The organism is Empedobacter tilapiae, from assembly GCF_004785645.1.
Taxonomy (GTDB): domain Bacteria; phylum Bacteroidota; class Bacteroidia; order Flavobacteriales; family Weeksellaceae; genus Empedobacter; species Empedobacter tilapiae.
Map to the genome: position 1 here is coordinate 346,029 of NZ_SRPE01000001.1, position 57,671 is coordinate 403,699.

General features: G+C 31.2%; 51 protein-coding genes and 1 tRNA gene (2 of these 52 cut by a window edge). 23 read left to right on the forward strand and 29 right to left on the reverse strand.

Annotated features, from left to right (window positions below):
• The 8 genes from E4J94_RS17960 to E4J94_RS01645 form a co-directional block, all read right to left on the reverse strand.
• Positions 1–83: the 5' end (the start) of a DUF2752 domain-containing protein gene (locus tag E4J94_RS17960; protein WP_135834150.1), read on the reverse strand. Its footprint begins 343 nt before the window's first position; 83 of the gene's 426 nt are visible here — the first part of the coding sequence; the start codon lies at positions 81–83; its stop codon lies off the left edge, out of view.
• A complete protein-coding gene (locus tag E4J94_RS01615) occupies positions 73–393 on the reverse strand; it encodes a CD225/dispanin family protein (protein WP_135834151.1) in 321 nt (106 codons plus the stop codon). Before E4J94_RS01615 ends, E4J94_RS17960 begins: the two co-directional genes overlap by 11 nt.
• A gap of 97 nt (positions 394–490) precedes the next feature.
• Positions 491–1,825 carry an MFS transporter gene (locus E4J94_RS01620; protein WP_135834152.1) on the reverse strand — a complete coding sequence of 445 codons (1,335 nt, stop codon included), beginning with the start codon at positions 1,823–1,825 and terminating at the stop codon, positions 491–493.
• An 18-nt stretch (positions 1,826–1,843) separates the two neighbouring features.
• A complete protein-coding gene (locus tag E4J94_RS01625) occupies positions 1,844–2,476 on the reverse strand; it encodes a bifunctional nuclease family protein (protein ID WP_135834153.1) in 633 nt (210 codons plus the stop codon).
• A 107-nt stretch (positions 2,477–2,583) separates the two neighbouring features.
• On the reverse strand, positions 2,584–3,540 hold the full coding sequence (locus E4J94_RS01630; protein ID WP_135834154.1) for an electron transfer flavoprotein subunit alpha/FixB family protein: 957 nt from the start codon (positions 3,538–3,540) through the stop codon (positions 2,584–2,586).
• 27 nt (positions 3,541–3,567) lie between these two features.
• Positions 3,568–4,314 (reverse strand): electron transfer flavoprotein subunit beta/FixA family protein, encoded by a 747-nt coding sequence (locus E4J94_RS01635; RefSeq protein ID WP_135834155.1) that lies wholly within the window; start codon positions 4,312–4,314, stop codon positions 3,568–3,570.
• A gap of 68 nt (positions 4,315–4,382) precedes the next feature.
• Entirely contained in the window at positions 4,383–5,216 is an 834-nt protein-coding gene (tatC, locus tag E4J94_RS01640) for a twin-arginine translocase subunit TatC (RefSeq protein WP_135834156.1), read from the reverse strand.
• A 4-nt stretch (positions 5,217–5,220) separates the two neighbouring features.
• Positions 5,221–6,186 (reverse strand): KpsF/GutQ family sugar-phosphate isomerase, encoded by a 966-nt coding sequence (locus E4J94_RS01645; RefSeq protein WP_135834157.1) that lies wholly within the window; start codon positions 6,184–6,186, stop codon positions 5,221–5,223.
• Between the two features lie 153 nt (positions 6,187–6,339).
• Between E4J94_RS01645 and recQ the strand changes: the two genes are divergently transcribed.
• Genes recQ through E4J94_RS01670 form a run of 5 tightly spaced genes read left to right on the forward strand, consistent with a single transcriptional unit; the run spans position 6,340 to position 12,162 of the window.
• The gene (recQ, locus tag E4J94_RS01650) at positions 6,340–8,541 is read left to right on the forward strand and encodes a DNA helicase RecQ (RefSeq protein ID WP_135834158.1); all 2,202 of its coding nucleotides are present in this window, start codon (positions 6,340–6,342) and stop codon (positions 8,539–8,541) included.
• A 56-nt stretch (positions 8,542–8,597) separates the two neighbouring features.
• Positions 8,598–10,139 carry a 2,3-bisphosphoglycerate-independent phosphoglycerate mutase gene (gene gpmI / locus E4J94_RS01655; protein WP_135834159.1) on the forward strand — a complete coding sequence of 514 codons (1,542 nt, stop codon included), beginning with the start codon at positions 8,598–8,600 and terminating at the stop codon, positions 10,137–10,139.
• Positions 10,140–10,157: 18 nt separating this feature from the next.
• A complete protein-coding gene (locus tag E4J94_RS01660) occupies positions 10,158–10,580 on the forward strand; it encodes a BT0820 family HAD-type phosphatase (protein WP_246034230.1) in 423 nt (140 codons plus the stop codon).
• The gene (gene map, locus E4J94_RS01665) at positions 10,577–11,386 is read left to right on the forward strand and encodes a type I methionyl aminopeptidase (protein ID WP_135834161.1); all 810 of its coding nucleotides are present in this window, start codon (positions 10,577–10,579) and stop codon (positions 11,384–11,386) included. Before E4J94_RS01660 ends, map begins: the two co-directional genes overlap by 4 nt.
• A gap of 32 nt (positions 11,387–11,418) precedes the next feature.
• Entirely contained in the window at positions 11,419–12,162 is a 744-nt protein-coding gene (locus E4J94_RS01670; protein ID WP_135834162.1) for a class I SAM-dependent methyltransferase, read from the forward strand.
• Positions 12,163–12,210: 48 nt separating this feature from the next.
• Here E4J94_RS01670 and E4J94_RS01675 read toward each other — a convergent pair whose 3' ends face one another.
• Positions 12,211–13,449 (reverse strand): tyrosine-type recombinase/integrase, encoded by a 1,239-nt coding sequence (locus E4J94_RS01675; protein ID WP_135834163.1) that lies wholly within the window; start codon positions 13,447–13,449, stop codon positions 12,211–12,213.
• An 891-nt stretch (positions 13,450–14,340) separates the two neighbouring features.
• On the opposite strand from E4J94_RS01675, the gene E4J94_RS01680 reads away from it, so the two are divergent.
• Both E4J94_RS01680 and E4J94_RS01685 read left to right on the forward strand, forming a co-directional pair.
• The gene (locus E4J94_RS01680) at positions 14,341–16,155 is read left to right on the forward strand and encodes a hypothetical protein (protein ID WP_135834164.1); all 1,815 of its coding nucleotides are present in this window, start codon (positions 14,341–14,343) and stop codon (positions 16,153–16,155) included.
• 103 nt (positions 16,156–16,258) lie between these two features.
• Complete coding sequence (locus E4J94_RS01685) at positions 16,259–16,684, forward strand: transposase (protein WP_135834165.1); 426 nt, start codon at positions 16,259–16,261, stop codon at positions 16,682–16,684.
• Between the two features lie 430 nt (positions 16,685–17,114).
• Here the strand turns inward: E4J94_RS01685 and polA are convergent, their stop codons facing one another.
• Together polA and E4J94_RS01700 are read right to left on the reverse strand one after the other, a co-directional pair.
• On the reverse strand, positions 17,115–19,952 hold the full coding sequence (gene polA, locus E4J94_RS01695; protein WP_135834167.1) for a DNA polymerase I: 2,838 nt from the start codon (positions 19,950–19,952) through the stop codon (positions 17,115–17,117).
• 75 nt (positions 19,953–20,027) lie between these two features.
• The gene (locus tag E4J94_RS01700) at positions 20,028–20,360 is read right to left on the reverse strand and encodes a 2Fe-2S iron-sulfur cluster-binding family protein (RefSeq protein WP_135834168.1); all 333 of its coding nucleotides are present in this window, start codon (positions 20,358–20,360) and stop codon (positions 20,028–20,030) included.
• Positions 20,361–20,505: 145 nt separating this feature from the next.
• Here E4J94_RS01700 and E4J94_RS01705 point away from each other — a divergent pair, with 145 nt between their 5' ends.
• The gene (locus E4J94_RS01705) at positions 20,506–21,297 is read left to right on the forward strand and encodes a TIGR00266 family protein (protein ID WP_135834169.1); all 792 of its coding nucleotides are present in this window, start codon (positions 20,506–20,508) and stop codon (positions 21,295–21,297) included.
• Between the two features lie 107 nt (positions 21,298–21,404).
• Positions 21,405–22,850: a DUF5723 family protein gene (locus E4J94_RS01710; RefSeq protein WP_135834170.1), complete on the forward strand. Its 1,446-nt coding sequence runs from the start codon at positions 21,405–21,407 to the stop codon at positions 22,848–22,850.
• A 60-nt stretch (positions 22,851–22,910) separates the two neighbouring features.
• Here E4J94_RS01710 and E4J94_RS01715 read toward each other — a convergent pair whose 3' ends face one another.
• The 3 genes from E4J94_RS01715 to E4J94_RS01725 all read right to left on the reverse strand — a co-directional run bounded on the left by E4J94_RS01715 (position 22,911) and on the right by E4J94_RS01725 (position 25,569).
• Positions 22,911–23,963, reverse strand: coding sequence for an NAD(P)/FAD-dependent oxidoreductase (locus E4J94_RS01715; protein ID WP_135834171.1), 1,053 nt, complete (start codon positions 23,961–23,963; stop codon positions 22,911–22,913).
• Between the two features lie 147 nt (positions 23,964–24,110).
• Positions 24,111–24,184, reverse strand: a tRNA-Met gene (locus E4J94_RS01720).
• A gap of 203 nt (positions 24,185–24,387) precedes the next feature.
• Positions 24,388–25,569, reverse strand: coding sequence for a pyridoxal phosphate-dependent aminotransferase (locus E4J94_RS01725; RefSeq protein WP_135834172.1), 1,182 nt, complete (start codon positions 25,567–25,569; stop codon positions 24,388–24,390).
• A 111-nt stretch (positions 25,570–25,680) separates the two neighbouring features.
• Between E4J94_RS01725 and tpx the strand changes: the two genes are divergently transcribed.
• A complete protein-coding gene (gene tpx / locus E4J94_RS01730) occupies positions 25,681–26,181 on the forward strand; it encodes a thiol peroxidase (RefSeq protein ID WP_135834173.1) in 501 nt (166 codons plus the stop codon).
• 52 nt (positions 26,182–26,233) lie between these two features.
• Here tpx and E4J94_RS01735 read toward each other — a convergent pair whose 3' ends face one another.
• The 3 genes from E4J94_RS01735 to E4J94_RS01745 form a co-directional block, all read right to left on the reverse strand.
• Positions 26,234–26,647, reverse strand: a complete 414-nt coding sequence (locus tag E4J94_RS01735; protein WP_135834174.1) for a hypothetical protein — start codon at positions 26,645–26,647, stop codon at positions 26,234–26,236.
• A gap of 40 nt (positions 26,648–26,687) precedes the next feature.
• Complete coding sequence (locus E4J94_RS01740) at positions 26,688–27,578, reverse strand: 3-hydroxybutyryl-CoA dehydrogenase (RefSeq protein ID WP_135834175.1); 891 nt, start codon at positions 27,576–27,578, stop codon at positions 26,688–26,690.
• A gap of 80 nt (positions 27,579–27,658) precedes the next feature.
• The gene (locus tag E4J94_RS01745; RefSeq protein ID WP_135834176.1) at positions 27,659–28,663 is read right to left on the reverse strand and encodes a Gfo/Idh/MocA family protein; all 1,005 of its coding nucleotides are present in this window, start codon (positions 28,661–28,663) and stop codon (positions 27,659–27,661) included.
• Between the two features lie 71 nt (positions 28,664–28,734).
• Here E4J94_RS01745 and E4J94_RS01750 point away from each other — a divergent pair, with 71 nt between their 5' ends.
• Positions 28,735–29,382 (forward strand): protein-L-isoaspartate(D-aspartate) O-methyltransferase, encoded by a 648-nt coding sequence (locus E4J94_RS01750; RefSeq protein ID WP_135834177.1) that lies wholly within the window; start codon positions 28,735–28,737, stop codon positions 29,380–29,382.
• Between the two features lie 51 nt (positions 29,383–29,433).
• Here the strand turns inward: E4J94_RS01750 and E4J94_RS01755 are convergent, their stop codons facing one another.
• The 4 genes from E4J94_RS01755 to E4J94_RS01770 all read right to left on the reverse strand — a co-directional run bounded on the left by E4J94_RS01755 (position 29,434) and on the right by E4J94_RS01770 (position 32,350).
• Positions 29,434–29,901, reverse strand: coding sequence for a PepSY-like domain-containing protein (locus E4J94_RS01755; protein WP_135834178.1), 468 nt, complete (start codon positions 29,899–29,901; stop codon positions 29,434–29,436).
• Between the two features lie 6 nt (positions 29,902–29,907).
• Entirely contained in the window at positions 29,908–30,336 is a 429-nt protein-coding gene (locus E4J94_RS01760) for a PepSY-like domain-containing protein (protein WP_135834179.1), read from the reverse strand.
• Positions 30,337–30,402: 66 nt separating this feature from the next.
• Complete coding sequence (locus tag E4J94_RS01765; RefSeq protein WP_135834180.1) at positions 30,403–31,677, reverse strand: sensor histidine kinase; 1,275 nt, start codon at positions 31,675–31,677, stop codon at positions 30,403–30,405.
• A gap of 1 nt (position 31,678) precedes the next feature.
• A complete protein-coding gene (locus tag E4J94_RS01770) occupies positions 31,679–32,350 on the reverse strand; it encodes a response regulator transcription factor (RefSeq protein WP_135834181.1) in 672 nt (223 codons plus the stop codon).
• A gap of 94 nt (positions 32,351–32,444) precedes the next feature.
• Here E4J94_RS01770 and E4J94_RS01775 point away from each other — a divergent pair, with 94 nt between their 5' ends.
• Positions 32,445–33,461 (forward strand): threonine aldolase family protein, encoded by a 1,017-nt coding sequence (locus tag E4J94_RS01775; protein WP_135834182.1) that lies wholly within the window; start codon positions 32,445–32,447, stop codon positions 33,459–33,461.
• A 36-nt stretch (positions 33,462–33,497) separates the two neighbouring features.
• Here the strand turns inward: E4J94_RS01775 and E4J94_RS01780 are convergent, their stop codons facing one another.
• The gene (locus tag E4J94_RS01780) at positions 33,498–34,007 is read right to left on the reverse strand and encodes a hypothetical protein (protein WP_135834183.1); all 510 of its coding nucleotides are present in this window, start codon (positions 34,005–34,007) and stop codon (positions 33,498–33,500) included.
• Positions 34,008–34,113: 106 nt separating this feature from the next.
• On the reverse strand, positions 34,114–35,289 hold the full coding sequence (locus E4J94_RS01785) for a trans-sulfuration enzyme family protein (RefSeq protein WP_135834184.1): 1,176 nt from the start codon (positions 35,287–35,289) through the stop codon (positions 34,114–34,116).
• A 244-nt stretch (positions 35,290–35,533) separates the two neighbouring features.
• On the opposite strand from E4J94_RS01785, the gene E4J94_RS01790 reads away from it, so the two are divergent.
• Positions 35,534–36,676, forward strand: a complete 1,143-nt coding sequence (locus E4J94_RS01790; protein WP_135834185.1) for a DEAD/DEAH box helicase — start codon at positions 35,534–35,536, stop codon at positions 36,674–36,676.
• A gap of 97 nt (positions 36,677–36,773) precedes the next feature.
• Here E4J94_RS01790 and aspA read toward each other — a convergent pair whose 3' ends face one another.
• Positions 36,774–38,171, reverse strand: a complete 1,398-nt coding sequence (aspA, locus tag E4J94_RS01795; RefSeq protein ID WP_135834186.1) for an aspartate ammonia-lyase — start codon at positions 38,169–38,171, stop codon at positions 36,774–36,776.
• 108 nt (positions 38,172–38,279) lie between these two features.
• Here aspA and E4J94_RS01800 point away from each other — a divergent pair, with 108 nt between their 5' ends.
• On the forward strand, positions 38,280–39,488 hold the full coding sequence (locus tag E4J94_RS01800; RefSeq protein ID WP_135834187.1) for an acyltransferase family protein: 1,209 nt from the start codon (positions 38,280–38,282) through the stop codon (positions 39,486–39,488).
• 100 nt (positions 39,489–39,588) lie between these two features.
• Positions 39,589–40,242: a hypothetical protein gene (locus E4J94_RS01805; protein ID WP_135834188.1), complete on the forward strand. Its 654-nt coding sequence runs from the start codon at positions 39,589–39,591 to the stop codon at positions 40,240–40,242.
• Here E4J94_RS01805 and E4J94_RS01810 read toward each other — a convergent pair.
• Positions 40,239–40,898: a helix-turn-helix domain-containing protein gene (locus E4J94_RS01810; RefSeq protein WP_038332559.1), complete on the reverse strand. Its 660-nt coding sequence runs from the start codon at positions 40,896–40,898 to the stop codon at positions 40,239–40,241. The genes E4J94_RS01805 and E4J94_RS01810 overlap by 4 nt on opposite strands.
• A 93-nt stretch (positions 40,899–40,991) precedes the next feature.
• On the opposite strand from E4J94_RS01810, the gene E4J94_RS01815 reads away from it, so the two are divergent.
• The 7 genes from E4J94_RS01815 to E4J94_RS01845 all read left to right on the forward strand — a co-directional run bounded on the left by E4J94_RS01815 (position 40,992) and on the right by E4J94_RS01845 (position 52,639).
• On the forward strand, positions 40,992–41,384 hold the full coding sequence (locus E4J94_RS01815; RefSeq protein WP_135834189.1) for a YbjN domain-containing protein: 393 nt from the start codon (positions 40,992–40,994) through the stop codon (positions 41,382–41,384).
• 12 nt (positions 41,385–41,396) lie between these two features.
• Positions 41,397–42,101, forward strand: a complete 705-nt coding sequence (locus tag E4J94_RS01820) for a PspA/IM30 family protein (RefSeq protein ID WP_135834190.1) — start codon at positions 41,397–41,399, stop codon at positions 42,099–42,101.
• A 71-nt stretch (positions 42,102–42,172) separates the two neighbouring features.
• On the forward strand, positions 42,173–42,367 hold the full coding sequence (locus E4J94_RS01825) for a DUF4177 domain-containing protein (protein ID WP_135834191.1): 195 nt from the start codon (positions 42,173–42,175) through the stop codon (positions 42,365–42,367).
• An 18-nt stretch (positions 42,368–42,385) separates the two neighbouring features.
• Positions 42,386–43,078 (forward strand): OB-fold-containig protein, encoded by a 693-nt coding sequence (locus E4J94_RS01830; RefSeq protein ID WP_135834192.1) that lies wholly within the window; start codon positions 42,386–42,388, stop codon positions 43,076–43,078.
• A gap of 99 nt (positions 43,079–43,177) precedes the next feature.
• Positions 43,178–45,262, forward strand: coding sequence for a flotillin family protein (locus E4J94_RS01835; protein ID WP_135834193.1), 2,085 nt, complete (start codon positions 43,178–43,180; stop codon positions 45,260–45,262).
• A gap of 87 nt (positions 45,263–45,349) precedes the next feature.
• Positions 45,350–50,185, forward strand: coding sequence for a DNA repair ATPase (locus tag E4J94_RS01840; protein WP_135834194.1), 4,836 nt, complete (start codon positions 45,350–45,352; stop codon positions 50,183–50,185).
• A gap of 63 nt (positions 50,186–50,248) precedes the next feature.
• The gene (locus tag E4J94_RS01845; RefSeq protein ID WP_135834195.1) at positions 50,249–52,639 is read left to right on the forward strand and encodes a hypothetical protein; all 2,391 of its coding nucleotides are present in this window, start codon (positions 50,249–50,251) and stop codon (positions 52,637–52,639) included.
• A 27-nt stretch (positions 52,640–52,666) separates the two neighbouring features.
• Here E4J94_RS01845 and prfH read toward each other — a convergent pair whose 3' ends face one another.
• The 4 genes from prfH to E4J94_RS01865 form a co-directional block, all read right to left on the reverse strand.
• Complete coding sequence (gene prfH / locus E4J94_RS01850; protein WP_135834196.1) at positions 52,667–53,287, reverse strand: peptide chain release factor H; 621 nt, start codon at positions 53,285–53,287, stop codon at positions 52,667–52,669.
• 5 nt (positions 53,288–53,292) lie between these two features.
• On the reverse strand, positions 53,293–54,684 hold the full coding sequence (locus tag E4J94_RS01855) for an RtcB family protein (RefSeq protein ID WP_135834197.1): 1,392 nt from the start codon (positions 54,682–54,684) through the stop codon (positions 53,293–53,295).
• A gap of 2 nt (positions 54,685–54,686) precedes the next feature.
• Positions 54,687–55,448: a hypothetical protein gene (locus tag E4J94_RS01860; RefSeq protein WP_135834198.1), complete on the reverse strand. Its 762-nt coding sequence runs from the start codon at positions 55,446–55,448 to the stop codon at positions 54,687–54,689.
• A 537-nt stretch (positions 55,449–55,985) separates the two neighbouring features.
• The gene (locus E4J94_RS01865) at positions 55,986–56,306 is read right to left on the reverse strand and encodes a DUF4870 domain-containing protein (protein WP_135834199.1); all 321 of its coding nucleotides are present in this window, start codon (positions 56,304–56,306) and stop codon (positions 55,986–55,988) included.
• A gap of 239 nt (positions 56,307–56,545) precedes the next feature.
• Here E4J94_RS01865 and E4J94_RS01870 point away from each other — a divergent pair, with 239 nt between their 5' ends.
• Positions 56,546–57,671 carry the 5' portion of a helix-turn-helix transcriptional regulator gene (locus E4J94_RS01870; RefSeq protein ID WP_135834200.1) on the forward strand. It continues 731 nt past the right edge of the window, so the window shows 1,126 of its 1,857 coding nt (coding positions 1–1,126); the start codon lies at positions 56,546–56,548; its stop codon lies off the right edge, out of view.

The window sequence follows — 57,671 nt, forward strand, 5'->3', positions numbered from 1 at the left end:
AAAAAGTAATAAATAAATGCTCCACTTAATAGTAAGATGGAGCATATTTTTATTATTATTCTATTTCTTTTTTTAATATCCATTACTATTTGCTGCAGCTCCAGCTAAAATCATTGCAAAAAATACAAAATAAATAATAAAACCAACTATCCAAAGAATTACAGCAGATATTGCACTCCATATTGCAAATTTTTTTGCATCAACTGCTGCTTGTCTAGCAGCATCATATTGTCCTTGTGCCCATAATGAATTTACATTTGTAGCTTTTATTATAGAAACAATTCCTAATGGTAAGCAGCATAAAACTGTAGATAAAATTGCCCAAACTAAATTATTATCAGGTGGAGTTCCATTCTCTAATTCTTTTAGATTTTGGTCAGGTTGTTCATTCATAAATTTATTTCTTTAACATTTTATTTAGATTTTATAAAGATATATAAAAAAAGCAAGAACCAAAATTCTTGCTTTTTAATTTTATATTTTTTACACCTTAATGTTTTACATCTTTCACTTCGTCTGGATTGTGTTTGTATTTGAACACAATTGCAAACAATATAGTAACGACTAATGCATAACCTGCAAAGATGAACCAAGAATGTCTCCACCCTTCTAATTGTAATGTCAAATCAGTTTGACTATACACTAAATGATTCACGATATATTGCGCAATTAACATTCCGATTGTTGCTCCAAAACCATTTGTCATCATCATAAAAACTCCTTGTGCAGAAGAACGGATTTCTTCGTTTGTTTCTTTATCAACATACAATGAACCTGATACATTGAAAAAATCGAAAGCAATTCCGTAAACAATCATTGATAAGATAAACATCCAAACGCCAGATCCTGGATCTCCTAATCCAAATAATCCGAAACGTAAAACCCAACCTACCATTGCCATCAACATTACGATTTTGATTCCGAATCGTTTTAACACGAAAGGAATTAATAAAATACACAATGTTTCAGAAACTTGAGATAAAGAAATTAAAGCATTTGCATTACTTGCTCCCCACGTATTGGCATAATCTGGAATATCCTTAAACGTTGTGATAAATGGATTTGCATAACCATTTGTGATTTGTAAAGAAACACCTAAAAGCATAGAAAAGATAAAGAAAATTGCCATTTTTCTATCTTTAAATAATGCAAAAGCTTTTAAACCAAATGCATCAGAAATAGATTGTTTTTCAGAACTTTTGTTGACAGGACAATTAGGTAGTAAGAAACTGTATAAAAACAATATAACTCCTAAAAATCCAGATACAAAGAACTGATAATAATTGGATTGAAAACTTACGAATGTTGGATCATTTGAAAAATTAAATCCAAAAACACCGTCTTTAAATCCAGAGAAATTAACAAATAACATCGCTACAATAAAACCAACTGTTCCAAACGTTCTGATTGGAGGAAAAGCTTTGATTGTGTCTAAGTTATTTTGTTTTAAAATTGTGTAGGCTGTTGAGTTAGAAAGGGCTATTGTTGGCATAAAAAACGCCACACTAACCGAATAAAGTGCGAAGATTGTTGTAAAATCTACATTGTTTCCAGCTGTCATTCCATAATAACCTGCTGCAAACATAAAAAGTGCAGCTAATAAATGATTCAATCCCAACAAACGTTGTACAGGAATCCATCTATCCGCTACAATACCCATTATCGCGGGCATAAAAATCGACACAATACCTTGCATCGCGTAAAAAAGACCAATTTTTGGACCTAATCCAACTGATCCTAAGTAATTTCCCATAGAGGTTAGGTATGCTCCCCATACCGCAAACTCAAGGAAACTCATGATTGTAAGTCTAAGCTTTACAGACATAATTATTTGAAATAGTTATTAGTTTCCCATGTTTTCGATTTGATCACGAAGGCGTGCTGCTAATTCGTAATCTTCATTCTTCACAGCTTTTTCCATCTCGGATTCAAGTTCAGATTTTGTCCAACCATCATATTCATTGACATCTGACAAATCACTTTCTAAACCAGCTAAGATATCCAAATCATCTTCAAAGTCATTTGCTGCTCGACGTATATTTTCTTCTTCTTCAATAACGTCTAAATGAATTCCAGCTTTTTCTACAACATTATCATAGGCATAAATAGGTGCATTGAAACGAACAGCTAATGCAATTGCATCAGAAGTTCTCGAATCAATCTCGGCACGTTGTCCATCATCATTCACAAAAACAATATTCGAATAAAAAACACCATCTTCTAATTTATAAATATAAATAGAATCAACATTTAGATGAAATTCTTTTCCTAACGAGATAAACAAATCGTGAGTTAATGGACGAGGTGGATTAATATCTTTTTCTAAAGCTAGTGCGATTGATTGTGCCTCAAAGCTCCCAATAATAATTGGTAACTTTCTTCCTCCTACATTTTCCTCTAAAATCAAAGCATATGCTCCCGTTTGAGTTTGACTGTAAGATATTCCTTTAATATTTAATCTAATTAAATTGTCCATTTGGGCGTAAATCTATGAAAAACTGATGAATATTTAATCTTTTTTTAATGAATAAAAAAAATCCGAATCATCTAAGTGATTCGGATTAAATTTATAAGCTTAAAATGTTAAGCTTGACCTTTATATTTTTTTAACTCTTCAGTTAACTTAGGAACAATCTCAAAAGCATCACCTACAATTCCATAATCTGCTGCTTTAAAGAAAGGCGCTTCTGGATCATTGTTGATTACAACAATTGTTTTAGATCCATTAACTCCAGCTAAGTGCTGAATAGCTCCTGAAATACCAACTGCGATGTATAAATTTGGCGCAATTGCTTTTCCTGTTTGCCCAACGTGCTCAGCATGAGGTCTCCAACCAATGTCAGCAACTGGTTTAGATGATGCTGTAGCAGCTCCTAAAACTTTTGCTAAATCTTCGATCATTCCCCAGTTTTCTGGACCTTTCATTCCACGACCTGCAGAAACTACAATATCAGCTTCTTTTAAATCGATTTTATCAGAAGAAGCCATTTCTGTTGAAACAACTTTTACTTTTGCATCTGCATCAGAAACTGATACTGAAGCTGATTCTTCTGAACCAGAAACTGCGTTTTCTTTTGCTCCGAATGCGTTTTGTAAAACTGTAACTACAACTTTTCCTGAAACTGCAACAGTTTCCACTCCTTTCCCAGAAAATGCTTTACGTGCAACTGTAAATGGAGAAACTGCAGTTGGTGCTTTTTCTACATTTGTTACTAAAGAAGCTCCTGTTTTGAATGCTAAAACTGGTGCTATCGTAGCTCCTTCGTTTGTCGATGGTAAAACCACAACATTTCCTTGAGCAACTTCAGCCAAAGTTTTTGCGTAAGAATTTGCATCAAATTTTGCTAAAGCTGCATTATCAACTTTAACTACTTTAGATGCTCCATATTTATATAATTCGTCAGCAGCAGCATTTCCAAAAACGATTGCTGTAACAGTTTCTCCAGCAACATCAGCTGTAGCTTTCGCGTAAGAAACTGCTTCTAATCCTGCTTTTTTATATTTTCCATCATGTGATTCTGCGTATACAAAAATTGCCATTTTTTAATTTCTTTTTAGGTGAATAAATTAGATTACTTTAGCTTCTTCGTGTAATAATCTTACCAATTCTGCTACGTTGTCTTTGTCGATTAATGTTACGTTACCTCTTTCAGCAGGTTTTACATAACCAACAACTTCAACTTTAGTTTCAGTTGCTTCTGCCGCAACAACATTAATTTGTTTTGTACGTGCTTGCATAATTCCACGCATATTAGGAATTCTTAATGCAGCTTCATCAACCAATCCTTTTTGTCCTGCGATAACAGCTGGCAAAGCAACTTCTACAGTTTCTTTTCCTCCATCAATTTCTCGAACAGCTTTTGCAGAAGAACCTTCTATATCTAGACCGATACATCCATTTACAAAACCATAATCTAACATTGCTGCAACTAATCCTGGAACTGAACCTCCATTATAATCAATTGATTCTTTTCCTGTCAATACTAAATCAAAACCACCATCTTTAGCAGCTTTTGCGATTTGTGTTGCAACAAAGAAATCATCACGTGCATCAGCATCAATACGAATTCCATCATTCGCACCAACAGCTAAAGCTTTACGCATTACTGGATCTACAGTTGCATCACCAACAGTTAAAATTGTAACAGTAGCTCCTTGTTTTTCTTGTAATTCTACTGCTTTGTTTAAACTAAACTCATCATGTGGGTTAATAACGAACTGAACGCCATTTTTATCAAATGATTTCCCGTCAGCTGTGAAGTTGATTTTTGCTGTAGTATCTGGTACACTACTAATACAAACTAATATCTTCATAATTTTGTGTTTACTTTTTCTTTTATGTAAAAATAACTAATTTATTTTATTATGCAAGCATAACATTGTTAATTCTTTACTAAGTCTTTGCTTTTCGATTTCAATTGTTTTTGGTAAACTGAATTTGAAACTAATACACTTAGTTCATACAATAACCATAATGGAATTGTTACTAACACCATACTATATACATCGTTTGGAGTAATTGCTGCAGCAATTACTAACACAACTATAAATGCATGTTTACGATATTCTTTTAAAAATTTTGGTGTAAGAATACCAATACTTGTTAAGAAGTAAACAAAAACTGGCATCAAAAACATAACTCCCATTGATAATAATAACTGAACAAACAAATCTATATAACTAGGCAATGTCCAAGTATTTCCCACTCCAAATGGATCATATGTAAACAAAAATTGCGTACATAATGGTAACAACATATAATAACTAAATAAGACTCCTAAAACAAAGAAAAATGTAACCGCAAAAATTGTAAATGCAGCATACTTTCTTTCAGATTCTTTTAAAGCTGGCTTTACAAATCTCCATAATTCATAGATAATATAAGGAATCGCTAGAATTATTCCACAAACAATTACTGCAAAAAACTGAGATGTAATTTGTCCTGAAGGATTTAAATTGGTCAGATCTTTTGATATATCAAACGATTCTGTATATATTTTTCCAAATCCAGTAAATTCTCCAAATTGATTAAAAATATCAAAAGTTGGAAATGTAGATTTTAAAGGTGCCATTATCACATACTCTACTAATTCATCCCAATAAATTGCAACAGCAATAGAAGTTATGATTAATACTAAAATAGAGCGAACTAAATGTCCTCTTAATTCACCAACGTGAGCTAAAAAAGACATATTTGATGTTGAACTTTTTGCCATACGCTTATTCTATTCCTTCATTAAGAATTGAGTGAATATCTAGAATTCCATAGTAATGATTTTCTTCATCGACTACAACTAATTGTCCAATACTATTGTGACGTAAAATAGCCAAAGCTTCTCTAGCTTTCTCAGTTTTATGAATTGTTTTAGGACTCATTGATGCAATATCTTTTGCCATTAAATGACTAAAAGTTTCATTATTTAATAGCATTCTACGTAAATCTCCATCTGTTATCACACCTACAATTTTATCATCATCTAAAATAACTGTAATTCCATGGCGACCTGACGTTAATGAATTAATCACTTCTGTAATTGAAGAATTTGGATGTACAAAAGGTTTTCTTTCTGGATCAACAATATTTTCTACTGTCCATAGAAGTCTCTTCCCTAAAGCTCCTCCAGGATGAAATTTAGCAAAATCATTTTGCGTAAACTCTCTCATTTTCATTAAAGCAATTGCTAAAGCGTCTCCCATAACTAATTGAGCAGTTGTAGAAGTTGTAGGCGCTAAATTAACAGGACAAGCTTCTCTATCAATATTAACATCTAAAACTATATCAGAATTTTTAGCTAACTCTGATTTCAAGTTTGATGTCAATCCAATCAAAACAGAAGCATATTGTTTAAGAATTGGAGCCAAGTAAGTAATCTCTGGCGTATTTCCACTTTTCGAAATACAAATTACTACATCTTCTGGTCTTACAAGTCCTAAATCGCCATGAATGGCTTCTGTAGCATGCAAAAATTGACTGGGAGTTCCTGTAGAATTTAAGGTTGCAACAATTTTATTTGCAATATGTGCACTTTTTCCTACTCCAACAACAACCAATTTTCCTTTCGTGTTATATATCGCATTTACCGCATCAACAAAAGACTCGCTAATACGAGAAGCTATTGCTTCAAGCGCTTGAATTTCTTCTCGAAAAACACCTTGCGCTATTTGTATTAATTCTGAATTTCCCACAATAAAATTTCTATTGTCTATTTTTAATTTTTTTCGTACTTTTACTCCCCTTTTTTATTATCACTCAATTATATAAAAAATTTTGTGTATATTTAGAGGTATCAAATATAGGAACTATTTAATTTATAATATTAATTTTAGTCTTTTGTGTAGATGGAAGCCACTTCGAAAAACTTAACATCTTACCTAAAAAAATATTTTGGTTTCGACCAATTTAAAGGACAGCAGCACGAAATCATTACAAGCTTATTGAATAAAGAAGATGTATTTGTTTTGATGCCAACTGGCGGAGGTAAGTCTTTATGTTATCAACTACCGGCATTAATGTCAGATGGAGTCGCGATTATTGTTTCACCTTTAATCGCCTTAATGAAGAATCAAGTAGACGCTATACGTGGAATTTCTGAAAATGATGGAATTGCTCACGTATTAAACTCTTCTTTAAACAAGTCAGAAACAAAAACAGTTATGACGGATATTAAAGAAGGTGTTACTAAAATGTTATATGTTGCACCCGAATCTTTGACAAAAGAAGAATACATCGATTTCTTTAAATCGGTTAAAATTTCTTTTTTTGCAATTGATGAAGCGCATTGTATTTCAGAATGGGGACACGATTTTCGACCAGAATATCGTAATCTAAAATCAATTATCAATAAAATTGGAGATGCACCAATTATTGCTTTAACCGCAACTGCAACACCTAAAGTACAAGAAGATATTCAGAAAACTTTGGGAATGCAAAGTGCTAAAGTTTTTAAAGATTCTTTCAATCGTACGAATTTATTTTACGAAATCCGTCCAAAGGTTGATCAAGACAAACAAATCATCAAATTTATAAAACAAAATGATGGTAAATCTGGTGTTATTTATTGTTTGAGCCGTAAAAAAGTTGAAGAAATCACACAGCTTTTACAAGTAAACGGAATCAATGCCATTCCTTATCACGCAGGCTTAGATGCCAAAACACGTAGCAAACATCAAGATATGTTTCTGATGGAAGATGCAAGTGTTGTTGTTGCTACAATTGCTTTCGGAATGGGAATCGATAAGCCTGATGTACGTTTTGTGATGCATTACGATATGCCAAAATCTTTAGAAAGTTATTACCAAGAAACCGGACGTGCAGGTCGCGATGGTGGCGAAGGTGTTTGTATTGCTTTCTATGATTATAAAGATATCGAAAAATTAGAAAAATTCTTAGCAAGTAAGCCTGTTGCAGAACGGGAAGTAGGAATGCAATTACTTTCTGAAGTTGTTGCTTATGCTGAAACTTCAATGTCTCGTCGTAAATTCTTGTTACATTATTTTGGAGAAGAATTTGACGATAAAAATGGTGAAGGCGCAAATATGGATGACAATATGCGCAATCCTAAAAAAATGATTGAGGCAAAAGATGATGCAGTAATTGCTTTAAATGTTGTTCAGAAAACAAATCAAAAATTAAAATTAAATGATGTTGTAAATGTTTTAGTTGGTAAAGAAACTTCTATTACAAAATCATATAATTTGAGCTCTGAAGATTTCTTTGGAATAGGAAAAGCGAAAGAAGATTATTATTGGAAATCTATTTTGCGTCAATTAATTGTCCGTAATTTATTAGAAAAAGAAATCGAATCCTATGGTGTTTTAAAAATCACCAAAGAAGGAAAAGATTTCATTAGTAAACCAACTTCTTTTGAAATTGCCGAAGATATTGATTTCAAAAAATTATTATCAGAAGGTAGCTTTGATAAAGAAGAAACGTCTTCTGCTCCAGTTGCTTTTGATGATGTTTTATTGAAACAATTGAAAGATTTACGTAAAAAAATCTCTAAAAAACATCAAATTCCTCCATTTGCAGTTTTTCAAGATTCAAGTTTGGATGATATGACAATGCAATATCCCACAACAGTTAAAGAGTTAACAAATGTTTTTGGTGTTGGAGAAGGAAAAGCACAAAAATTTGGGAAAGAATTTGTTGATTTTATAGCTCAGTATGTAAAAGATAACGATATTATTCGTCCTGAAGACATGGTTATTAAACAAGTTGCTGATAAATCAAGCCACAAAGTTTATATCATTCAATCAACAGATAGAAAAATGAATTTAGAAGATGTTGCTGAAGCCAAAAACATGACGATGAGCGACTTACTTTCTGAAATGGAAAGTATTGTTTATCAAGGAACAAAATTAAATATCAATTATTATATTGATGAAGTTTTAGACGAAGACCAACAAGAAGAAATTTATGATTTCTTAATGGATGCTGATTCTGATTCAATGTCATCATTATTAGAAGAATTTGGCGACGACTACGATGAAGAAGAGTTAAGATTAATGCGAATCAAATTCATTAGTGAAGTAGCAAATTAAACCTCATAAAAAAGCCCAAAGAATGCTTATCTTTGGGCTAAATTATTACAAAACAAATGAACAATAAAGCAATATTAATGATTTTAGACGGTTGGGGAATTGGACCAAACCCTGCTGTATCTGCAATCGCTCAGGCTAATACTCCTTTTATAGACAGTTGTTTCGAAAAATTTCCACATTCTACTTTAGATACTTTTGGATTAGCTGTAGGCTTACCAGAAGGACAAATGGGAAATTCGGAAGTTGGACATATGAATTTAGGTGCTGGACGTGTAGTTTTTCAAAACCTAGTTCGTATCAATATGGCTGTCGAAAACGGAACATTACAAAACGAACCAATCTTAAAAGAAGCTTTTCAATATGCTTTAGACAATAATAAAAAAGTACACTTTATCGGTTTAGTTTCTGATGGAGGTGTACATTCCCATATCAATCATTTGAAAGGCTTGTTGGATGCAGCAAATCAATCAGGTTTACAACAAAATGTTTTTGTTCATGCTTTTACAGATGGTCGCGATACTGATCCAAAATCTGGTGAAGGATTTATTACAGAATTGATGAATCACATGACAAAATCAACAGGAGAAATTGCGTCGATTATTGGTCGCTATTATGCAATGGATCGTGATAAACGTTGGGAACGTGTGAAATTAGCGTACGATGCAATGGTGAATGCTGTTGGCGAAACAACAACAAATCCATTAGAAGCAATTCGTGCATCTTATAATGAAGGCGTAACTGATGAATTCATCAAACCTATTATCGTAACGGATGAAAATGGTCAACCAAAAGCTAAAATCGAGAATGATGATGTCGTGATTTGTTTCAACTTTAGAACTGATCGTGGACGTGAAATCACAGAAGTTTTAACGCAACATGATTTTCCAGAATTCGGAATGCATAAATTGAATCTAAAATATATCACACTTACAGAATATGATGCTACATATACTGGAGTTGCAGTAATTTTTGATGAGAAAAACATTGTCAATACATTGGGAGAGGTTATTGCGAATACTAACCGAAAGCAAATCCGTATTGCTGAAACTGAAAAATATCCGCACGTAACATTTTTCTTCAATGGTGGTCGTGAAGAGCCTTTCATTGGTGAATCTCGCATTTTATGTGCTTCGCCAAGAGATGTGGCTACTTACGATTTGAAACCAGAAATGGCGGCTTACGATATTACAAATGCAATTGTTCCCGAAATTGAAAAAGAATCGGCTGATTTTATTTGTTTAAATTTCGCAAACACGGATATGGTTGGTCATACAGGTGTAATGTCTGCGGCAATAAAAGCTGCTGAAGTGGTAGATTCTTGTGCAGAAAAAATTGTAAATGCAGCTTTAGAACACGGATACAATGTTGTTATTTTAGCAGATCACGGAAATTCTGATTTTATGATGAACGAAGATGGATCTCCAAATACACAACACACGACCAATCCAGTTCCATTTATTTTAGCTCAAAAAAACATTGAATGGAATGTTGAACATGGTAAACTTGGAGATATAGCTCCAACAATTCTAACATTAATGGGAATTAAAATTCCTACTGAAATGACTGGAAATATAATTATAAATAGAACAACAGACTAACTTTAACTTAATATAATAATGATTAATAAGATTATTGCAGTTGACTTTGATGGAACAATTGTAGATGATAAGTACCCAGATATTGGGAAAGCAAAAATTTTTGCTTTTGAAACTTTACGTCAATTACAAAATGACGGCTATCGACTTACATTATGGACTTATAGAAGTGGAAAAGCATTAGATGAAGCTGTCGAATTTTGTAAAAACAATGGTATTGAATTTTATGCAATTAACAACAGTTTTGAAGGAGAAGATTTTGATAAAAATACTCAAAGTCGAAAAATAAACGCTGATATCTTTATCGACGATAGAAATTTAGGTGGTTTTCCAGGGTGGAGTGATGTATATCAAATCATTACAAAAAAGATTGAATTGAATTTACATGATAATGGACAAAAAGCTCCTGAGAAGAAAAAGAAAAGAGGATTTTTCGGATTATGATACATTTAAAAAGTAAAGAAGAATTAGAACTAATGTACCTAAGTGCTCAATTGGTTTCAAAAACCTTGGGTATGTTAGCCAAAGAAGTAGTACCTGGTGTTACAACCAACCATTTAGATAAATTAGGAGGCGAATTTATTCGCGACAACGGTGGATATCCTGCATTTTTAGGAATGTATGATTTTCCTAAAAACCTTTGCATCTCTCCAAACCAACAAGTCGTTCATGGTATTCCAAACGATAAGCCTCTTAATGAAGGTGATATTGTTTCAGTAGATTGTGGTGTTTATATGAACGATTTTTATGGCGATCACGCTTATACTTTTGCAGTTGGTGAAGTAGATGCTGAAACTGATAAATTACTACGCATCACAAAAGAGTCAATGTTCAAAGGAATTGAACAGATGAAAAAAGGTAATCGTGTAGGTGATATAGGTTTTGCAATTCAACAATATTGTGAAAAAGAAGGTTACGGAATTGTTCGTGAATTAGTGGGACACGGGTTAGGTCGTAAAATGCACGAAGAGCCACAAGTTCCGAATTATGGACGTCGTGGATCAGGTAAAAAAATTGAAGAAGGAATGGTTTTAGCAATCGAACCAATGGTAAATATGGGAACTGAAAAAGTTTTCTTTCATCCTGACGGTTGGACTGTTACAACTAGAGATGATAAATATTCAGCTCATTTCGAACATGATGTTTGTGTTGTAGATGGTGAACCAAAATTATTATCAACTTATCAGTTTATTTACGAAGCATTAGGAATCGTATCTGATGAAGAAAAACCTTTTTTATTCAAACTTTAAAAAAATTTGTGAAAAAGCTTTTAAAAAAAATCATGAATATTCTACCTCGTCCATTGTTGATTCAAGGTAGTTATATTATTCGTCCAGTTTTGGTTTGGTTTATGAAAGGAAATCGTTTCGTAGATCCAATTGATGGACAAGGTTATTACAGTTTATTGCCATATGGTTACGAAAAACAGCGTGATAATGTGCTTTCACCTGGAACTTTTTCATTGGAAAGACATCGTTTAATGTGGTTGTACCTAAAAAATGAAACGTCTTTTTTTATTGAAAAGGCAAAAGTTTTGCACATTGCACCAGAGCAATCTTTTATCAAGCGTTTTCGTGCAATGAAAAACATAGAATACATCACAAGTGATATAGAGTCGCCTTTGGCAGATGTAAAAGCAGATATTTGCGATTTACCTTTTGGTGATGATACATTTGACATCATTTTTTGTAATCACGTTTTGGAACATATTCCTGATGATCACAAAGCTATGAGCGAGTTATTTCGCATAATGAAATCTGGAGGATGGGGAATTCTGCAAGTTCCAATTTCATATCAACGAAATATTACATACGAAGATCCTACGGTTACAACAAAAGAAGAACGTAAAGAAAAATTTGGACAATACGATCATGTTCGTGTCTATGGTTTAGATTATTATAAACGTTTGGAAGATGTTGGTTTTATTGTAGAAAAAGTAGATTACACGAAACAAATTTCTTCAGAAGATGTTCAAAAATATTGCTTAGAAAAAGGTGAAATTTTACCTGTCGTTAGAAAACCTTAATTATATACTAAAAAAGAGATTGTTATAAAAAATAACAATCTCTTTTTTTTAGTTTTCTTTTCGTTCCTTATACATTTTATCAAAATAATTTCCTAAGGACAAAACCCTACTTGCGTCTTCCATGTTAATATATTTCAAAAACATTTTTTCTGTACTATGTCCTGTTGCTTCCATTAACAATGGTGTTGGTATTTTCCCATAAAAATTAGTCGCAAAACTACGTCTACCTATATGACTACTTAGTAATTTCCATTTTTCCGTTTCAACCTCTTTAGTTCTATGTCCTAATCTTTTTCGAGCTTTAATTAATTCATTTAAATTCGCTAGTTTCGCAACTCTTCTTATTCCTATATTATAATGTTGAATATCCATCATTTCAGGAAAATTATTTCCATTTCTAGAAATAGTATTTAAAACAGTAGGATGAAGGGGTAACAAAATATTCTTTTTGGTTTTTTTCTGAACAAATCCTATGCATTTCTTTCCATCAATATTTTTCAATTGAAGATTATTAAAATTAATAAAATCTGAAAAACGTTGACCTGTATAACAACTAATTAAAAGCCAATCTTTGGCTGCCTTTAAATCTTCAGGAACTTCTGTAGATTTTATCTGCATCAATTCATTTTCGGTAAGTGTTATAATCTTTCTTCTTTGCACTTCTCTTCTCATTTCCAGTTCTCTTACATTTGTTCTGATCCCTTTTCTTTCAGCAAAGTTTAAAATTGTCTTTACAAAATGAATTGTTCTGTATATTGTATTTTCACTATACTCTTCTTTTTTACCAAATATCACAAAGTTTTTTATAAAATCTGAATCTATATCTCTTATATACAATACCTTACAAGACGATCCTTCGAATCTCTGTATCATTCGAAAAAAAACGTTGTAACGTTTAAATGTTGAAAATGAAATAAGTTCTCTTTTTGAAGTAATGTACCAATTCATATAATATAAAAGTGATCCTTCTGAAAAAAAAGGTTCTTCTTGAGAACATATTTTCTTAATTTCTTTTGATATAGTTCGTTGTATAGAATATTTTTTATCCTTAAGTTTTGTATCAACAAATTCAGTAAGCTCTTTCTTTATATTATCTAGTTTATTATTTATTTTTTTATTTTCTTTTAAATAAATATTTCTTGGACGTTGTTTTTCTTTATCCCAATCCTCCTCTTTTATTTTTAGTGAAGTTCTAAAATTATAATCAATTTTCTCTCTTTCATCATAAATGTTTAAATTAATATTTTTAACCATTCCTTTTTGAGAAAGAGTAAATTTAAATACCATACCTACTTTTTTAAATATCTAATAAATAGGCGAATATATAAAAAAAAAGTAGTCCTATCTAGACTACTTTATCTGACAAATCTAAAAATATTTTTTGAAGAAAAAAACTATTAACTAACTGTTTTTAAAAAAGTTAATAAATATCATTACTTCATTACATAAAAAATTAATTGTATAAATAATTCTAATTCTCTCATTCCACAAAACATATTACCCTGATTTAAAATAATATAAGAAATAAAAATAGTCTAGATAGGACTACTATCAAAAAACAACCTTTAAGACCTAAAACATGAAAACTATAAAGAATCAATATTTCTTTATGAGCAGCTATATACTGTTCTCGTTTTTATGTTCATTAATTTCTTCTTCTATTTACAGCCAAACAACTGAGGATAAAATTGAAAATAACCCAACTTATATATATATTATTAAAGGAACTTTAACTGTTAATATTGAGAATATTAGTAACGTTAAAATTGTCCATCAAAAACAATCCAATTCTATAAAAGAGGAAAAGCTCGTAAAAAAGTTCAAATCAAAAAAAAGAAAACAAAAAGAAAGAACTAATACAATTGTTAAAAACAAAAAACATATAACTCCTTTTTTTTTATTAGATAAAAATCAAAGATCAAATTATTCTATTTCTTCTTTTAATAGAAAAAATATCATTTATAACAACGTCAATTATAATCAACATACTATTCTTCTAAAAAAGAGTAAAGAAATAAAGCATTTTTTTTATTATCAAAGAAATGATTTTGAATATAATATTCATCTAATTGGCTATCTATGTACAAATCTTCATAGTATTCGACCTCCACCTTTATTTTAAATAATACATCATTATTCAAATATTTAAAAATAACCAATATAAAAACCCTTAATCAAATGAAAAAAATATATGCATTTGTATTGATACTAATATTTACTAGTATTAACAGTATCGGTCAAGTAGGAATAAATACTGACCAACCGAATATGAACACACTCTTACATGTTTCTGAAAAACAAAATGAAACAGATCCAAGTAATCAAAACAAATTAAAAGGAATTTTGATTCCGCGTTTAACAGAAATAGAAAGAGATTTATTAACATATGAAGATCCTTTAACTAATCCTAAAGTTTTAAAATTATTTCAAACAGATAATAGTTTACTTATTTATAACACTACAGAAGATTGTTACAATTATTGGAATTATCTTGAACAAGAATGGAAAAGTTTATGTGGTAAACTAGGTAAAGCTGAATTTAGTTTTGATTGTGCTCAAGTTCAAGTGAGAGGCACATACATAGAAGGTAAAGAGTTAACAACATCTAATTTTTTGAATATTCCTATTATCGTTACAAAACCAGGAGAATATGTAATAACTGCTACAACAGAAAATGGCTATAGCTTTACAACATCTGGAACTTTTCTTAATATAGGTAACTATACTGTTCAAGTTCAAGGACAAGGTACTCCTTTAGCTGTACAAAAAGATAACCTTTCTATAAGTGCTAATGGAATTGATATAAATTGTACTCCTCCTGTGCAGGTTGAAGTATTAACAGCAGCTGCAACTTATACTATAGGATGTAAAAGCATAAAAGTAAATGGCGTTTACAAATCTGGAGTGCCATTGACTAGTACTAATACAATTACTGTACCTGTAACAGTTACTAATCTTGGTAGCTGGGAAATGAAGACTAATACTGTTGATGGTATTTCTTTTAACGGTTCGGGGACATTTACAACTACAGGAACTCAATATGTAACATTAAATGGTACAGGAACACCAACTTCTGTTGATTTAAAAACTTTAACCTTAATACACAATAGTGATGGATTAGAAAATTCAAGTTGTCAATTTAAAGTAAGAATCGTTATTCCAAAGAAAAGAGTATTAGGTATAGGATTAGCAACTACTTATGGTTATAATATTTCAAATAATAGACCTTCAAGAACATTATTAGAAAAGAACACCAATTTTGGAACATTAGAAAATAGTGTAGTTGCATACGAAGGATGGGATGAATTTATTAATGGTTCAAATAATCCTAGTGCAACTCAATTACAGAGTTGGTTATTAGGACCAAATCCTATTGATATAGTTGTTATTGGGTATTCATATAACATGAATCAGGCTGAGGCTGATGTTTTTTTAGAATACTTAAAACAAGGTGGGGTATTAATTGCTCATACTGAAGGTGCATCAGGAAATCAAATCATGATGAGAACAATTTTTAACGATCCTACTCTTACTCAACAAACTACAGGAGGGACAGGAGATGGAAGAACATATACTTTACCTATTTTTGACGATCCTATTGTAAATGGTCCTTTTGGCGATTTAAGAGGAAAAGTATGGGGGGATGATGCTACTGATGCTGTATATTTCACAAATATTCCTACAGGAGATATTGTGCCATATTCAAATGCTATGAATGCAAATAATAATACAGGAGCTGTAGCCAATTCAATAACAGCTTTCCGCCATAAAACATTTAATTTCATTTGGATTGGAGAAGGAGGTTTCACTTCTCAATCAGGTGATGCTACTGCAATATCAAGCAATATAATATGTCCATTTATACTAGATAGTAATGATTTTCCTGTTGCAAAAACAACATATGCAAGACCTGTATATAATTCTGTTTTTTTTGCTAATACAATGGCATGGGCAATAGAGCAAGCAGAATTTAATGGAATCAATACAAAATAGCATTTAAAATGATTGCTAATTTATTCATTCAAAAATTACAAAAGCGGGATAGCAATATCCCGTGCTTGTAACCAATTAAATCCTAACTAAATATTCTAGACTCATGAACTTCAAGAATATTCATATCGGGCATCTCATTAAACAAAGAGTTAAAGAATGTCAGATAGAAAATCCTAGAATTTGTAATTTCTTAAAATGCACAGAAGAAGAAATTCAGGAAATGTATCAGGCTGAAAGTTTAGATTCAAAGGTTATTTTGTTGTGGGCAAAACTACTGGAATATGACTTTTTTAGAATATATTCTCAGCATCTCATTCTATATTCACCTGCTAACTTAGATTATATTAAAACCGATGAGAAAGAAGATACTTCTTTACCTAGATTTCGAAAAAATATTTACACAAAAGAAATCATCGGATTTATCTTAGAGCAAATAAACTCTAAAAAAATGACGAAAAGGCAAGTAATAGAACGTTACAAAATTCCTAAAACCACATTATACAAATGGCTTAGTAAATACAACCAATAACTTAAAAAAAACAATATGAATTCGCCCAACTATAAAATCATTTATTTTGATATTATAAATCAAAAACATCCCGAAAAATTGGATCAATGCATTGATATTCTAAACAAAAAAAAACTAAATTCAATAGATATTATTGAACTTAATAAAAGAATTTTTCCTAAACAAGATACAGAAACGGAAAAATTTAATCAAAAACAACGCTCTTACTCAAAAAACGATATTATTTATATCCTTCAATTTCAAAAAAAATATCATCTAAATAATTCGCAAATCGCAAGCAAATTTAAATTAAGTAGAAACACTATTGCGAAGTGGAAAAAAATGTTTGTATAAATCCAATTAACAATTAACTCTTTTAAATTAAAAATTATAAAAAATAAAAAAACGCCACTTATAAGAGTGGCGTTTTAAACTATGTAATATTTAAATTTTAGTGTGCTTCTAACCAATTCGCTCCTACTCCGACTTCTGCAATTAACGGAACATCCATTTGCATTGCCGCTTCCATAGTCGATTTGATTAATTCAGATACTTTTTCCACCTCATCTTTCGGTGCATCAAAAATTAACTCATCATGCACTTGCAAGATCATTTTGGTTTTGTAATTTTTCTTCAATTCTTTCTGAATTTGAATCATTGCCATTTTCACGATATCCGCTGCAGTTCCCTGTATTGGCGCATTTACCGCATTACGTTCAGCATGTGAACGTACGACAGCATTTCTCGAATTGATATCTTTCAAATAACGACGACGTCCCATCAAGGTTTCTACAAAACCTTGATCACGAGCGACCTCAACTTGTTTTTCGATATACGCTTTCAACGTTGGATACGTTTCGTAATACGCATCAATCAATGCTTTTGCTTCTTTACGCGAAATATTCGCTTGATCTGCCAAACCGAAAGCCGAAACACCATAAATAATTCCGAAGTTTACTGTTTTCGCTTGACTACGCTGTTCACGCGTTACCTCATCCAGCGCAACATTGAAAACTTTTGCTGCCGTAGAAGCATGAATATCTTCTCCATGTTTGAAAGCCTCTACCATTGCAGGATCTTGTGACATTTGCGCAATCAAACGCAATTCAATTTGAGAATAGTCAGCAGAAATAATAACATGATTTGCGTCTCGTGCAACAAAGGCTTTACGAATCTGCTGACCTTCTTCTGAACGAATTGGAATGTTCTGTAAATTTGGATTAACAGAAGATAAACGTCCCGTTGCAGCAACCGTTTGCGCATATGTTGTATGAACACGACCAGTTTTTGGATTAACTAATTCTGGCAATGCATCAATATAAGTCGATTTTAATTTTTGTAATTGGCGATACTCTAAAATATCATTGATAATTGGATGTTTATCTTTCAGTTTCGATAAAATTTCTTCTCCTGTTGCGTATTGTCCTGTTTTGGTCTTCTTCGCTTTTGGATCTAATTGTAATTTATCAAACAAGATTTCTCCCAATTGTTTTGGCGAATTAAGATTGAATTCTTCTCCAGCATCTTCCTGAATTTTTGCTTCTAATTCTCTTAATTTCGCTTCATGTTTTACTGAAAGTTCTTTCAAAAACGGAACATCCAAATTAACACCTTCCAATTCCATATCAGCCAAAACTTGCATCAAAGGCATTTCAAGATCAGTGAATAATTTGTGTGTATTTGCTTTGATTAATTCTGGTTCGAAAATATTTTTCAACTGATTTGTAATATCAGAATCTTCAACTCCATATTCTGTTTGCTCCATTAACGGAACATCACGGAAATTCTTTTGATTTTTTCCTTTTTTTCCAATCAAACTTTCAATTGAAACGGGTTGATAACTCAAATAAGTTTCCGACAATACGTCCATATTGTGACGCATATCTGGATTAATCAAATAATGCGCAATCATCGTATCAAAGTTTTGACCTAAAACAACAATTTCATATTTGTTTAAAACTTTGATATCATATTTTAAATTTTGACCAATTTTCGAAATTGATTCATCTTCAAAAAATGGTTTAAATTCATTAATAATTGTTTTTGTTTCTTCGAAATCTGCTGAAAAAGGTACATAATATCCTTTTCCTTTTTCCCATGAAAATGAAATCCCAACCAATTCTGCATTCAAAGCATCCAAAGAAGTTGTTTCCGTATCAAACGTCACTTCTTTCTGCTTTAAAATATTTCGTAACAAAATTTCTCGACCTTTTTTTGTATCGATTAATTGATATAAATGATTCGTCGATAAAATATCTGTAAAAGCAGAATTTTGAGGAATAATCTCTTCATCAGAAGTAAAATCAAACAAAGATTGTTGCGCAGTTTGCACTTGATTAGACGAAACCTGACTTGCCGCAGAAATTTCTTCCTGTGCTTCTTTTATTATCCCAGAAGCATCCAAACCATAAATTCTGTAAACCGTTTCTAACATTCGGCGGAATTCTAATTCTGTAAAAAGTTCAGTTACTTTTTCAATATCTGGTGGACAAACCGTTAAATCTTCTTCATCAAATTCAACTGGAGCATCAGTAATAATCGTTGCTAATTTTTTCGAAAGAATTCCAAGCTCTTTATTCTCTTCAATCTTTTCTTTAGCTTTCCCTTTTAATTTATCTGTATTAGCTAAAAGGTTTTCCAATGATCCAAATTCTTTCAAATATTTACTTGCCGTTTTCGCACCAACACCTGGTAATCCTGGAATATTATCCACAGCATCTCCCATCATTCCAAGATAATCGATAACTTGAATAGGATCATCTATTTCAAATTTTTCTTTGACTTCTTCAATTCCCCAAATCTCAACACCTTTTCCATTTGCAGCAGGGCGATACATTTTGATATTTTCCGTTACCAATTGTGCAAAATCCTTATCAGGAGTTACCATATAGGTTGTATAACCAGCCTTTTCCGCTTTTTGCGCCAAAGTTCCGATAACATCATCTGCTTCGTAACCTTCAGCAAAAAGTACTGGAATTTTTAACGCTCGTAAAATATCTTGAATATAAGGAACTCCTTGACGAATAGCCTCTGGTGTTTCATCTCGATTTGCTTTATACTCAGGATAATCTACAGTACGAACTGTAGCTTGTCCTACATCAAAAACAACGGCTAAATGTGTTGGTTGTTCACGACGAATAACATCAAACAGAGAATTAGCAAATCCCATAATTGCTGATGTATTAAATCCTTTCGAGTTGATTCGTGGATTTTTGATAAATGCATAATATCCTCTAAAAATTAAGGCATAAGCATCTAACAAAAAAAGTCTTTTATCTTCTTGATTCATATAATTTTCGTTATGCGAAAAGCGATGAGCGTTAAGCGAAAATTTTCGCAAACCGCTAACCGCAATACGTTTATCTTAATATTCTGGTGCTAATTCAATTACCAATCCATCCATTTCATCTGAAAGATGTAATTGACAACCTAAACGAGAATTATCTTTTACATTGAATGCTTCTGCAAGCATTGCATCTTCATCAGGAGTCATTTCTGGTAATGGAATCTCAGGCGTTAATACATAACACTGACATGATGCACACATCGCCATACCACCACAAACACCTATTGTTCCTTCTGGTGCTAATTCATATGCACGAACTAATTCCATAATATTCATATTCATATCAGTAGGTGCATCAACTTCATGAGAAACACCTTCTCTATCTATAATTGTAATTTTAATATCTGCCATAACACTTTTTCAAGATAAACAAAAATACGGATTGTTTGTTTCTCAAAAAAGAATATACCTCATTGGTTTATATTTAATATTAATTTTAAATAAGATCTGTTACAAATTTATCATTTCAACGACAAATCCTAAAAAACACAACATAATGAACGCACACGAAATAGATTACAAAATTTACGGCGAAGAAATGCAATTTGTCGAAATTGAATTAGATCCACAAGAAACTGTTGTAGCAGAAGCAGGGAGTTTTATGATGATGGATGATGATGTAAAAATGGAAACTATTTTTGGAGATGGCTCTCAGCAAAATGGAGGTCTTTTCGGAAAATTATTAAATGCTGGTAAGCGCATGTTAACAGGAGAAGGTCTATTTATGACTTCCTATACAAACTATGGTCAAGGTAAAAAGAAAACTGCATTTGCAGCTCCATATCCAGGTAAAATAGTACCAATAGATTTACCAGAAGTAAATGGGAAATTTATCTGTCAAAAAGATGCTTTTCTTTGTGCTGCTAAAGGAGTTTCGGTTGGAATAGAATTTAATCGAAAACTAGGAACTGGACTTTTTGGAGGGGAAGGTTTTATTATGCAAAAATTAGAAGGCGACGGAATGGCTTTCATTCATGCTGGCGGAACATTACACCGTCGAGTTTTACAAGCTGGTGAAGTTCTAAAAGTTGATACAGGTTGCATTGTTGGTTTCGAACAATCTGTTCATTACGATATCGAATTTATTGGCGGAATAAAAAATACATTTTTTGGAGGCGAAGGTATTTTCTTTGCGACTTTAAGAGGGCCAGGAGTTGTATATATTCAGTCTTTACCTTTTAGCCGTTTAGCAGATCGTATCATTGCTCATGCACCTTCTGCGGGTGGTTCTTCTCAAGGTGAGGGTTCTATCTTAGGAGGTTTAGGAAGACTAATTGATGGTAATTAAAATTTTAAAATGAAAAGAGTTAAAAAAATAAACTCTTTTCATTCTAATACGAAAAACCGTAATTATTTTCCATTGATTTTTCTTATTTTTAAGAAAAATTTCATCTTTTGAAAAAACTGTTACTAATTGTTATTTTTTGTTCAAATTTAATCTTTGGACAAAATATATTATCATTTAGCAATGATCAATATAGCGGAATTAATGGTTCCTTATTTTCTCCAACAACCTCTTATTTCAATCCTAATAAATGGGATGTAAATATTATTTCGGAAGATATTCTACTTACAAATGATTACGCATATATTTCAGATCAAAACATAATAGGTTTACTAAAAGGTGAAACAAAAACAGCAAATTTAAAAGCAGGTATTAGAGGAGAAACACATTCTAATATTCTAGATTTCACTACTAAAAATTCAGTTTCTTATCATCTAGAAAATGACATATTAGGACCTTCTATATCTTTTAAAAAGAAGATTAATAACCAAACTTTTAGACTTGGTTTTTTTTCTCGTTTGAGAACTCAAGGTTCTATAAAAGACTTGGATAATTATTTTCGTTTTAGCAACCAAAAAGAATTAGAACCTCGAAATTATACTTTTGAACCTAATAAAACTAATGCAATGAATTGGGGTGAGTTTGGTTTAAATCTATCTACAAATTTACATACAACAAATACATCTGAACTTATTATTGGAACTAATATTAAATATCTTTTAGGTTTGGATGGTGCTTATGTTAAAAATAAAAGTGCCATAAAATTAGAGGCAATACCTACTTCTACAAGTACAATTTCCAATCCTGATGCTGATATTTACGCTTCTGGTTTTGATATTGAAGCAGGATATTCAACAAATTATGATTTTGATCGTGATCAATACATTCTTCGCAATAGAGGAAATGGAATAGGAATAGATTTAGGAGTTTCATTTGTGAATAGAAGAATAAATGATGAACTATATGATTTTAAATTTTCAGCAAATTTATTAGATATAGGATTAGTAAAGTTCAAAGGGGAAAATCATCATTTTTATAATCCTTCACAGAAAATTCAAATTAGAAATAATCCGAATTTAGATGGTGTTCAATTTGAAAGTATAGACCAATATTTACGACTTCTGAGTAAAGAAATTTATGGGAATGAAATTCAATCTAAAACTGAAAATAATTTTTCCATTGGCCTACCAACAAGTTTACATCTTAACCTGAGTAAAAAAATTATCGAAAATCATTACTTAAATTTCAATTTGATACAACGAATGCCAATTTTCGAAAATAGCTTGAAGCGTGTCAATGTGCTTCAAACTTCTTATACTATCCAAAAAGATGGATTTGGAATTGGCCCTTCCCTTTCTATCTATGATTATGAAAATGTAACGTTAGGTGGTTATGTAAGAATTGGACCTTTAATTTTAGGAAGTGATAATGCAATTCCTATTCTTTTTAAACAGAAAAAATTGACATCTGCTAACTTTTATTTCGGGTTAAAATTATATCCTTTCTGGGATAGTGAAGCTAAAAGACGAAGTCGTGAACCTTGTGAATGTGAATAAAAAAACCTTCTATGTAAACGTAAACATAAAAGGCTTAAAATATTTTTGAGTATTTGAAAATTAGTCAATAGCTTTGACAACCGCTTTTTCAGCTTCTTTTCTTGTCCCATCAAAACCATCAACACCAGAAACAGTTGTGTATTTTAAGACAAATTTTTTCCCAGGATTCATTCTATTGTAAACAGACTGGCACATTAACGTCGCTTCGTGGAAACCACATAAAATCAACTTCAATTTTCCTGGATAAGTATTTACGTCACCAATTGCATAAATCCCTTCAATATTCGTTTGATAATCTAATGCATTATTTACTTTGATTGCATTTTTCTCTATCTCCAATCCCCAATTTGCAATTGGACCTAATTTTGGAGAAAGACCAAATAATGGAATAAAATAATCAGTTTCAAGCTCAAAAGTTTCACCTTCTTTTTCAATTACCAAACTTTCCACTTTTCCTTCACCTTTAATTCCAGTAATTTCAGCAGGAGTAACCAAATTAATTTTTCCAGCTTTTTTCAATTCAATTACTTTATCAACAGAATCTAACGCTCCACGAAACTCGTTTCTTCTATGAACTAAAGTGACTTCTGCAGCAACATCAGCCAAGAAAATTGACCAATCCAAAGCAGAATCTCCACCTCCAGCAATCACAATTTTTTTATCACGGAACAATTCAGGATTTTTTACAAAATACTCCACTCCATTTTCTTCGTATGCTTCAATATTTTCGATAATTGGTTTACGAGGTTCAAAAGAACCAAGACCTCCAGCAATTGCAACTGCCTTTCCTTGAACTTGCGTTCCTTTATTTGTTGTGACAATAAAAGTTCCGTCTTCTTGCTTATCAATTGTTGTAGCTTGCTCATTTAGAGTAAAACCTGGCTCAAATTGTTTAATTTGCTCCATTAAGTTGTCAATCAATTCACCAGCACCAACAGAAGGATAACCAGGAATATCAAAAATCGGTTTCTTTGGATACAATTCCGTCAATTGTCCTCCAGGTTGAGGAAGTGCATCAATAATATGGCATCTCATTTTTAATAAACCTGCTTCGAAAACGGCAAAAAGACCAGTTGGCCCAGCTCCGATTATAACTATATCTGTTTGAATCATTTTTTAAATTTTATTTAGAACGTTACTAAATTGAATGCAAATTTAATGAATTTGAACAGATTAATCGATGATTATCATCAGAAGTCTAATAATATTTATTGATAATAAAAAAGACAAATTCAATAATGAATTTGTCTTTTGAAGTTGTAGCGAAGAGCAGAATCGAACTGCCGACCTCAGGGTTATGAATCCTGCGCTCTAACCATCTGAGCTACCTCGCCTTGTTTTTAGTGGTGCAAATATAAGAGGTTATTTTCGATTAAAACAAATCTTTTTTGAAATATTTTCAATAAAAAGTCGCTTAAATAGGCTAATCAATTGAATTTCATTAAAATTAAAATCACATTTTTTTTAAGAAAATATCATCCTCAAAAAAATCCTCAAGCAAAACTTGAGGATTTTGATATTTTATCTGCTTTTCTACTTACGCTAAAGCATTTTTGATACGTGTCATTGCTTCTTTCAACTCTTCTACAGACGCAGCATACGAAATACGAATACAATTTTTAGATCCGAAAGCCGAACCTGAAACAACCGCAACTTGCGCATGCTCTAATAAATATAAAGCCAAATCATCTGCATTGTTAATTGTAACACCATTATACGTATTTCCGAAAGTTGCCGTAACATCTGGAAATAAATAGAAAGCTCCTTTTGGTTCGTTCACTTTGAACGTTGGAATTTCTCTTGCCCAACCTAACATCAATTCGCGTCGCTCTGCAAAAGCATCAACCATGTATTGAACTGAGCTTGGATCTGCTTCTAAAGCTGTAATTGCTGCACGTTGTGCAATAGATGTTGCTCCCGAAGTCACTTGCCCTTGTAATGTTTCGCATGCTTTTGCTAACCAAACTGGCGCTCCAATGAAACCGATTCTCCAACCTGTCATCGCAAAAGCTTTTGCTAAACCATTTACAGTTACTGTTTGGTTATAAACTTCTGGGAAAGATGCTATCGAAACATTTTTTTCTCCGTAAACAATGTGCTCATAAATTTCATCCGAAATAATAATTACATCTGGATATTTAGCTAAAACAGTTGCTAAACCTTGTAATTCTTCTCTTGTATAAACTGATCCTGATGGATTACAAGGAGATGAATAAATAATTGCACGCGTTTTATCTGTAATTGCAGCCTCTAATTGTGCTGGTGTAATTTTGAAATCAGCTTCTAAAGTTCCTTCCACAAAAACTGGCGTTCCTCCTGATAATTCTACAATATCTGAATAAGAAACCCAATAAGGAGTAGGAATAATCACTTCAGTTCCTTCGTCTACAATTGCTTGTAAAACATTATAAATAGATTGTTTTGCTCCTGTAGAAACTACAATCTGGTTTGCTGTATACTCAATATTGTTATCACGTTTAAACTTCTTACAAATCGTTTCCTTCAAATCTTCATACCCAGCAATAGGAGGATATCCAGAATAATTTTCGTCGATAGCTTTCTTAGCTGCCTCCTTGATAAAATCTGGTGTATTGAAATCTGGTTCTCCAATACTTAAACTAATCACATCTATTCCCTGTGATTTTAATTCTCTTGCTTTCGCAGACATTGCAATAGTTGCAGATGGTTTCAAATTCTGTAAACGCTTTGAAAGTTGCATAATATTTGTGTGTTATTTGTAATGTAACAATTTATTGTTGCGAAGATACTTTTTTCTCCGTAGAATTTTGTTACTTTTAATGATTAAAAATCTAGAATAAAACAAAAAATTATGACTGAAATTACATTCAAAGGAAATCCTATTCATACAGGTGGAGATTTACCAACAGTTGGTGAAAAAGCCCCAAGTTTTGCTTTAACAGCAGGCGATTTAAGCGACAAAACATTGGCTGATTATGCTGGAAAAAATGTTGTTTTAAATATTTTCCCAAGTGTTGACACAGGTGTTTGTGCGCAATCTGTACGAACATTTAACAAAGAAGTTTCTTCTGCTGCAAATACAGTTGTGTTATGTATTTCGAAAGATTTACCTTTCGCTTTATCTCGTTTTTGTGCTGCCGAAGGTTTGGATAATGTAGTAACTTTATCTGATTTCAAAAATGAAGAGTTTGCAAATGCTTATGGTGTAAAAATGGTTGATGGACCATTAAATGGATTATTATCTCGTGCTGTTGTAGTAATTAACCCAAATGGAGAAATTGCTTATGCAGAACAAGTTCCTGAAATTGGACAAGAACCAGATTACACGCATGCTTTAGCAGCAATTAAGTAATCAAAATAGTTTTCAAAATAAAAAGCGTTACCCGAAAAGTAACGCTTTTTGTTTATTTCCCAACTAAAATCACTTCTTTAGAATTTATCCGAATAACTCTTTCACTTTCAAAAGTAAAAATTAAGTCATCATTTTCATTTGGATATTCTTTATCAACTAATGAATAATTTTCATCACGTAAATTAGAATCTAAAAATGTAATTCCAGATAAACATGAATCGTCTTCAATATATTCTTCAGAAGGTTTAATTTGTTTTAGATATGTATAATTATTTACTAAAAAATATAAATCATTATACTTCATTTTTTTAATAGTATTTTCTTCTATTTTGACAAAATGTATTTTAATACTTTCATCTGTCACCTCCAATTCATTTGAAATAAAATCATAACAATTATGAAGATCTATTTCTTCATTCTCAAATTCAATTTCTGTAAAAGAAATAATTTTAAAACTTGTTTTCATTAGATTAAATTCCCAATTAAATCAATAGTTAATCAACTAATTACTTTGCAAACTGAGCAGCTAATTTTTCTGCTTTCTTCGATTCAGAATAATCATAGAATCCTTCTCCAGATTTAACTCCTTTTTTACCTGCTGTTACCATGTTTACTAATAATGGACAAGGCGCGTATTTAGGATTTTTGAATCCGTCGTACAACACTTCTAAGATTGATAAACAAACATCTAAACCAATAAAATCAGCTAATTGTAATGGCCCCATTGGGTGAGCCATACCTAATTTCATTACTTCGTCAATTTCTTTTACACCCGCAACACCTTCATATAAAGAATAAATTGCTTCGTTAATCATTGGCATTAAAATACGATTGGCAATAAAACCAGGATAATCGTTCACTTCAACCGGAACTTTTCCTAATTTTTCTGACATTTCCATAATCGCTTTCGTTACTTCGTCTGTTGTATCGTAACCGCGAATAATTTCGACCAATTTCATCATCGGAACGGGATTCATGAAATGCATTCCAATCACTTGTTTTGGACGACTCGTAATAGACGCAATTTTTGTAATCGAAATAGAAGACGTATTTGACGCTAAAATTGCATTTGCAGGCGCAGCTTCATCAATTTGTTTGAAGATTTTCAATTTCAAATCTAAATTTTCTGTTGCAGCTTCTACAACTAAATCAGCATTTTTTACCGCTTCAACCGTATCTGTAAATGTTGTAATATTATTCAAAGTAGCTGTTTTATCAGCTTCAGAAATTTTCTCTTTTGCGATCATACGATCTAAATTTCCAGCGATTGTTTTCAATCCACGATCTAAACTATCTTGAGAAACGTCAACTAAATTTACTGCAAATCCTGATTGTGCAAAAACGTGAGCAATTCCGTTACCCATCGTTCCAGCTCCAATAACTGTAATATTTTTCATCTTTTTGTATGTTTGTTTTTATTATTTATTTTTTTCGTGATTCGAAGCTCGTTTTGCGTTTTCCGAAATTCGTACTTCGATTATTCTTTCTCAATTGTTTGATTTTTGATGACTAGTTGCTCTTTTTCAAAATAAGCAATGATCTCCAATGCAACTTTCAATGCATTTCGTCCATCTTGTAACGAAACTTTAATTGGTGAATTATTCACAATAGAATCTGCAAAACTTTCTAATTCATCCAAAATTGCATTATTTGGTAAAACTTCAGGATGTTCGAAACAAATTTCTCTACGATCTCCTTTATCATTTTCCAAAATCATGGCAAACTCACTTGGATTTTCTGGTGCTTTGTGCATTTTAATAATTTCAGTCTTCTTCGTCAAGAAATCAATTGAAATATACGCATTTCGTTGAAAAACACGCATTTTTCGCATATTTTTCATTGACATTCTACTTGTTGAAACATTAACCACACAACCATTCTCAAACTCAATTCGAGCATTTGCAATATCAGGCGTATCACTAATCACCGAAACTCCAGACGAATGAATTGATTTAATTTCTGATTTTACAATCGATAAAATCACATCCAAATCATGAATCATCAAATCCAACACAACAGGAACATCTGTACCGCGCGGATTAAATTCTGCCAAACGATGCGTTTCGATAAACAATGGTTCTTCAATAAAAGGTGCAGCTGCTGTGAATGCAGGATTGAAACGCTCTACGTGTCCAACTTGAGCTTTCAGACCTTTTTCATTTGTCAATTTCAACAAATGATCTGCCTCTTCTAAGGTATGCGTAACTGGTTTTTCGATGAAAAAATGTTTATTTTTTTCGATCACTTTCAATGCAACTTCATAATGTGATAAGGTTGGTGTTACAATATCAACAACATCAACAGCATCAATTAATTCGTCCATCGAACTAAAATATTTATACCCAAATTCAGCTTCAACTTTCTTTCCATTTTCTTCAAAAGAATCAAAGAAGCCAATTAATTCGTATCTTTCCGATTGATTTAATAACTTTAAATGGATTTTTCCAAGGTGCCCAGCACCGATCACTCCTACTTTTAACATTTGGTAGATTTTGCCGTTAAAATTAATGAGAATAAGTTGTATTTAATGCATTTTTGTAAAAATTTTGGAATATGTCTGTAGACGATTTTAAACACAGAGGACGACGCAAAATGTTAGTTGATTTGTTGCGCTCGAAAGGAATTGAAGATGAAAACGTGTTGGAAGCTATTAATTTAGTACCACGACACTTATTTTTAGATAGCGCTTTTACGGAATTTGCATATCGTGACGAAGCTTTTCCGATTGCTGCTGGACAAACTATTTCGCATCCGTTTACAGTTGCTTTTCAGACTCAATTATTAGATATTCAACCAAAAGAAAAAGTCTTAGAAATTGGAACAGGTTCTGGTTATCAAACTGCGGTTTTGGTTGCATTGGGTGTTGAAGTTTTTACGATTGAAAGACAAAAAGATTTGTTTGATTTCTCTAAAATCATGTTAAAGAAAATCAATTTCGAGCCACGTTATCAAACGTATGGAGATGGTTACAAAGGTTTACCTTCTTTTGCTCCTTTTGATAAAATTATTGTAACAGCGGGTGCGCCAGAAATTCCAGAAGAATTAAAAAAACAATTGAACATTGGTGGAATAATGGTCATTCCTGTTGGTGAACAATCGCAACGAATGATTGTCATTATGAGATTATCAGAAGACCAATTTGAGCATTACGAATTTGGAGATTTCAAATTTGTACCAATGTTAGAGAGTCGAGATAAATAAAAAAATCCAACTAAATTTAGTTGGATTTTTATTTACTTTCTCGTTAATATTTTAAAGTTTTACTCTTATAAATTCTCCATTAGAATTAAATACCAAGTCAAGATCATTGGTTAATTCAACTTCAAACCCATCGTACTTTTTTTCTATTTGATTAATTTCTAAAGAAGGATAGTTTGTTTTGACATAAAAGACAATCGAAGGTAATATAAAACCTGTTGGAATAGGACGATTTCCTTCTGCTTCAACTTTTAACCATGTTCCGTTTTGATCAAAATCAACTTCATCTCTGTTAATAAAATCAACTTCGTACATCGTTCCATCTACTTTTGCTGGACTATGTTTTTCTATTTTTTCTATTTCTACTCCAGAAAAATATCTATCTACAAATTTTTGTGCTTCAGTAGGAAGATTATTCAATTCTATTAAATGAAATGAATTAGTATCATCATCATTACTGCAAGATACTGTCGCAAAAGCAAATACAGAAAATAGGCTTGTTCCTAAAATTATTCTTTTCATATTAAATTAATTATCAATTTTCTTGAAATTTCCATTTTTATCAAATTTTAATTCAAGCCCATTATTAAGTTTTATTTCAATTTCATTACGATCTCTTTCAATTTTTGTGATAGTTGTATTTGGAAAACTTTTTTTCACATAATTCAAAACTTTAGTTGATACAAAACCTGTCGGAATAGGATTTCTATTTCCATCGACTTCTTTCCAAGAGCCATTTCCTTCAAATTCTACTTTCGTTCCATTTGCCAAATACACTTTGTATTCTTTCGAAAAATAATCGTCGTCTAACATCACAGAACCAACTTGTTTTGCTCCAAAATGTTTATTGATAAATTGTTGACCTGTTTTTGGTAACTGATTATATTTTATTGGTTGATCTTGAGCAAAAGAAACCAATGCAAAACTTACCATTATTACACTTAAAAACTTTTTCATATTGTTTGATTTTATAATTTTATAAGACAAAGTTGCGAAGTGAATTAGGAAAGATTTAGGAATAAATTATTTTTTTAGAATAAATTGATGGAAAGGAAACTCATAATTGTAATCTAATCTCAAATTTTGTTGATTTTTAATAATCGTATCTACAATTGAAAGTCCCAATCCATTATTCCCTTCACTTGTTCCTTGTTTATAAAAACGACTAAAAATGAGATTGGAATCTAGCGTTACGTTTTTTCCAGTATTCGAAATTATAAATTGATTTGAATTACTTTCAATCTTAATAATTTTTTCATCATTGTTATGTTTTATCGCATTTCTAATCAAATTTGAAATTAAAATTCTAGCTAAATCAGAATTAAAATCAATGATAAAATCTTCTTTAAAATTCGTTTGCAAATTGATTCCTTCCATTTCTAAGATTGATTCATAATCTTCTAGTAATTTTTTTGTCAAAGCTGTAAAATTAACTTCAATATTATTTTTGTACTGATTATTTTCGATTCGAGATAACATTAACAGCGATTTATTTAGATTCACCATTCGCCAAAGTGTTTGTTTGGATTCTACTAAACTTAACAATTCTTTTTCTTTCAAATCAGAATTCTCAATCAATAAATCAAGTTTATTGATTGCAATTGTCAAAGGTGTTTGCAATTCATGTGAAGCATTCTCTATAAATAATTTTTGTGAATTAAAAACCTCATCATTTCTATTGATCATTCTCTGAATCTCGTTTTGCAAAAAAGAAAATTCTTTCACATTTGTTTCAACAATTGTTAATTTTTCATTATTTCCAACTTCATATTTCCTTAATTGAGAAATTATTTGTCCAAAAGGTTTAAATGCTTTTTTCAATCCAAAATGATTAATCAATAAAATACTAATCAAGATAAATAGATACAAAACAATCAAAGAAATAGATAAATCATAAATTAAATCATCTTCTTCTACAGTTGAAGTTCTAATTTCAAGAGAATATGGAATGTTTTCTTTATCATAAAAACCAGTTCTCAAAACTCTATAAGGCTCCATATCTTCATCATATTCCATATAAATCATTTCATTAGAAAAACGATTTGTCTCATTATATTGAGAAGGATTTACCTTTATAATTTTGAATTGACTCAAACCAAATTCCGTTGTACTTAATAAATTTGGATCTTGATAAACTTCTCGTATAATTTCAATTTTTTGGTTCTTCAATCCATCATCTACATTATCATAAACTTCATCTAAAATCAGAGAATGAAAAATAACCGCCCAAATAGCGATAACAATAAGCAACCAAAATGTTAGGTAACGAAAAGTATAATTTTTCAGTGAAACTTTCATATCAAATCAATTTATATCCTATTCCATAAATCGCTTGAAAGTCTGCTTCAGAATTAGCTTCTTTCAACTTTTTTCTCAAATTTTTTATTTGAGAATAAATAAAGTCTAAATTATCTGCCATTTCAATATGATCCCCCCAAACACTTTCAGCTAAAGTTGTTTTCTGAAAAACTCGTTCTGGTCTTAACATAAAATAATACAGCAAATCATATTCCTTTCTGTTCAATTTTAACTCAATATCATTTACTTTAACCAAACGATCTTCGGGAAAAATTTGAATATTTTTATAACTTAAAACATCTTCTCCTTTTTGTAAATTTTTGCGTAAAGCAACTTTAATTCGAGCCAATAATTCAGCAAAATGAAATGGTTTCGCCAAATAATCATCTGCCCCAACCAATAATCCTTCTACTTTATCATCAACCGAATCTTTTGCAGATAAAATAATAACTGAAGTTTCTTTATGAAGTTTCTTCAATTCCTTTAACAAATACATTCCGTCTCCATCTGGCAACATCATATCTAACAAAATACAATCATAATCGAACGAAATTATTTTATCCAAAGCTTGTTCGTAATTATCTGCAGATTCTACAATCATCTTTTCATTTTCTAAAAATTCAACAATTGTCTCCTGCAATTTAATTTCATCTTCTACGACTAAAATCTTCATAACTTCAGTTTAAATAATTTGTAAAAATAGATAGTAAAATAGGAAAGAATTAGGAAAACTCCTACTTTTATTCTCAAAATTTAAGATTTCTATTTTGAAAAAATATAGCTTTAAAAATGATTATAGTGAAGGCGCTCATCCTGCTATTTTACAACGATTAATCGAAACAAATTTAGAACAAACAATTGGTTATGGCGAAGATGAATTTTGTAACGAAGCGCGCGAATTTATCAAGAAACAACTGAAAAAAGATGCTGCTATTCATTTTGTTTCTGGCGGAACTCAAGCCAATTTAATTGTTATTTCGTCTATTTTAAAACCTCACGAATCTGTAATTACAGCCGAAAGCGGACATATTGCTGTGCACGAAACTGGTGCTATTGAAGCAACAGGACATAAAGTAAATACAATTGCAACGAATAACGGTAAAATAACTCCTGAGCAAATTTCGGTTGTTCTTGGTACGCATACAGACGAACATATGGTAAAACCAAAATTGGTTTATATCTCAAATTCTACCGAAGTTGGAAGTGTTTATTCAAAAAAAGAATTAGAAAATCTTTACAGTTTTTGCCAAGAAAATAATTTATATCTTTTTATTGATGGTGCTCGATTAGCTTCTGCTTTAACTACTTCCAAATGTGATTTAACTTTAGAAGATATGGCAAATTTTACAGACGTTTTTTATATTGGAGGAACTAAAAACGGAGCTCTTTTAGGTGAAGCTATTGTGATAAATAATTTAAAATTGGATGAGGATTTTCGCTATCACATTAAACAAAAAGGAGGAATGTTGGCAAAAGGACGATTGATTGGAATCCAGTTTTCAGAAATGTTTCGAAACAATTTATTTTTCGAAATGGGGAAACACGCAAATCAGATGGCAGAAAAATTAGCAAAAGGAGTCTCAGAAAAAGATTATACTTTTTTAACAGAACCGTCTTCAAACCAAATTTTCCCTATTTTACCAAATTCAATTATCGAAAAACTTCAACAAGATTTTGAGTTTTATATTTGGCAAAAAATTGACGAAAAAAATTCTGCAATAAGATTGGTTACCTCTTGGACAACTTTGGAAGAACAAGTTGACAATTTTATCAAATCAATATAAAAATAAAGAATCCACTCTATTGAGTGGATTCTTTATTTAATAATAATTTTTGACATTCTTCAAACGTTCTTTTTCACGCTTGTATTCTTGTTTTCTAATTTCTTTCTTACGCTTCATCAACTTTTTATCATAAGAATATTTATTCTCAATTCTTTTGATATCTCTTTCATATTCATCTTCCAAACGATCTAATCTATAATCTATACGATCTTTATAATAATCTTCCTTATGAGAATTCGACCATTTATAGCGTTGAGAATCATTCAATATTTTATCAATATCTCTTTGCAAATTATAGGAAACTTCTCTTTTCTTTCTACCTTTTTCATAACCAGATAAACTTCGATCTCTTCCAACTCTTTCGAAATCTTTGCTCGCTTGTTTTTTTAAGGCGATTATTTTATTTCTTTGACTATCTGAAATTCCATAATAATCAGATTTTTCAATCAATACATCAATATTTTTATCTTTTCCATCATTTGGTCTATGTTGTGCAAAACTCGAAATTGTGCACAGTGTAAATCCAAAAATTAAAAACTTCTTCATACTTCAAATTTTTTCAATAGAATATGCAAAGTCTATGCTAATAAAAATTTTCTACTTTTATTTACCTTAAATAGAGTGATTATAAAATACTTTCTTACATAATATTCTATATTTTAGAGCTTTCCAAAGCTTGTAAAATATCTTCGATAATATCTTCTTTATCCTCCAAACCGACTGATAAACGGATAGAACCTGGCATAATCCCTAAATCTGCACGTTCTGCATCTGATAATTTTGCGTGAGTTGTTGTTGCTGGATGTGTTGCAATCGATCTCGAATCTCCTAAATTAGATGTGTACAAAATCATTTCTAATGCATCAATAAATTTAAAAGCACGTTCTTTTCCTCCTTTCACTTCAAATGTTACGATTCCTCCACCTCCTTTCATTTGCTTTTTTGCCAACTCATACTGTGGATGAGATGGTAAAAATGGATATTTTACATCTGCAATTTCAAGATGATTTTCCAAAGCTTCTGCCAAAGCCAACGCATTTTCGCAATGACGATCCATACGAAGAGGTAGGGTTTCTAAACTTTTAGAAATTGTCCACGCATTAAAAGCCGACATAGCAGGACCTGTATGACGAATGAAAAACATCATTTCATTAATTAATTCTTCTTTTCCAACAACTACTCCTCCCAAAACTCGACCTTGTCCGTCCATGTATTTTGTTGCAGAATGAATTGATAAGTCAAATCCAAATTGTAAAGGTTGTTGTAAATATGGCGTTGCGAAACAATTATCAATTGCAAAAATAATATTCGGATATTTTTCTTTCAATTTTGCTAAAGCTTCTAAATCGAATAATTCTAATCCAGGATTTGAAGGCGATTCTAAGAAAACAATTTTCGTATTTGGTTGAATTGCTTTTTCCCAATCTTCGATATTTGGCGTTTCAACATAAGTATAAGTTACACCCCAACGCGGAAACAATTGCGTAATTAATTGATGCGTAGAACCAAAGATAGCACGACTCGACACAATATGATCTCCACTTTTGATATACGATGCAAATGACGCAAAAACGGCTGCCATTCCTGATGCAAAAGCCAAACCAGCATCAGCTTTTTCTAACGCACAAACACGATTAATAAACTCTGTTGTATTTGGATTTGCGTAACGAGAATAAACCATTCCTTGCTCTTCTTCCGCAAAAATTGCACGACCTTGTTCTGCACTATCAAAAATAAAACTTGATGTTAAATATAATGGAACCGAATGCTCGCGAATAGCTGATCTTGGTGCTTGTTCACGAATTATCTTAGACTGATCTTTTTTCATAATAATCAAAGTTAACAATAGTTTTATCAAGCTAAAAGCTTTTCAATAAGTTTTAAACAGAAATTATTTCTATTTTTTACTCTAACTTCATAATTTCATCTCGATTCTTAAATGATTTTTAGAAATATTTCAGAATTGATTTTAAAAGTTTCATTTTCATCACGATTAAAAATAATAAACCGAACAATTATTCGTAAAATATCATTCAGATTTAATCTCTACCTTTGCAGTCTTATATCAATTTATGTCATTCGAAAATTTAGGATTATCACCATATTTATCAAAAGCAATTACAAAACTTGGATTTTTAAAACCTTTTGAAATTCAGACCGAAACAATTCCATCTATTTTAAAAGGAAAAGATATAATGGGAATTGCAAAAACTGGTTCTGGAAAAACCTTGTGTTTTGTTGCACCTTTGCTACAAAAAATTCAGCATCAATCGTACGAAAAATCTCGTAATATAAAAGCTCTAATTTTAGTTCCTACGCGTGAATTAGCAGTTCAAATTGAACAAACTTTTGCAGGATTACAAACTGCTTTACGTCGTGAAGTACAAACGCAAGCGGTATATGGAGGAACTTCGATTAATCCTCAAATGAAAAATTTATATGGAACAGAAATTTTGATTGCAACACCTGGTCGTTTATTGGATTTGATGGATCATAATGCATTATCATTAGATCAATTACAATATTTGGTGATTGATGAAGCAGACAAAATGTTCCAATTAGGATTTGGAGATGAAATGAACCGAATTTTGAAAAGTGTTCCGAAAAAGAAACAATCGATTCTATTTTCTGCGACTTTGAATGATAAAATTGATGAAATAAAATTTACATTAAGTATTGATCCGATTGTTGTTGAAATCAAAAAGCAAGAAATTGATTTGGAACAAATCGAGCAAGTTGCTTACAGAGTTGATGCAGAAACAAAAGGTCCTTTTTTACGTTATTTAATCAAATCTGAAAACTTAGAACAAGTTTTGGTTTTTGTTTCTTCGACACGAACTGCAGATAATTTGGTTGAAAAATTAAAAAAGAATAAAATCTCTGCGATGGCGATTCATAGTAAGAAATCTCAAGGCGCGAGAATGGATAATTTGGAAGATTTTAAATTAGGTGATGTTAAAGTTTTGGTTGCAACAGATTTGATTGGACGCGGAATTCATATCGAAGGTTTGCCAACTGTGATTAATTACGAGTTACCTCGTTCGCCTTTAGATTATGTACACAGAATTGGGCGTACAGGTCGTGCAAATTCAAACGGAAAAGCAATTAGTTTGATTACAGAAGAAGATTTGCATCATTTCAAAATCATTCAGAAAAAAATGGGTAAAAAAGTAGAGGTACTTTCTATTGATGATGTGAATTTACACGGATTCTAAGATAAGTTTTAAGTTATGAGTAATAAGTTCTAAGTTTTCTCTGAACTCATTACTCATAATTTTTTGCTATATCATTTTTCGTTTTTCATTATACACTTTACACATGCGGTCCAAGCATATTTTTAGGATCAAGGATTTCATCCAAACGTTCTTTCGACAACAAACCGTGATCTAAAACCAATTGATAAACACTTCCACCAGTTTCTAAAGCTTCTTTCGCTATTTTTGTACTTGCTTTATAACCAATATAAGGATTTAGCGCCGTCACAATTCCAATACTATTTTGAACTTCATTTTTCAAATGTTCAACATTCGCTGTAATTCCATCTACACATTCAACACGTAGCGTATTCATCGCATTTGTTAAATATTGAATCGATTCCATAATCGAAAAACCAATAATTGGTTCCATCACATTCAACTGCAATTGTCCAGCTTCAGCAGCCATTGTTATTGACAAATCATTTCCGATTACTTTAAAACAAACTTGATTCACAACTTCTGGAATTACAGGATTTACTTTTCCAGGCATAATCGAAGATCCTGGTTGTTTTGGAGGTAAATTAATCTCGAACAAACCTGTTCTCGGACCTGAAGTCAACAGACGTAAATCATTACAAATTTTTGACAACTTAACACAAAGACGTTTCAAAGCAGATGAATAGTCAACAAATGAACTTGTATCCGAAGTTGCTTCCACTAAATTATCAGCCAACGAAACATCTTCATTCATGATTTCAGCAATTTTAGTTGTACACAATTGTGCATAACCAGGAACAGCATTCAATCCAGTTCCAATTGCAGTTGCCCCCATGTTGATTACTAATAATTCGGCAGCAATTCGATTCAAATTATCAACTTCTTTATGCAACGTATTAGAAAAACCTTCAAACTCTTGCCCAAGCGTCATTGGAACTGCATCTTGCAATTGCGTGCGTCCCATTTTTATAACATTACTAAATTGTTTTCCTTTTTTATCAAACGCTTCATACAACGAAGTTAATGCCTCAATCAAAGGCTTGTTCATATTAAATAATGCTAATTTCAAAGCAGATGGATACGCATCATTCGTTGATTGAGAAAGGTTGACATGATCATTTGGTGAACAAAATTGATACTCACCTTTTTGTTTCCCTAAATGTTCCAAAGCAATATTTGCAATTACTTCATTTGCATTCATATTTGTAGAAGTTCCCGCACCACCTTGTATCATATCAATCGGAAATTGCTCTGTATATTTACCAGCAATTAATTCATTTGAAGCGAAAGAAATCGCATCAAATAATTCTTTCGATAAAATTCCTAATTCGTGATTGGCTTGCGCAGCTCCTAATTTTACTACACCAAGCGCCTTTACAAATTCGGGATAATGCGACAAATAGTTATTGGAAATTTTGAAATTATTAATGGCGCGTTGCGTTTGTACACCATAATAAGCTGTTTCAGGAATTTGTAATTCTCCTAATAAATCAGACTCCGTTCTCATTTTATTTATTGTTTGTTATTGACAATTAAAGGTAAGGAATAATCTAGTATCTTTTTGAAAAGCATTTTGTCAAAAAATTCAAAAAATCTATATCTTTAAAACATTAACACAAAAGAGATGAAAGCAGCTCGTTATTATTCATTAGACGTTTTTCGTGGCGCAACTGTTGCGTTGATGATTTTGGTAAATAATCCAGGAACTTGGTCAGCTATGTTCGATCCTTTGGAACATGCAGAATGGCATGGCTGCACACCAACAGATTTGGTTTTTCCTTTCTTTTTGTTTGCTGTAGGAAATGCAATGGCTTTTGTGATTCCGAAACTGCAACAACAACCTCAACAGATTTATTGGCAAAAAGTAATAAAACGAACAATTTTAATTTTCGGAATTGGATTATTCATCAATTGGTGGCCATTTTTCAAATGGGAAAATAATGAACTTATTTTCAAAGCATGGAAAGATTCAGAAGAAAGCGGAATCCGAATTATGGGTGTTTTACAACGAATTGCAATTGCTTACTTTTTCGCTTCGGTAATTGCTTTTTATTTTAAACAAAAACAAGTTCTATTTATAAGTTGCGCGATTCTTCTCCTTTATTGGATTTTAACTTTCGGATTTGGAACTTCTGATCCTTATTCATTAGAAGGTTTTATCGGAACTAAAATCGATAATCAATTGCTTGGTTTAGCGCATATTTACAAAGGAGAAGGTGTTCCGTTTGATCCAGAAGGAATTTTCAGTACTATTTCTACTATTCCACAGGTTTTATTTGGTTATTTGATTGGTGATTATATTCAGAAACAAGGAAATATCAATTGGCTGAATCGTCCACTACCAAAAACTGACAATCCGCAATATAAAATGTTAGCTGGTTTATTTGTTTTAGGAACAATTGCGTTGACAATTGGCTACGTTTGGCAATGGGATTTTCCGTACAATAAAAAGATTTGGAGCAGTTCTTATGTTTTCAACACAACTGGATTAGCAATTTTGACAATTGGCGCAATGATTTGGTTCATCGAAATTTTAGGCATAAAAAATGGTTTCATGAAATTCTTTGATGTTTTCGGAAAAAATCCTTTGTTCATCTTTGTTTTGAGTGGATTATTACCACGATTATTAGGTTTAATCAGAATTGAAGCTGGTTTAAATGATAAAGGAGAAATCAAATTCATTTCTCCATTAGGCTGGTTTTACGAAAATATTTGCGCAAAGATTCCTGGAATTCCAGAAATTGGTTCATTTGTTTATTCGCTAATTTTCTTAGCTTTCTTTTGGTTGTTAGCTTATTTATTGGACAAAAAGAAGATTTATATTAAAGTTTAAAATTATGAAAATCATCTATTTATTATTGTTGTTTTTCATTATTTTTTCTTGTAATAGATTAAAGCAAGAAGATTTACAAGGATATTGGATTTTGTCAAAAATGGAAGAAGTAAAACATGATACTCCAAAAGATAATATTTTGTTTGAATATAATTTATGCTACAAGGAAACCTCTTTCGTAAAAATAAAAAATGATTCTATTATATATTTAATAAAAGAGAGTGAAGACTTAGTAAATCAAAAATTCATTATTCAAAAAAATACTTTATTATCACTAAATAAAAAAGATACATTATTTACTTTTGATAAAAAAACAAATCATCTATTTTATGAAATATCTGGCTGTCAAAATAACTTTAAAAAAATAGATATTAATAAAGAAATCACTTTTGATTCTGTCCAATTTACAATTAATGGTTATTCACCTATTCAGTATTACATCACATATGATAAAAGTAATTTAAGTGTAATAGATAGTACTAATTTTCCAAAGCAAAATAAAAAAATAAGTTTTTATAAATTAAAGCTTACAAATGAAGAGAAAAATGAATTAAATTTTACATTTTACGAATTATTTCAAAGTAAGCTAAAATCATATGAAATTCATGTTGATGACAGTCCTAATATAAGTATACAATATTTTAGAAATGGTAAATCTCTAAAAAAGCTTCATTCAAAAGAGAATGTTGATTATGAATCATTAAAAGAATTTTACCCAATAATTATTAATATTATTCATTCCAAAATCAACTAAACCTTTTTATAAACCGCATAAAACTGATAAAAGTGCTGAATATTTTCAACATCAAAAATAATTTGTTTCCATTGATTTAATTCCAAAATCAACTGATTTTCGTGTTGAATAAACTTTCCAACAAAAATTTCATCATCATTCAAATACAAACCAAATTTATCATTGACCAAATGTAAATTTTCCACTTCCAAATGTTCAAAAAATAAAATAGACGATTCTTCTTCTGTAAAATCGATAGGTGAAGCGATACTCGAAGAATATTCTAACGCAATAAATTGATGCGAATTATAAATCGGAAAATAGATTGAAGGATAATTTTCTAAGTTCGAAAACAACTCTTTTTTTGCTTGAATAACTTCTCGAGATAAAAAAGGAATCGCGCTCAAATTTTTAACATTTCGTAACATATCAGCTTCCTCAAAATAGTTATCAAAGTGTAATATTTCGTTAACTGTTAAGTTTTTTTCGATCAAATGACTTATTGGAATGCTAAAATATTTAGCAATTTGAGAAATTGTTTCAATTTTTGGCTCTGCACGTTTTTCTTCATAAGATGAAATATTCCCTCTACTAACTTCGAACAAATCAGCAAAAGCCTGTTGAGTCAAGTTCTTAACTTGTCTTAATTTCTTTATATTTTCACCTATTTTTGTCATTATTTAAAATTTTAACATTTTTATTTGCTAATTATTTTAGCAAATTGTTTAATTTTATGGAAACAAATTACAAAAAACACTAATAACAACAAAATGAATTATTTTTCTAAGATTGAAAATTTTATTCAAAACATCAATTACACCATCACTTACAAAGACGAAAAAGAAGGTGTTTTTATGATTGAAAATTTATTGGATGGTGTTCAAAATCTGATTGTAGGAATTGCACCACCTGTTATCATTTTCGAGTTGTATTTATTTACAATTACAAATGATAATCTGGAAATGCTAAAAGCGTTGTTGATGAAAAATCGCGATATCATTCATGGTGCTTTTGCAATAACAGAAGACGGAAACAAAGTTATTTATCGTTACACACTTCAGATTGCAACTCTTGATCAAAACGAATTTGAAGCAACGCTAAACTCTTTGAGCTTATTGATGAGCGAATATTCTGCTCAATTAATCGAATTTTCTAAACAATAAAACAATATCACTATGAATATTTTCAAACGTATTTTTAGAATTGGACAAGCCGAAATACATTCGGTTGTCGAAAAAATGGAAGACCCAATTAAAATGACTGAACAAGGAATTCGCGAAATGCGCGATGACCTGAATCAATCATTAGAAGCTTATGCAAAAGTAAAAGCGATGGCAATTCGTTCGCAAAATAGCGTAGACAAAAAGAAAGAAGAAGCCGCAGATTACGAACGAAAAGCAATTCTATTATTAGAAAAAGCTGGACGAAGTGAAATTACAATTGAGCAAGCCGAAAGTTTAGCGAAAGAAGCTTTGGGTTTAAAAAATCAATTGTTAGAAGAAATTACTGAATTAGAAAATCAAGTGATTATTCATGAAAAATCTGCAAATGAAGTTCATAAAAATGTCGAAGTTCTAAAATTCAACATTAATAAATGGGAAAATGAATTGACTACATTAAAAGCTCGTGTAAAAGTTGCTGATGCCACAAAACAGGTAAACAAACAAATGGCAAAAATTGATGCGAATAGCACAATTAGCATGTTACAACGCATGAAAGCCAAAGTAGAAGAAGACGAAGCGCTTGCACAAGCTTACGGAAGTTTAGCGGACAATTCGAAAACGGCCGATGACGAAATTAATGAAACCTTGAAAGGAGATTTGATTCAAAATGAATTAGAAGCTTTAAAGCTAAAAATTCAGTCGAAAAATCAAGAATAAATCACGCTTTATAGTGAGTTTTATTTCCTTTAAATTATAGACATTAACTCATTTTTAAAATTGAATTCTATATGCCGAAATTTGAATATAAAACAATAGAAATAAAATCAGACCAAGGAATTTTCAAAGTCTCTATCGACCAAGAAAATTTAGATAAATTACTAAATCGATACGGAGCAGAAGGCTGGGAATTAACTTCCTCTACTCCATTGTCAAATAATGGAATAACTTACAGAATTTATTTCACCTTTAAGAGACAACTTTAACGCTAAAAACAACACTAAATGACCGAAATTTTAAACCTTCTTTTCAATCCATTAGCCAATGGAATTATGACCATTCTGATGGGATTTTCTCTTGTCTATTGGGTGTTTCAACTGTTGGCTGGTGACGGAATTGATCTTGGAACTGATTCAGATTTTCATATTGGAGACATCAATGATGTTGATGCGCATCACGAGATTGATGCGAACCATGATACAAACGCAGACGTACATCATGAACCAGGCTTTTGGGCAAAATGTATGGAATTTATCAATATTGGTAAAGTTCCGTTAATGGTGATTATTACTTTGTTCAAATTTATCAGTTGGGTGATTACCATTATTTCTTCGATTGTTTTTGGATTAAGCAAGTTAGGATTGTATTCTGTTTTAGTTTTAATTCCTATTTTCATCATCGCTTATTTTATGATGCATTGGATAACAAAACCTCTTGTAAAAGTTTATGCTGAATTAGGCTATCACGGAGAAGAAGAAACAGATTTTATCGGAAGAGTTGGAAAATCGAAGTCTAGAATCAAAGGTGATAAAATAGGTTCTGCAGAATTTCAAATCGAGAAAGATATTATTACACTTAACATTAAAAGTCAAAATGGCGAAGAAATTAATTTTGGAGATACCATTATTATTACCGACGAATCGCCGTCAAATCATTATTATTTCGTCATCAAACACATTACTTTAAACAATATTTAACCTAATTATGATACTATTATTTCAACTTACTTCGTTTATTATCGAAGATATTTTAACCTTAATTATTAACTAAATCAATCAAAATATAATAAAAATCTCATGACAAATTTTATTCTTTTAGCAGTTGGTGTCATCGTTTTCATCGTTATTGCATTTATCGTCGTCTTAAGTGTTTTCTATAAAAAAGTTCCACAAGGAAAAGCAATCGTTCGTACAGGTGTTGGTGGCTCACAAGTTGCTTTCAACAAAGGAATGTATGTAATTCCCGTTTTCCACAAGATGGAAATCATGGACATTTCAATCAAAAAAATCGACATTGCCCGTCAACAAGGCGACGGTTTAATTTGTAAAGACAACATTCGTGCAGATATCAAAGTGGCATTTTTTGTTCGTGTAAATAAATCGGTAAATGATGTGATTAATGTTGCACAAAACTTAGGAACAGAACGAGCATCAGAACCAGAAACATTGAAAAGTATTTTCGAAGCGAAATTTTCAGAAGCCTTAAAAACAGTTGGTAAAAAATTCGACTTTATAGAATTATACGAAGCTCGTCGCGAATTTAGAGATGAAATTTTAAATATCATCGGAACAGATTTGAATGGATATATTTTAGATGACTGTGCAATTGATTATTTAGAGCAAACTGAATTACAATTTTTAAGTCCAGACAATATTTTAGACTCGGAAGGTATTAAAAAAATCACTGAATTAACGGCTCAACAAAATATGAATGCCAATTTAATTCGCCGTGAAGAAGAAAAAGTAATCAAAAAACAAAACGTTGAAGCGCGCGAAGCAATCTTAGAATTAGAGCGTCAATTAGCCGAAAAAGAGGAGCGTCAACGCAGAGAAATAGAAAATATAAAAGCACGCGAAGAAGCAGAAATTGCAAAAGTTCGTGAAGAAGAACGTCTAAAAGCTGAATCTGTTCGCATCACAACAGAAGAGCAATTAGCAGTTCAAGAAGAAAATAAATTGCGTCAAATTATTATCGCAGAAAAAAATAAAGTTCGTACTGATGCAATCGAAACGGAACGAGTTGAAAAAGATCGTGCATTAGAGCAAACAGAACGTGAGCGAATTGTGACTTTAGCTCAGATTGATAAAGAAAGATCTATCGAAGTTGAGAAGAAAAATATTCAAGGCGTTATCAAAGAGCGTGTTCTTTTAGAAAAAGGCGTGATTGAAGAGCAACAAGGTGTGAAAGATGTTGAAGTTTACCGTGAAGTTGAGCGTCAGAAACAAGCCGGAATTATTGCTGCATCTCAAGAAGCGGAAGAACGTTTAATTGAAACTGTAAAAGCTGCGGAAGCTGCTAAAATTGCTGCGGAACAAGAAGCTGCTCGTCAAGTTATCGAAGCCGATGCTCAAAAACAAGTTGCAGAACGTAAAGCACAAGAGTTATTAATTGATGCGGAAGCGAAAAAAGAAGCATCTGCAAAAGAAGCAGAAGCACGTAAAATTATTGCTGAAGCACAAGCTAAAGAAGAAGCTGCAATTGGTTTATCTGAGGCAGAAGTAATGGTTGCAAAAGCAGAAGCGGAAGAAAAACAAGGAACGGTAGAAGCAACTGTTATCGAGAAAAAAGCGGAAGCGTTACGTAAAGAAGGTTTAGCACAAGCGGAAGTTGTACGTGAAAAAGCGTTGGCTGAAGCGAAAGGAATTGAAGAAAAAGCAGAAGCAATGAAGAAATTGGATGGTGTTGGAAAAGAGCATGAAGAGTTCAAACTTCAATTACAAAAAGAAAAAGACATCGAATTGGCTCATATCAACATTCAAAAAGATATTGCTGGAGCACAAGCTGAGGTGTTATCAACAGCATTGAAATCTGCGAAAATTGACATTGTTGGTGGAGAAACGATGTTCTTCGAAAATATTGTGAAACAAGTTTCGAATGCTAAAGGTTTCGATCATTTAATCGACAATTCAAAACATGCAACAGATATCAAAAATGCGTTGATTGACGAAGATGGCGGAGGCGATTTAGCTGGAAAAGTGAGAGGTCTTGCTGATAAATATGGTATTTCGTCAAACGACATCAAAAACTTAACAATTACTGCGGCATTAATTAAATTACAGCAAGCTGCTACGGCTTCTGGAAACAGTGAAGACACAGGGTTTATCAATTCTCTTTTCGGAATTGCGAATCAGTTAGGTGTTTCAAATAAAAAAATAGGTTAATCCATTAAACAACAATAGAGTGATTGAAATTTCATCGTTTCAATCGCTCTTATCATCACGTTTAATCACCTTTTAGATTTTAATTTAATGCAAGAAGAAAAAAATATTAACGTTACCGAAACGCTTGATGCAGGCGCGTACGAAATCATCCGAAAAAGACTTCTTACACAAAAAGATTTTCTTTCGGAAAGATTAACGAAATTGAACGAAGCTCGTAAAGAGGTGTTCAATTCTACCAATTTTGCATTAAGCGCAAACCAAAGAATTACGACAGAAAACACCTGTATTTCACGTGGAATTATCGCGTTCGATAAATTGTGTATTTTTGGATACAACGTGCATTTCGGTTTACGCACAGACATTCAGTTGAGCGATGTTTTTAGTATTTATCTGTTTCAAGAAAATCAATTTATTCCTCAACCTCTCGACTTAATAAACGATCAGAATTTCTTTACAGATTTTCAGAATTTATATAAATATTACCGCGATTCTATCTTTTCTAAATTTCGTAGAACAGATAATTATTTGTACATGGTTTTCCAAACCAGTAAAAACGCACAAGATTTGAAAGCGTTTAAATGGTTAATCAAAGACGGAAAATTAATTTATCAAGATGATCGCAGCATTCACGAAGTTAAAAAAGCTGATCAATTTGATTTCGAATGGCAAAAAACATCCATTGATGATCGTAGATTAGGTAAATTTCCGCACATTTCTATTTTAGATAAAATTTTTATCGAAGCGATAGGTGGCGATATTACATTCAAAATTGAGGATAATACGGATTCTGGAAAAGGAATCTTCACTGAAAAAGTTACACATTTAGATCAACAATTAGATGATGCCGAATATTATTACGCCGATTTAGGAAATTTGATTGCGGTTAAAATCAAACCGTTTCAAGAAGATTTCAGAGCGTATATTTACAATGTTCGTACAAAAGAAGTTATTAACATTCCTGCACTTTTAGATGCGGCAGTTTTGTTACCCGATAACCAAGGTTTGATTTTTTCGAATGGTTATTATTTACAAAACGGAACGTATCATATTTTCGAAAATAAGTTAGATAATTTTCAATTTTTCCGTCGTATAAATTCTCCAAACGGAGAAGATTTTATGTATATCTTCAATCAAGATGAAACCAATACATACACTCTTTTATCGTACAATATCATTCAACAAAGCGTCGAAACGCCTATTATTTGCAATGGTTTCACAATTTTTAAAGATGGAAGTTTAATCTATTTCCGTACCGAAGAAGAAGCAACACGACATCATCAAGTTCAAATTTGGGAAACGCCTTATGTCGAACGTTTGGTGGAAAATCAAGAAAAAATAAATCATCCATTATACAAAATTGGAAACAAAGACATTGTAAAAGCAATGGCTGAATCTCAAGAAGTTATCCAATTAATCAACAAAGAAGATTCGTACGAAGGTCTGTATGAAGACATTGTAAAAAAAGCGATTAATATTGTTGATGGATATTTTTGGATCAATGACAAAGATACTTTTGAGCTTGCGATTCCTTTGTTAGAAATCAAAACGGTTGCCAATACAGCGATTGATGAATTTGCAAAAGTCCAAGTTCAGAAGAAATTTGCGCAAGAGACGTTAGAAAAAACGGAAGAATCGATTGAAGAAATCGTTTTCAAAGTAAATAGTACAACTTATAATCAATTGGATTTATTGGTTGAACATTTAGCTGAAGCACGTAAAATTCAAGGAAAAGTGATTGATTTACGTTCCATCCGTTATATCAATTTAGAGCGCGTTCAGGAATTAGAAAATCAATTGCAAGAAGTCAACGAAAATTTATCGAATAAAACAATTGAGTTTCTTTTATTGGATGAAGCGTTGATTCCGTACGATGAAAAAGTTTCGGAACAGAAAAATTTAGTGTCTTCAATTGAAAAAGTTGTTGATGCTAAAGTAATCGAAGAAGCCTGTCTTAAAATTGCTTCCGAATTAGAATTATTGATTGACATTCTGAACAGTTTAAAAATTGAAGACGCCACGCAAACGACAAAAATTATTGAAAAAATTTCTGTCATTTTTGCTTCGCTTAATGAAGTTCGCGCACAATTAACGCGTCAAACTTCTGCATTAAAAAGTAAAGAAGCGGTTGCCGAATTTTCTGCTCAAATTACGTTGTTGGAACAAAGTGTGGTTAACTTTTTAGAGTTATCAACAACTGCCGAAAAAACGGAAGAATACAATACAAAAATAATTGTTCAGCTAGAAGAATTAGAAAGTAAATTCTCTGATTTTGATGATTTCGCTTTAAAAATTGCAGATAAACGCGACGAAATTATCAAAGCGTTCAATTCGAAGCGCGAACAATTAGTTGAACAAACCAACAAACGCACCAATTCATTAGAGCAAATTGGTTTGCGTGTCTTGAAAAATATCGAAAATAAATCCAAAAATTTTTCAGAAAAAGAAGAAATTTTAGCGTTTTATTCTTCAGATTTGATGATTGACAAAATGCGTCAAATCATTCAAGAATTAAAGGATTTGAAAGATGTTTCGAAAGCCGAAAATCTTGAAAACCTATTGAAAAAATCGCAAGAAGATGCGCTTAGAGTTTTACGTGATAAAACTGAACTTTTTGTTGATGGACAAAATATTATTGCGCTTGGGCAAAATAAATTTACGGTCAATACACAGCAATTAGCGCTGACTTTGTTGAATCGTAACAACGAATTATTTTATCATTTAACAGGAACAAGTTTCTATCAAAAAGTTAAAAACGAAGAAATTTATCGTTATCAAGATATTTGGAAACAAGAATTTGTTTCGGAAAATCAATTGGTTTATCGCGCTGAATATTTGGCTTATCAAGCTTTTTTAGCGAGAAATGAAAAAGATTTCGATGCTGAAAAATTCATCAATCAAATCATTGAACAAAATTATTCGGAAGGTTATATCAAAGGCGTTCATAATTTTGACGCACTTCGAATTTTCACTGAATTGGTAAATATCAATTCGAAATTGGATGTCTTACAATTTGATGCACCAACACGTACAACTGCTCAAGTTTTTTGGCATTCTTTAGAAAAGAATTTGCAAGAAAAATTGAATGCGATGATTAGTTCTGCTCAATTAATTTTAAAGAATTTTCCAAATTCAAATCGTTTTGAAAATATTCTAAATGAAATCAAATCGCTTTTTGAAAATTGGGAAGCAGAATGGGATAAATCGCAAACATCATCAGAAAAAGTTTCTCACTATTTGTTTACAACTTTCACGAAATATCAAGCTTTTTCGGTGAGTAAAGAAGCTGAAAAATTTCAAAAAGAGTTTGTAAATTATTTAGAACAAAATAAAAATTCGGAAGATTTTAATACATTGATTGCAGATGAACAATTTTCTTCAACCGAAAAATTTTACTTAATCGAAAACTGGATTCATTCTTTTATAGATGAAAACAAAAATTATTCGTCATATAGAAATGTGGTGAATGAAGTAGCAACAATGCTTTTATTTTCGAAAGATCAATATCATTTTAATGACGGAAATTCTATCATCAAAATTGAAGATTTGAAAGGAAATCACGCTGTAATTGTTGATGGAATTTATGCTCAAAATTATCATGAAATTATTTCAAAATTAGAGCATTTTTCAACTGTTGATATTCCAAATTTTAAATCATTCCAAAAGCTAAAAGAAGAAATTTCTAAGTCGTATGAAAAAGATTTAAAAATCGCAGAATTTGAACCAAAAGTTTTGACATCATTTGTAAGAAATAAATTAATCAACGAAGTTTATTTTCCTTTAATCGGAAATAATTTAGCCAAACAATTGGGAACAGCAGGCGAAAACAAACGTACCGCTCGAATGGGAATGTTGTTATTAATTTCTCCGCCAGGTTATGGAAAAACAACCTTGATGGAATATTTAGCCAAAACGATGGGCTTGTATTTTGTGAAAGTAAATGGACCAACAATTGGACACAACATTACGTCAATCGATCCAATCGAAGCCAAAACTTCTGGAGAAAGAGAGGAATTGAAAAAGATAAATCTTTCGTTTGAAATGGCTGATAATGTGATGCTCTACTTGGACGATATTCAGCATTTGAGTGCAGAATTTTTACAGAAATTTATTTCATTAGCAGATGGACAGCGAAAAATTGATGGAATTTTTGAAGGAGAAAGTAAAACCTACGATCTGCGTGGAAAACGTTTTTGTATTGTAATGGCTGGAAATCCATATACGGAAAGCGGTTCTAAATTTCAGATTCCAGATATGTTGGCCAACCGTGCTGATGTGTATAATTTGGGTGATGTAATTGGTGATACAGAAACGTTGTTTAATTTAAGTTTGATTGAAAATGCGACAGGAGATAATCCATATTTGGATAAAATTGCTTCGAAAAGTTTGACAGATTTTTACAAGTTAACAAATTTTGTAACCGAAAATCAAGAACAACTTCCAGATTTGGAAGGTAATTATTTAAAACAAGAAATTGATGATTTTATTGCTGTTTTGAAACATGTAATTAAGATTAGAAATGTAGTCGTAAAAGTCAATCAAAATTATATTTCGAGTGCAGCAATGCAAGATGATTACAGAACTCAGCCGCCTTTCAAAATGCAAGGTTCGTACAGAAATATGTCAAAATTAGTTTCGAAAATCGTTCCGATGATGAACGAAGAAGAAATTAATGAAGTGATTTTAGCGCATTACGAAAGTGAATCGCAAACGTTGACAACAGATACAGAATCGAATCTTTTGCGCTTAAAAGAAATTGCTACTTTGATAAATTCTGAGGAAAAAGAACGTTGGGAAACGATAAAAGCAACCTTTGTAAAAAATAATAAACACGGTGGTTTGAATAAAGACGATAAAGTTTTTGCCCAACTGCTAGAATTCAATGAAAACCTAGAAGGAATTATCCAAGCAATTTTGAAAAAATAGAATCTAAAAACCGTTCAAAACGAGCGGTTTTTTTTATATTTAACCTCAGCCAAATTATCTACTATGAAAAAATGTTCACTTATTTATTTTCTCTTCATTTTAACTTTTGCGTATTCACAAGACACGATTTATTTTGACAAAGATTGGAAAGAAACAACCAAAACTAAATCCAGCTTTTATCGTCCATTACCATTAAAAAAATATGGAGAATTGGTTTTACTCAAAGATTATTACAAAAATGGTCAACTTCAATTTCAGGGATACATTTACCCAAATGATGAGCGCAAATATGTTGGTGATGTTTTTTGGTATGATGAAAATGGTTTTGATAATGGATTTACCCAAAATATTAATCTTAGTAAACAAAAAGAATTAATCTATTATAACACCGACGGATCTATTTGGAAAAAAATTAAATACAGAGATTTTGGAGAAAAAACCGAAATTATCATTTACCATAATGGAAAAGAGTTAATAAATGGTAAAATCATTAATGGAAATTTTACTGGAAGTTTTTCTCCAAACAGGCCAAATTTATATTACGATAATCCTTTTTATAAAAATGATGAAAGTATTCCGCCACCTGTAAGCGTCACTGCTCCTGCTATTTCTTATAATGATACAAAAAAAACTCCTAATAAAATTTATAAAGAAGTTATCTATTGGCAAAATGGGAAAATTGCAAAAGAAACAATCAACAAAAATTATTCACAAGAACCTTCTAAATATTGGGATTCTACTGGAAAAGAAATTGAAAAAAGTTCGAAAGAGAACAATATTGATATTGAATTTTACACCAAAAATGGTTTTGCAGTTCAACCAAAGTCTAAAACAGAAACTACCATTAATGAGAATGATTATTTAGTAACCAAAATTTTGTATGGTAAAAATGGAAAGATTATTAATGTTAGCAAACGACTAAATGGTAATCGAGTTGAAGAAAAAATTTATACAAACGGAAAAGAAATTATCTTAAAATATAAAGATGATAAACCATTTGAAGGCAGTTTTAATGATACAATTGGACGTTACAATTCAATCTATCAAATGAAAAACGGACAAATTGTAGGTGAAGCAATTGTAAAAGATAGCAAAACATCAAAAATTATTGCAAAAGGTGATTATACAAACGGAAAGCCAAGTAATGGAACTTTTTATAATTATGATGAAAATACAATAACAATTTCAACTTATAAAAATCAGAAAAGAGACGGAATACAACAGATATTTACAAATATTTGGGACGAAGAACCTTCAGAAGAATTCGAAATGAAAAATGATTTAATAAATGGTTTTAGAAAAATATATTCTGACGAAAATTCTGTTTTGACAAGTGAATATAGAAATGGAAAACCTTATGAAGGTACGATTGTAGAAAGTAATATAAAGTCAATTTATAAAGATGGGAATTTGATTCAAAAAGAAGAATTTGAAAAATATTCAGATCATGTTAAAATCATTGAAACCTATGAGAACAATCTATTAAAAACGAAAACTTATAAAAACTTTTTAATCAAAGAAAAACCTCAAAGTTTTTACACTGGAATTTATCAAAACGAAAAACCCTTTGATGGATACTTCGTCAATAAGATTATTTTGAATGAAATTCCTTTGATTGATTATTACGAAAAAGGAGAACTAAAATATCAATATTCTTTTGATTTTGTAAAACAATTAGATGATTATCAATTTTATAAATATGATCAAAAAAGTGTCTACAAAAATGGAGAAATTGTAGACGGTTTTGAATTTATTGATAACGAAGACAATGCTACTCTATCACTTATTGGTTACAAAAATGGGAAGGCTAATTATCTTGAGTTGAATCTTTTTGCAATGCATTATTTTAACCGATTTACGTTTGATTATAATGGAAAAGAGATCCTATTGAAAGATTTTGAGAAGCAAACTTCAATCAAATTAACTAAAAAAAACAATGAAACTTTTGCAGAAATTTTCGACAAAGACGACAAATTGATTTTGAATAATCAACAAAAAGAAGTTAAAGAAGGTTTTCCAAATTCTACTACAATTTACAAGATTGAAAATAACCAACTTACAAAAGAAAATATTTCATTAGAAACAATGATCCCTTTATATGAAAAGGCTCACAATGAATTAAATTCTTTTTTAATTAACATTTATTCTTCGATTGCTTATAATCGAACTATAGAAATAGATGAGTTATTTGATCAATTTGTGGAAATTTTTAAATCAAATAATATTCAAAAACTTTACGGACAAGAGTCGTTCATAGAAGGTTCAAATAAAGTTCTTTCAAGTTTAAGATACAACAATGAAGGAAAACCCGATTGGGGAATTAAAATTACTGACACGAATAAAGTATTTTCAGTTGAATTTTATGAAGACGGAAAAATAACTTTTACTAAAAAAATAAATTCTTTGGATCAAGTTCAAGAAACAATTAATACTCTTATTAAAAAGTATGAATAAAAAAAGCCGCTCAATGAGCGGCTTTTTTTATTCACCAAATTTATCTCCTCTGAATATTTTTACAGGATTTCCTCTTGCAATAGACGTTTGATTATTCCATTTTTCTTGAACTAATTCCTTCAATTTATTGGTTTCAAATTCTTGCAATTTCAATAACAAACGAGTTGTTGCAATTTTTTTATTCTGATGTTGCGAACGCAAATCCATAGAAACAACAGAAATTCCACTTAGTTGATGTGTCGCACGAACAGCCGAATTTACTTTGTTTACATTTTGTCCTCCATTCCCAGAACTTCGCATTGTTTGGTAAACAATTTCATTTGAATTAATTGAATTTTCTTTCGGAATTTCTAATTCAAAACAACCAATAAACCAATTTTTGCGTTGATGAAATTTTCGGTACGGACTTTTGCCAATCCATAAAATTGTTCCAAGCCAAGTTTTTAAAAAAGTGTTTAAATCATTTCCTTCAAGTTCTATAATCACAGATGAAAGTTGATTAAAATCTTTATCAATTTCTCTTTCGATCACATCAAACTTAATGTCTGATTTTGTACACGTTTCCGAAAACTTTTTAAAAACATTGGTCACCACAAAATTACATTCCGCTGGACCTCTTCCCGATGTAAGTTGAATAATTTTTTTCATCGTTATTATTTATCCATTCGTACAATTTTCGGAGTAAAAGTTCCTAACACTTTCACTAATTCAGTTTGTAAATTCATCACTGTTTTGATATTTTTATACGCAAATGGTGCTTCATCTACACTTCCGCCAATCAGCTCAATTCCTGCATCTTTCAATTGTGAATTCATAAAGCTTTTCGTTATTGTTGATTTACATTTTGCACGTGACATTTTTCGTCCCGCACCATGCGAAGCCGAATTAATACTCAATTCATTTCCCAAGCCTTCGACAATGTAACCGTTTGCAGTCATTGAACCAGGTATTATTCCTAAAACTCCCTCACCAGCAGGCGTTGCACCTTTGCGATGAACAATTCGTTCCGTTCCATCAACCATTTCTTTCCACGCAAAATTGTGATGATTTTCGATGTTGAAAACGATACGTTTTCCTAAAGCTTTCGCAATTCTTCGGTGAATATCGTCATGACAAGCCTTGGCATATTCGCCAGCCAAATTCATCGCAGCCCAATATTCTTGGCCATCATGCGTATATAAATCTAACCAAGCCAAATGCTGAACTTGTTTCGGAAGTGGACATTGTTTCGCCGCCAAATACGTGTAATGTTTTGCTATGTTTGCACCCAAACCGCGCGAACCACTATGCGATAGAACAGCTAAATATTCTCCTGGAATCAAGTTCCATTCAGGTTTTACCTCATCTAATTTCACAATCCCAAATTCAACAAAATGATTTCCTCCTCCCGAAGTTCCCAATTGTTGATAAGCTTTTGTTTTTAAACTTTTCAAGATTGGAATTTCATCAAAAATAGAGCGCTCAAAAATTTCGTGATCCGCTTTTAGTTTATGCGTTTCATACATTCCGAATTTGGTATGATCTTGCAGAACCTGAATCAATTGATGCGATTTCCCTTTCAAAAAACTGGCTGGCAAATCGTAAACCGAAAGACTCATTCTACAACCAATATCAACACCAACTCCATAAGGAATCACTGCATTATCCGTCGCCAAAACGCCACCAATCGGCAATCCATAACCAGAATGCGCATCTGGCATCAAAGCTCCTTTTACCGAAATCGGCAATTTCAATGCATCATACAATTGAAATTTTGCTTGTTCGTCAATTTCATTTTCACCAAAAATCGAAAAAGGCGAACGCGTCCTTTTCAATTCTTGTAATCTAACCTCAACTGGTTTTATTAATCCTTCCGCAACTTTTCCCCAAATTCCGTGACCAATGTACTTTTCTGGTTCGAGTAAAACTTCTTTTGCTTCGTTGAGAATCGTTTGTTTCTTTTCTTTTTTTCTGTATCGATGAATTTGCCCAATTGCAATATTGATCGAATTATTTTTTGGAAAGCCTAATTTTATAAAGTCCTTTCCAGAGATTTTATTTCCCATGATTAATGTCTTTTAGATAGCTGATGTTCTTGTTTTATCAGCATTTCAGCGATTTCTGTCGCCGAATTTTTGTTGTTAAAAAATTTCCTTTTGGTAAAAGGATTTTTAAATTTTGGTTTTCGTTCATACGAATAACCTCCCCCGACTATTTTCTTTAAGAGGATTCCTTGATTTTTATACTTGTCAAAAAAGTGATCTATTTGCGCTTCTTCACGCTTCAAGTCAATATCAAGTGGTTTGTAATGCGTAACTATATTTGGTTTTATAATCAATCGAAAACGCCACGGTTGTAGAAATTCATAAATTCCTTTGAAACGTTTTGTTTTTGGATCATACACCTGAATACACGCAAAATATCGACGTTCTTCATCATTCAAAATTGAATGCGAACCTGAATACTCATAAGGTTGCAATTGTTTCAGTTCTTGAATTCTTGGAACATAAATTCGCTTTCCGTTTAGTTTTCGTTTTTTTACAAACTTTCGCGTTTCAGCATATTGAGAGGTATTAATTTTCTTCAGAAATTGAGTAAAAAATTCAATCTCATTTTCCTTTTTAATATCTTCTCTCAATACAAAATAACGCTCAAAACCTTTTTGATACGGCTCTTTTAAAGGAACAAGCGAGATCGCTTTTTGCTCTTTAAAAATTTCTTTTCGACGTTTATATTTCTCTCTTACATTTTTTTCTTCCGCTGTTTTTATGCTTCTTTTCCTTGCTCTTTTTGTTCGTAAACGAGTTGAAAAGAAAATTGAATCTTCCATAACATGGATTATTTGATTGCAAATAATTGTTTTGAAATAATTAGCGCTAACTATTTCTTCTTCGGAAGTTTTTAAAAGTTATTCTGAATCTAGAATGGAATAATAAAAGAAAAAGCCCGAAGAATCCTCCGGGCTTTTGATATAATAAGTAAATTATTTACGATTTATAAGCACGAAGAATGCTCATTGCAAAATCTGTTGCAATAGCTGAAAACTGATATGTCGTTTCTTTGAACATTTTATTTCTTCGTTATTAAATTGTTATACTTTATGATTTTTATCAGTGCAAATTTAAGTCAATAAAATTCATATTTCCAAATCCTTTGTGAAATTTCACTAAAAATAGTGAGAAAAAGAGATTGCGACTCACAATCTCTTCTCATAAATCTAGTTTATAAACTTTGAAATTAAACTGAGATTTAAATTTATTTAGTAAATGTTTATAACATAAATTGGGATAAAGAAAATGATTTCAATAATCCCAATCAAAATAATTGTTATGAAAAATAGTTGGTTTACTTCGTTTTATTAATCCTCCTATCCGATAAAAGCAAATTTATCTTCAAACATAGAACCGATAACAGGTAAAGGTTTCTTAATTCCATTCGCCGCATTTATAATTCCAATAATTATAAAAACAAGAGAAACTAATCCTAAAGTTCCGATAATTGGTAGATTAAAAATAGTTATAATGATATTTAATAAAAATCCCAAAATAATTGAGAATATTACTAATCCCAAACTTTGTTTTAAATGAAATTTTAATAAATCATCTGCTTTATCTTTTCCTACAATATAGGCAATAACCCATCCAATTAATGTGATGTAAGATACAATTGATAATGTTTTGTTATCCATAGTAATAATTTTTAGTTGATTTTTTATGATTTAGTTGTTCAAAACAAATTTGTATTAATCTTTGTACAAGACAAAGTTTATTATCACTACTTTAATACTACAATATAAAAACAAAACGACTACAAAACGACTACAGAATACAGTTAAACACTTGTAACAAAACAACTTAAACATAAAAAGTTTAGTTATTTTTTATCATTAAAATTTTATTTCATATAGTTTTTTCCGATTTTTGAAAAATGAAAACTCTACTAACCTACATTTCATTTTTTTTTACTTGCGGAATAATAAATTCTGTATGTGCTCAAAATGCTTATATCGATAGCTTAAAAGTTGAACTATCAAAAGATAATCTCTCTACAAATAATAAATTTGATCTACTAAATAAACTAATTGAATATTCTAGAACTTCTGATGAATATAAACAAGCAGATCAATATATTAACCAACAAATAAAATTAGCCAAGAAAGAACAAAACCAATTGGAATTAGTTAAAGCTTATGTTCAACGAGGAGTTTCTTATGATAATCAACAATTATTTCAGAAAACTCAAAAGTCACTTGACACAATTCAAAAAATAGTAAATGAATCAAATGATTTTATACCAAAAGCTTATTATAAATATCTATTAGCTTACCATCAGCTTAATTTGGGTGATTATACAAAAGCTCAAAAAACAACTCTTAATTTTATTTCTCAATTAGAAAAGGTTTCAAAAGAATATCATTTAAAATCTAAAACTAATTATATTTTATATGGTATTCATGCAGTTTTAAATGATGAAAAAAGTTCTATTATTTATGCTGAAAAGTCTTTAAAAAATGCCGAAGAATCTAAAGATAAGAATCTACTTGTAACGGCTTATGCTCATTTAGGTGTTGCGCAATCTTTGAAATATCATAAGACAAAAGATATTAAAGACTTAGAAAAATTAATTGATACAAGCAAAAAAGCTGTTGAAATTAGCCAACGAAATCCATATAAGGTAACAAAATATAATCATGCAATTGCGTTATTAAATCTTTCTGATTATCAACTATACCTTCCAAATCAATCTGTTTCTATAAAAGAAGAAATTAAAACAAATTGTTTACAAATTATAGAGCTATGTAAAACAATTCCAAATGCTCAAAATGTTTCAGCTGGTGCCTTGGGTATATTAAGTAAATTAGCTATCGATGTAAATCAATTATTTCTAGCAGAAACTTATTTACTTAAGGCAAATGAAACACTACTTACCCAGAATAGAAAAGATTACTATGCTTTATTGAGTAATACTACTGAATTAGCAGATCTTTATCATCAAAGAGAGGAATTTCAGAAAGCTTTTAATTTTCAAAAAAAAGCAACTGATTATTCAACAG

Bases quoted from the DNA above. Each gene is read 5' to 3' on its own strand.
- E4J94_RS01715 (WP_135834171.1), bottom strand. From the start codon at position 23,963: ATGATTCAAACAGATATAGTTATAATCGGAGCTGGGCCAACTGGTCTT.
- polA (WP_135834167.1), bottom strand. From the start codon at position 19,952: ATGAATCAAGAAGATAAAAGACTTTTTTTGTTAGATGCTTATGCCTTA.
- prfH (WP_135834196.1), bottom strand. From the start codon at position 53,287: ATGAAAAAAATTATTCAACTTACATCGGGAAGAGGTCCAGCGGAATGT.
- E4J94_RS01840 (WP_135834194.1), top strand. From the start codon at position 45,350: ATGCAAGAAGAAAAAAATATTAACGTTACCGAAACGCTTGATGCAGGC.
- E4J94_RS01770 (WP_135834181.1), bottom strand. From the start codon at position 32,350: ATGAAGATTTTAGTCGTAGAAGATGAAATTAAATTGCAGGAGACAATT.
- E4J94_RS01800 (WP_135834187.1), top strand. From the start codon at position 38,280: ATGAAAGCAGCTCGTTATTATTCATTAGACGTTTTTCGTGGCGCAACT.
- E4J94_RS01725 (WP_135834172.1), bottom strand. From the start codon at position 25,569: ATGCAACTTTCAAAGCGTTTACAGAATTTGAAACCATCTGCAACTATT.
- E4J94_RS01680 (WP_135834164.1), top strand. From the start codon at position 14,341: ATGAAAAAAATATATGCATTTGTATTGATACTAATATTTACTAGTATT.
- gpmI (WP_135834159.1), top strand. From the start codon at position 8,598: ATGAACAATAAAGCAATATTAATGATTTTAGACGGTTGGGGAATTGGA.
- E4J94_RS01700 (WP_135834168.1), bottom strand. From the start codon at position 20,360: ATGGCAGATATTAAAATTACAATTATAGATAGAGAAGGTGTTTCTCAT.
- E4J94_RS01670 (WP_135834162.1), top strand. From the start codon at position 11,419: ATGAATATTCTACCTCGTCCATTGTTGATTCAAGGTAGTTATATTATT.
- tatC (WP_135834156.1), bottom strand. From the start codon at position 5,216: ATGGCAAAAAGTTCAACATCAAATATGTCTTTTTTAGCTCACGTTGGT.
- E4J94_RS01860 (WP_135834198.1), bottom strand. From the start codon at position 55,448: ATGGAAGATTCAATTTTCTTTTCAACTCGTTTACGAACAAAAAGAGCA.
- recQ (WP_135834158.1), top strand. From the start codon at position 6,340: ATGGAAGCCACTTCGAAAAACTTAACATCTTACCTAAAAAAATATTTT.
- E4J94_RS01735 (WP_135834174.1), bottom strand. From the start codon at position 26,647: ATGAAAACAAGTTTTAAAATTATTTCTTTTACAGAAATTGAATTTGAG.
- E4J94_RS01615 (WP_135834151.1), bottom strand. From the start codon at position 393: ATGAATGAACAACCTGACCAAAATCTAAAAGAATTAGAGAATGGAACT.
- E4J94_RS01620 (WP_135834152.1), bottom strand. From the start codon at position 1,825: ATGTCTGTAAAGCTTAGACTTACAATCATGAGTTTCCTTGAGTTTGCG.
- E4J94_RS01845 (WP_135834195.1), top strand. From the start codon at position 50,249: ATGAAAAAATGTTCACTTATTTATTTTCTCTTCATTTTAACTTTTGCG.
- E4J94_RS01790 (WP_135834185.1), top strand. From the start codon at position 35,534: ATGTCATTCGAAAATTTAGGATTATCACCATATTTATCAAAAGCAATT.
- E4J94_RS01855 (WP_135834197.1), bottom strand. From the start codon at position 54,684: ATGGGAAATAAAATCTCTGGAAAGGACTTTATAAAATTAGGCTTTCCA.
- E4J94_RS01830 (WP_135834192.1), top strand. From the start codon at position 42,386: ATGACCGAAATTTTAAACCTTCTTTTCAATCCATTAGCCAATGGAATT.
- E4J94_RS01635 (WP_135834155.1), bottom strand. From the start codon at position 4,314: ATGAAGATATTAGTTTGTATTAGTAGTGTACCAGATACTACAGCAAAA.
- E4J94_RS01785 (WP_135834184.1), bottom strand. From the start codon at position 35,289: ATGAAAAAAGATCAGTCTAAGATAATTCGTGAACAAGCACCAAGATCA.
- E4J94_RS01815 (WP_135834189.1), top strand. From the start codon at position 40,992: ATGAATTATTTTTCTAAGATTGAAAATTTTATTCAAAACATCAATTAC.
- E4J94_RS01820 (WP_135834190.1), top strand. From the start codon at position 41,397: ATGAATATTTTCAAACGTATTTTTAGAATTGGACAAGCCGAAATACAT.
- E4J94_RS01625 (WP_135834153.1), bottom strand. From the start codon at position 2,476: ATGGACAATTTAATTAGATTAAATATTAAAGGAATATCTTACAGTCAA.
- E4J94_RS01740 (WP_135834175.1), bottom strand. From the start codon at position 27,578: ATGAAAAATATTACAGTTATTGGAGCTGGAACGATGGGTAACGGAATT.
- E4J94_RS01810 (WP_038332559.1), bottom strand. From the start codon at position 40,898: ATGACAAAAATAGGTGAAAATATAAAGAAATTAAGACAAGTTAAGAAC.
- E4J94_RS01755 (WP_135834178.1), bottom strand. From the start codon at position 29,901: ATGAAAAGAATAATTTTAGGAACAAGCCTATTTTCTGTATTTGCTTTT.
- E4J94_RS01760 (WP_135834179.1), bottom strand. From the start codon at position 30,336: ATGAAAAAGTTTTTAAGTGTAATAATGGTAAGTTTTGCATTGGTTTCT.
- E4J94_RS01705 (WP_135834169.1), top strand. From the start codon at position 20,506: ATGAACGCACACGAAATAGATTACAAAATTTACGGCGAAGAAATGCAA.
- E4J94_RS01745 (WP_135834176.1), bottom strand. From the start codon at position 28,663: ATGTTAAAAGTAGGAGTGATCGGTGCTGGGCACCTTGGAAAAATCCAT.
- E4J94_RS01630 (WP_135834154.1), bottom strand. From the start codon at position 3,540: ATGGCAATTTTTGTATACGCAGAATCACATGATGGAAAATATAAAAAA.
- E4J94_RS01805 (WP_135834188.1), top strand. From the start codon at position 39,589: ATGGAAGAAGTAAAACATGATACTCCAAAAGATAATATTTTGTTTGAA.
- E4J94_RS01675 (WP_135834163.1), bottom strand. From the start codon at position 13,449: ATGGTATTTAAATTTACTCTTTCTCAAAAAGGAATGGTTAAAAATATT.
- E4J94_RS01660 (WP_246034230.1), top strand. From the start codon at position 10,158: ATGATTAATAAGATTATTGCAGTTGACTTTGATGGAACAATTGTAGAT.
- tpx (WP_135834173.1), top strand. From the start codon at position 25,681: ATGACTGAAATTACATTCAAAGGAAATCCTATTCATACAGGTGGAGAT.
- E4J94_RS01750 (WP_135834177.1), top strand. From the start codon at position 28,735: ATGTCTGTAGACGATTTTAAACACAGAGGACGACGCAAAATGTTAGTT.
- E4J94_RS01825 (WP_135834191.1), top strand. From the start codon at position 42,173: ATGCCGAAATTTGAATATAAAACAATAGAAATAAAATCAGACCAAGGA.
- map (WP_135834161.1), top strand. From the start codon at position 10,577: ATGATACATTTAAAAAGTAAAGAAGAATTAGAACTAATGTACCTAAGT.
- E4J94_RS01685 (WP_135834165.1), top strand. From the start codon at position 16,259: ATGAACTTCAAGAATATTCATATCGGGCATCTCATTAAACAAAGAGTT.
- E4J94_RS01780 (WP_135834183.1), bottom strand. From the start codon at position 34,007: ATGAAGAAGTTTTTAATTTTTGGATTTACACTGTGCACAATTTCGAGT.
- E4J94_RS01865 (WP_135834199.1), bottom strand. From the start codon at position 56,306: ATGGATAACAAAACATTATCAATTGTATCTTACATCACATTAATTGGA.
- E4J94_RS01835 (WP_135834193.1), top strand. From the start codon at position 43,178: ATGACAAATTTTATTCTTTTAGCAGTTGGTGTCATCGTTTTCATCGTT.
- E4J94_RS01765 (WP_135834180.1), bottom strand. From the start codon at position 31,677: ATGAAAGTTTCACTGAAAAATTATACTTTTCGTTACCTAACATTTTGG.